Source organism: Neorhizobium sp. LMR1-1-1.1 (assembly GCF_040675795.1).
Taxonomy (GTDB): Bacteria; Pseudomonadota; Alphaproteobacteria; order Rhizobiales; family Rhizobiaceae; genus Neorhizobium; species Neorhizobium cellulosilyticum.
Genome location: NZ_JBEGHE010000001.1, coordinates 627,699 through 683,550, shown reverse-complemented (window position 1 = coordinate 683,550; position 55,852 = coordinate 627,699). Strand labels below are relative to the sequence as shown.

The following is a 55,852-nucleotide window of genomic DNA, read 5'->3' as shown; positions in this document are numbered from 1 at the left end:
GACGTCATGTGCAGCCCGATATCCTGGCCGGAATAGGCCTCGATCTCCTTGTAGAGCTCGACCGTGTATTTCTGCAGCTTGGCGACGTTGGGGTCACCGTTGATCGTGTGCATGCCGCCAGCCGCATGCCAGGTGGAACCGGAAGTAAGCTCGGACCGCTCGACCAGAACCACGTCCGTCCAGCCGAATTTCGTCAGATGGTAGAGGACGGAACAGCCGACGACACCGCCGCCGATCACCACAACCCGGGCATGGCTCTTCATTCAAATTCTCCGGTGAGAGCAGGACTTTCGTCATGCGTTGAATGCTGCAACTCACCGCAGCCTAATGACAATCAGAACGGCTCAGTAGACCGTTCTGCGAAGCCCAATGTCGCTTAGCGAAAAATACTTATCCAGTGAGCGTCATCAGTCATCACTCTGACTGACGATCCGCCTCACCACTCCGCAAAAGCGGCAGTCAGCGCGAACTCGCGGCCCATCTCCATCATTTCCTCGAATACCGAGCCTGCGAAGGAACGCGGCACGATGATCTCGAACGCCTCGGCTCCGGTGCGCGCCAGATTGGCAGCCACATGGCAGCAGAGCATGTTGGCCGAAGCGCCGATGGAGAATGCATCGGGATGCAGATCCACCGCCACGCATTTCGCCAGGATCTTGCGCACATTCGGGCCGGAAATCCTAAGCAGCACCCGGCCATCGCTCTGATCGATAGCCGAAGCGCCTGTGATTTCACCGAGAAGGTTCTCGACCACAGCAGCCCCTGACGCCGTCGAGACGACCAGCCACTCACCCGGCGCGCAGTCATGCAGCAGAGCACCCTCGATCGAATTCAGCGCTTGCTTGACGGAAGCCTCATTGCCGCGATGCGCCAACACCGAAAAAATCGCCGGACGGCGGATGACGGACAGATGGTTCGGATTGGCCTTGGCCTCGAAGCCTGCGAGATAATCTTCCAGCACATGCCGGTGATAGAGAGTGAGCGACATGATGGCTTACCCCTGAAGCTTGCTGTTATCGGGATCGACGAAGACGGGCGGGCAGACTTGCGCCAGCACCTCTTTCCCACGCAATCCATCCCACACGACGATGGTTTCGCCATAGCGTTCCCGGCCAGATTTCAGCATGGCAAGGCCGATCGTGTGACCGAGCGTCGGCGAGTGGCAGACCGAGGACACCCAGCCCTGGTCGCTTGCCATCGATGGCGGCACGTCTTCCTTCAGCAGATGCGCGCCGGCCAAAAATTCATCAAGCTTTTCCAACGGCCTCAAGCCCACGAGCTGCAACCGGTCGGCAGCGGTGAGGCCGAAACGGCTCGACTGCCGCTTGCCGATGAAATCCGGCTTTTGCAGCGCCATCATCCGGCCAAGGCCGAGATCGTCCGGCGTCGTGCGGCCATCCATCTCGCTATGGGTGACAAAACCCTTCTCGATGCGCAGGACATTGAGTGCCTCGACGCCATAGGCGCAGATCCCCTCACCCTTGCCCGCCTCCATGATCGCGTCCGCAACCGCCTCGCCGTAACCGGCCGGAACGGCAAGCTCATAAGCCAGTTCGCCTGAGAAGGAGATACGGAACAGCCGCGCCTTCAGCCCGCCGCGAAGCGTCACTGTCCTGGCGGCAAGATAAGGGAAGGCAACATCGGAAATATCGTCTTCCACCACCCGGCTCATGATCGTCCGGGCGCGGGGCCCGGCGAGCGACATCTGCGCCCAATGGTCGGTCGTGGAGACAAAACGAACGTCGAGGTCAGGCCAGAAGGTCTGCGACGCAAATTCCAGATGCGCCATCACTTCTGCCGCATAGGCTGTCGTCGAGGTCATCACATAGTGGTTCTCGGCAAGGCGGCTCGTGGTGCCGTCGTCGAAGATCATCCCGTCCTCGCGCAGCATAAGGCCATATCGCGCCCTGCCGACCGGCAGCTTGAGGAAATTGTTGCAATAGATACGGTTCAGGAATTCCGCCGCGTGGGTGCCGAAAATCTCGATCTTGCCGAGCGTCGAGACATCGCAAAGCCCGGCATTACTGCGGACATTCTTGACCTCGCGGTCGACGCTTTCCCGCCAGCTATTTTCCCCCGCGCGCACAAACCAGGCGGAGCGATGCCACAAGCCGGCTTCGACGAAAGTGGCCCCATTCTTTTTCGCCCAGTCATGCAAGGGCGATGTACGAACCGGAGCCGCATGCTCGCCGCGCGATGTTCCTGCCAGAGCACCGAAGGAGACCGGCGTGTAGAACGGCCGGAAGGTCGTGGTGCCGATCTCGGTCGGAGAGACGCCGCGCATGCCGGCAACGATACCGACCGTGTTGACGCCCCCAAGCTTGCCCTGATCGGTCGCCATGCCGGCAGTGGTATAGCGTTTGGTATGCTCGATATGGCCGAACCCTTCCCGCTGGGCGAGCCCGAGATCGCTCACCGCCACATCGTTCTGGAAATCGACAAAGGCCTTGTCCTTGGCCCCCGGCACATACCAGACCGGCGCGAAGGCCGGATCATATTCGCCTTCCACCTCGGGGATGTTCATCTCGTAGGCGGCAAAGCCGAGTTCGCGTGCAAGCGCCGTGGCTTTACCGGCGCCATCTTGCAGACAGGCCGAAATCGTATCGGCGCCGGCAGCGGAACCAGCAGCAATGAAGGCTGAACCGACATCCGGTGCCATGAAGGCCTGGGCTTCGTCGGACCAGACGGGTTTTGCGCCGCGCTGGCACATCAGGTGTACGATCGGCGACCAGCCGCCCGAGATCGCCAGCGCATCGCAGGCGATCTGTTCCTGAAAACCGGACCGTTCGGCAATCAGCGCATCGATGCGATTGCGGCCCCTGGTGCCGACGACACCACCATTGCGGATCACCCGCACGCCATCTGGCCCGACATCCGCAGACTGTGCGCGCGCATCGATGATTGCCGTGACATCGACGCCGGCCGCCACCAGATCGGCTGCCGTGCGATAACCCGATCCACCATTGGTAAAGATGGCGACCTTGCCGCCCGCCGCCACGCCATATCGGTTGGCATAGGTGCGCATCGCGCTCGCCGTCATCACGCCAGGCTTGTCGTTGCCGCCGAACACCAGCGGCCGCTCTTCCGAGCCGGACGCCAGAATGGCGCGCTTGGCGACGATGCGCCAGAGCCGTTCCATCGGCAGATCCGGCGACGGTGCGGAGACATGTTTCTGCACCCGCTCGACGGCACCGAAAACCATATCGTCATACCAGCCGAACACGGTCGTGCACGGCATCAGCGTGACATTTGGAAGTGCCGCCAGTTCCTCGATCATCGCCTTGGCGAAATCGGCAGCCGCAATACCGCCCACCGAGGCGCTTTCGGACAGAAGCGATCCGCCAAGCCGAAAACCTTCGTCCGAAAGGACCACGCGTGCACCGGCACGCCCTGCGGCAAGCGCCGCCATCAGGCCGGCGGGACCGGAACCGATAACCAGCAGATCGCAATGCACCCAGGATTTCTCGTAGCGGTCCGGGTCGGTCTGCATCGTCAGCTTGCCGAGGCCGGCTGCGCGACGGATTACCGGCTCGTAGAGCTTTTCCCAAAGCGCTGCCGGCCACATGAAGGTCTTGTAGTAGAAGCCAGCACCCAGCATCGGCGAAAGCAGGCCGTTTATCGCCCCGATATCGAACGACAATGAAGGCCAGCGGTTCTGGCTGACCGCCGTCAGCCCGTCGTAGAGCTCGGCAACGGTCGCGCGCACATTCGGCTCGGCGCGCGCGCCGGCGCCGATCGTCATCAGCGCATTCGGTTCGGCAGAGCCGGCCGTCACCGGACCGCGCGGACGGTGATATTTGAAGCTGCGGCCCATCAGCATCTGGTCGTTGGCAAGCAGGGCAGACGCGAGCGTGTCACCCTCGAAACCCTTGTAGCTCTTGCCGTCGAACGTGAAACTAAGCGGCTGCCCGCGATTGACCCGCCCTGCGGATCCGAGACGATAGGAGGTCATTCGCTCGGCTCCCGGATCGATGCGGCATCGGTGACGCTGAACACGTCGTGAGTCACGTTGTCGCGGTCGACAATCAGCCAGCGGCGGCAGCCGGCCGCATGGTGCCAGTATTCCTGGTAACGGCCTTTCGGATTTTCCCGCAGATAGACGTAGGCGTGCCAGTCCTCCTCGCTCGCGGCAGGATGAGGGCGCGCCAGCGCCGCGCCGCGAATGGAAAACTCTTCCTTGGGTCTGGTACCGCAATGCGGACAGGTAATCAGGCTTGCCATGGACTATCTCAGTGAATGTTCGGCTGGGGGCCTTTGCCCGCTTCGTCGATCATGTGGCCGCGCTCGAAGCGGTCGAGCCGCAGGAAGCGTGAAACATGGTGGCTCTCGTTCTTGGCGATCAGGTGAGCGAAACAAAAGCCCGAGGCGGGCGTCGCCTTGAACCCGCCGTAACACCATCCCGCATTGAGGTAGAGATTGTCGATCGGCGTCCGGTCGATGATCGGCGAACCATCCATCGACATGTCCATCACCCCACCCCATGAGCGCAGAACCTTGCCGCGGGATAGGCCGGGGATAAGCGAGACGCCCTCTTCCATCGTGTGCTCGACGGTCGCGAGATTGCCGCGCTGGGCGTAGGACGAATAATAATCGATATCCGCACCGAAAACCAAACCGCCCTTGTCCGACTGCGAAATGTAGAAATGCCCGGCGCCGTAGACGATCACATGATCGATCGCCGGTTTGATCCCTTCCGAGACGAAAGCCTGCAGCACATGAGTTTCGATCGGCAGTTCCAGCCCGGCCATGCGCGCGGTCTCGGAAGAATGGCCGGCAGTCGCCAGCGCCAATTTGTTGCAGCCGATGAACCCTTTGTTGGTTTCGACGCCTGTCACCCGGCCCTGCTCGTCGCGGCGGATGGCGTTTACCTCGCAATGCTGGATGATATCGACGCCGCGCATGTCGGCGCCGCGCGCATAACCCCAGGCAACCGCATCGTGCCGGACGGTTCCGCCGCGCTTCTGCAGCAGGCCTGCGAGGATCGGGAAACGGGCGTGGTCGTAATTGAGATAGGGCATCAGCGCCTGAAGCTGCTTGCGGTCGAGCAATTCCGCATCGACGCCGTGCATGCGCATGGCATTTCCGCGCCGCGCATAGGCGTCGCGCTGGCCGTCGGAATGGGCGAGCATCATCACGCCGCGTTGGCTGACCATGGCGTTATAGTTGAAATCCTGCTCAAGCCCTTCCCACAGCTTCAGCGAAAATTCGTAGAACGGGATATTGCCTTCGAGCAGATAGTTGGAGCGGATGATCGTCGTGTTTCGGCCGACATTTCCGGAGCCGATATAGCCTTTTTCCAGCACCGCGATGTTGGTGATGCCGAATTCCTTGGCAAGATAATAGGCCGTCGACAGGCCATGCCCGCCGCCACCGACAATGATCACATCGTAATGCGATTTCGGCTCCGGCTCACGCCAGGCCGGTTTCCACAGCCGGTTGCCCGAAAGCGCCTGCTTGATGATCGAATATGCCGAATATCGCATCCATCCGTCCCGTTCATGTCCGGTCCACCTTCGCATATGCAGGGATAAGGACAAGCGCAATGAGGACACCACCGGTTCCGTTTGCGACAGCTTTCCCTACATCACATCAGGTTCTTGCGCCGATAGGACGCAGCCCGCGACACTATCCCCGAAGCAGACCGCGGGGATGAATAGCAAGGTCGCGCAAGTGCTTTCAATAGCTTGGCTTCAACTTCGTCCCCGCAGCATCGGCACGGCCGTAAAATCCGGCAAACATAGTTGCCGGAGATGACCATGAGCGACCGCACCACCAATCTCGACATGCCTTTCATAATGCCCTCGCAGGCACAGAAACACGTCACCCATAACGAGGCCCTGCTGCTGCTGGATGCGATCGTTCAGCTTTCCGTGATCGGGGAAAGCGTCGGCCCTCCGGAGACACCTGAGCCGGGAGATCGCTTCGTCGTCGCAACCGACGCCACGGATGCATGGAGCGGTCGCGGGGGCCGGATCGCCATCTGGCAGGATAGCTACTGGGCCTTTGCGAAGCCGGGCACGGGCTGGCGCGCCTGGTTCGAGATAGACGCCAGGCTGAAGGTGTTCGATGGATCGGCGTGGCAGGATTTAGCCTTGCCCGAAAATGCCGGCGTCATGACGCTTGGCATCTCTGCCGCCGCCGACGATACCAACAGGCTTTCTCTCTCTTCTCCCGCCAGCCTGTTCAACCATGCGGGCGACAGCCATCGGCTGAAGATCAACAAGGCGTCCGCAGCAGATACAGCCACACTGCTTTTCCAGTCCGGTTGGACGGGACATGCGGAAATGGGGCTGGCAGGAAACACCGATTTTTCCATCAAGGTCAGCGATGGATCAGAATGGAAGACCGGCCTTGTGATAGACGGCACCGGCCGCATCACCACGCCCAACCAGCCGGCAGCAAGGCTCTATCGCAGCGGCACGAGTTTCACCCCGACCTCGGGACAACAGAGCGGCATGTCGGACTTCGCCTTGAACCGGGGCGGCTTTACGCTCGGAGCGGCTGTTGCGGGCGGGGGCAACGCGATCGTCATACCCGCAACCGGCCTTTATCTTATAGCCCTCACGCTTTCTATGGCAGCGGCGGCCGCCGCCTATGGCGTGACGGTTTCGCGCAATGGTAGTCCGGGCCTGCTGACGCTTGCCGGCGCGGCCGGGAATTCCACGACATTGTCGTCTTCCGCTATCGCCCAATTGCAACAAGGGGATACGCTGACATTCAGCCATACAGGTTCCGCCACGCTCAATGCCGGACCAACAGGAACTATCCTTTCAGTCGCAATGATTTAGCGAAAAAACTTCAAAAAATGATACAGGCCCGTGCCAAATTCGCACAGCCCGACACGCTCAATTCGACTTTCTCGCCCTCTTCCCCTCCCCTGCAAGCCTTATTTCGCAGGGGATTGAGGGCTAAGGCACAGAAAAAATACGACCTTTGCGAGTTAGGTCACATTTGCGGAACCTGTTTAGTCAAATGTTAAAACTGCCGGACTAGGCTCTCCGGCGTGGTCTTGTGTTGTGTAGAGAGTTCCAATGACCGAAATGATCCGTCCACGAGTTAAATATGTCATCGGCCCCGATGGCAGCCCGCTTACGATTGCGGACCTTCCCCCGGCCAATACGCGCCGCTGGGTTATCCGTCGTAAGGCTGAGGTTGTCGCGGCTGTTCGCGGTGGCTTGTTGAGCTTGGAGGAAGCCTGCGACCGTTATACGCTTACCGTCGAAGAATTCCTCTCCTGGCAGTCCTCGATCAACGATCATGGCCTTGCCGGCCTGCGTACGACGCGTATCCAGCAGTACCGCCACTAGGCGCATCCGGCGAAAAGCCACCCTTATCCGGGTGCCGTGATCAAGGTCGCGGCATCCTTTGTTTTATCCATTTCCTGATTGCCGATCCGTCTTTCCCAGTTTGACCACAGAGGGAAAGATGGCCGCAATCACGGCGGACGCCGCATAACACCAGAAACCGGGAAGCGTGACGGCAGTCGCAACGCCGCTCGTCTTCGCCGCGAAGATGACGATCGCGACAAGCATCACGTCCATCATCGACCATCTGGCAAGATGCGGCATCGCTTGGCTAAGCAATTGCGACCTCCCCTCGCCGGCCGCGACCTCAAGCCCGAGAGCGATCAGCTTGACTGCTGGAAACGCGAGCGAAAAAGCGCCGACGGCAATGGCCAGCCCGAAATTCCCATCTCCCCACAACTCTCCGACAAGCTGCAGCAGTGATGGCTCGCTACTGAAAAAGTAAAGCTGATCGAACCGCATGATCGGGAGGCTCACGCCGAATGCGAGCAGCACTGCCGACAGACCCAGTATCGAAAACGGTACAATCCGGCTCAAGCAAACTCCCTGAAAGACGCCTCGAAACTGAAGTCGAAAGCTGAGCTTCATAACATGGCGCAAATCGGTTTATGCTCCAAGCCGACATGTGAATGCGACAGGAGCAACAAAATGGAAATCAGCCGCGAAGAGAAAACATCGGGTGGACGTTATGCCGCAAGTGTCGAGGGACATGAGGCCGAGATGACCTATTCCCGCACCTCGCCGCAACTGATCATCATCGATCACACCGGCGTTCCGGATGCTCTGCGCGGCAAGGGCGTCGGTCAGGCTCTGGCAAAATTCGCGGTTGATGATGCACGCCAGGGCGGCTGGAAGATCATTCCGCTTTGCCCCTTCTTCAAGGCCCAGGTCGAGCGCCACCCCGAATGGCAGGACGTCATCAAATAAATCATCGCTTCACTTCGAAGCAGAAGACTATCGGCTGAACGATCTGCAGCCGTACAGAAAATGGAAAAAGGGCGCCGCCCCTTGCGGGTCGCCCTCTTCAACTCCTCGATGCATCCGCGCTTTAGGCGCGGGCGCGCATCCCGCCGTCGCGCTCTTCGAGCGCCGAAGCCTTGGCGAGTTCCGCCTCCGCCTCTTCCAGTGCCAGTTCGGCACTATCCTGCTGAACCTTCAGTTCTCGAATCGAGACCTGCAGGTTATCCGCCCGCTGCCGTGCGGCCTTTGCAAAGGTCGGATAAGCGAAATGACCCGGATCGGTGATCCCGGACTTTTTCTCTTCAAGCGTGATCTGGTGTTCCAGTTCCTTCGCCATCCGTTCGAATTCTGCCATCATCATCTGCAACTGCTGCAGCTGACGACGCTTTTCGTTAACCTGAAATCCCTTCAGGCGAACAAGGCTGTCACGCGACTTCATACGCAATACTCCGTGGATACCAACACCCCGGCCCGTGATCTGCCTGTTACACTGCAGATCAAAAAATTTCTGACGCGTTAATAAATTTGACGCGGCATTAACTTTTCGTTTACGGGCATCATTAATGATAAAGACGATCGTTTAAGGGTCGGTAAATACCAAGTCCGAATTGGACAGCGGCAATGTGTCAGCCGCAAGAATCACTTAGCGAAACTTCCTCGTTCGCTGATTCAACATGGTGATGTCCAATCCGTAAAGGAAAACAGGCTGCTACTTATTTTGCTTAATAAATTGATGCACCTTGCCAAATCAGGTCACAGTTTGTTAACCATTTGGTGGCAGCTTCCAAATCAGGCACAGTCTGGATCCGTAACGAGTGAGGGGGCAAAAGGTAACCTTGCGCGGCGGTAAAGGGGAAAAATATGCGGGTTCTACTCATCGAAGATGACAGCGCGACAGCGCAGAGCATCGAGCTGATGCTGAAATCGGAAAGCTTTAATGTCTACACCACTGATCTTGGTGAAGAAGGCGTCGATCTTGGCAAGCTATACGACTACGACATCATTCTTCTTGACCTGAACTTGCCCGACATGTCGGGTTATGAAGTTCTGCGGACGCTCCGTCTGTCCAAGGTCAAGACGCCGATCCTCATCCTTTCCGGCATGGCCGGCATCGAGGACAAGGTACGTGGTCTCGGCTTCGGCGCCGACGACTACATGACCAAGCCCTTCCACAAGGACGAACTGGTTGCTCGCATTCATGCGATCGTCCGTCGCTCCAAGGGTCACGCCCAGTCGATCATCATCACTGGCGAACTGATCGTAAACCTCGACGCCAAGACCGTCGAAGTCGGCGGCCAGCGCGTTCATCTGACGGGCAAGGAATACCAGATGCTGGAGCTGCTTTCGCTCCGCAAGGGTACCACGCTCACCAAGGAGATGTTCCTCAACCACCTTTACGGCGGCATGGACGAACCGGAACTGAAGATCATCGACGTCTTCATCTGCAAGCTGCGTAAGAAGCTTGCAAACGCTGCCGGTGGCGCAAACTACATCGAAACCGTCTGGGGCCGCGGCTACGTTCTGCGCGAGCCGGATGGTGCGGAATACGCCGAAACGGCCTAAAGCCAACGGCATTCCCCTTTGCCTTAAAACCCGCTTGGTTCGCCAGGCGGGTTTTATTTTGTCCGCCTTACGGTGTGTTAAGTGCATCCAACAAAAAACGGCGACCGAGGCCGCCGTTCAAACCTGGACGTCAAAGCTTCGGCCGCGATCAGGCTGCGGCAGCGTAAGGAGAAAACACCGAAGTGAGGATCTTCCGGTCGAACGGCTTCAGCAGGAAATCGTCGGCCCCTGCCCGCTTGCCTGCCATCATCCGCTTCAGATCGGCCTCAATAACGCAGTAGAAAATCTTAACGCTCTTTCCGTTGGGTAGCGCACGCACGGCAGCAATCAGGTCCAGCGCCCCGTCGAGGCTCGCATCGACGATCATGAAATTCGGCAGTTCGGTCTGGCAGCCTCTCAGCGCATCGCGAGAATCGCCCGCTTCAGCGACAAGAAATCCCAGTTCGGAAAGAATACGCTTGCCGACTTTCCGCACAATATCAGTACTATCTGCGATCATCAGACGTTGCATAACCCGCTCCCCTTCAGCGACCGCCACGGCGGTAGACCCTGCAGATATAGCGGATCGCGGCTAACGAAACGTTACGCGCCCCCGAAGGGGCGACCTCGCCTAAGCTTATTCGGTCGCCATTTCCGCAATGAAGCTGATCTTGTCTTCGGAAACGACGTGCTTCAGATCCATGCCGCATTCTTCAGCCAGCAGAACCGTATAATAAGGCTGGATCGTGTGAGCATCGACAGCCTCTTCCAGAACGCCGGTGCAGATCTCGACGAACTTGGCCGGAACCCGCATCATCCGGCCTTTGACCGTGATTGTGAAACGGGCGTCCGTTTCCGGGTTCTCAAGCTCGACCTCCACCGAACCCCCGCGCGGGATGCCGGCATAGGCCACGAGAAACAGGTTAAGCAGCAGCTTGACCCGGTTTTTCGGGATGATCGCCCGCGGACCGCTCCAGGTAACCTCAGTCTTCTTTTCTGCCGCAGCGAAATCCTTGGCAGCCTTTTCAGCTTCACCGGTATCGATAGATGCGCCAACAGAACCGGAAGCACCGAAGGCAAGCCGGGCGAACTTCAAACGTACAGAGGCGTTAAGCGCGGAAGTGCGGATGAGATCGAGCGCGTCGGCATCGGCAGCCCCCTCGTCGAGGAGCTCGAGACCATTGTTGATTGCACCGACCGGCGAGATCACGTCATGGCAGACACGGCTGCACAGGAGTGCCGCCAGATCCGGACCGCTCAGGGTGAGATTGGGGTTTTTCGGCATGCTGTTCTCCTGATGCATCTGGCGCCAACCGCCGCTCTTTGCCATGGCAAGGTTGTGCGGGGATGGAACGATAAGGCCGGCATAATGACACTACGTTTGGTAAATTGACCATTAAGCCCACGCTCAAGAAGATGACAAAGATTGTCGAATTGTCCCATTTCGGCAATCTGTTCTTCATCCATGACGGCGGGCAACGCCTCAACAATGACAAGTTCAGCGAGCCAATCATGCTGCAGTAACGGGTCGGAGACGGTTGCCGGGAGAATGGCAAAAGTCACGTCAGCGATGCGTAGCAGTACCCATCCTTAAAGATATCAACATCTTAGTATTTGAAATGCTTAACTGGTTGTTAATATCATCTCGCCAGAATGGTACGCGCTGAAGCATGATGCTACGCCTTACGGACGAATTAAAAACGGACCTGAACATGCGCCGCCTCCACGTCTCCGCTCTCGCCCTTCGCCTGAATGCCCTGATCGCTGCGTTTGCGACTGTCTGGCTTTGCGCCATGCCGGCTGCCGCGCAGCAAAACAGCAACCAGTATTCGCTGCAGGAAGTCGTCGATGCAGGTCACGGCTTCTTCGGTTCGACCAGCGGCGGACTTGCGAAGGTGGTGGAAAACGCCTTCCAGAAATTCGGTCTGCCGAATGGTTACATCCTCGGCCAGGAAGGCTCCGGCGCCTTCATCGCCGGCCTCACCTATGGGGAAGGCCAGCTTTACACAAAGAATGCCGGCCAGCACCCGAGCTTCTGGCAGGGCCCGTCGCTTGGCATCGACTATGGTGGTCAGGGCACACGCGTGATGATGCTCGTTTACGATCTCCCATCGGTTGATTCGCTTTATGCCAGGTTCGGCGGGGTATCCGGCTCCGCATTTGTCGTCGCGGGCGTCGGCATGACGGTGCTGCGCAACGAAAACGTCATCCTCGTTCCGATCAGGACGGGTGTTGGCGCACGCCTGGGCGTCAATATCGGCTATCTGAAGCTGACCCGCTCGCCCACCTGGAACCCCTTCTGATTTTCCTTGTGGGTTGAGGCGAGTTGACGACAAACTGCGTGCTTGCCGCTTTCTGATCTGCATGCTTAAACGTGCATCCCTGCACATACACACCAAGACGGCCCGGTCGTGATCGAATTTGCTCTGCTTTTTGGCCTTGGCTTCCTGAGCGCCCTACTGATCGCGATGCTGGTTGCGCCTGCAATTCATCGCCGCATCGTTGTCTTCACCGAAAACCGCATCAGGGCCACGGTACCGATCAGTCCGCAGGAAGTGCGAGCCCAGCGCGACATGGCGCGCGCCGCCTACGCAGCAGAAAATGCGCGCACCAAGCAGGAGCTGGTGCAGGAGAAGGACAAGATCGTCTCTCTGACGTTGCAGGGCGACAACCTCAGGGACGAAGTCCGCAGGCTCACTGCCGACAATATCGAACTGAAGTCCGTTGCCGAAAATCTGGATGTTGCTGCCGCAGACTTGAAATCGCAGTTGCGTCAGGAAGAAAGCTATATCGCCGAATTGAAGGCCGCGCTGGAGGCCTCGGAAGAGCAGAGCATCGGCAAGGATATAGATATCCAGGAATTGAAACAGGAGATCGAGCTTCTCGTATCCAAGCGGGACAATACCCGGATAGACCTTTCGACCCGAGAGACCGAAGTCGAGAACCTGAAATTCCGCATCAGTGCCCTGCGAGAGGAACGTGATACTCTTCGCAAGGATGTCCGTATCCAGACGGCAAGGGCCAAGGAGGCCGAAACGCGCCTTGCCAACGAGGAATACCGTTCTACGAAGCTGGAAGACAAACTCACCAAGGAAGTGTCCCTGAGGACCGACAAGGAAACGGCGCTGGAGCGCCGCAACGAGGAGCTGGCCCGCTTGCGTGAAAAGATGACGGTCAAGAGCGAGATGAAGCCAGCCTTGGCAGTTGCAAAGGAAACACCCGCCAAGCCCTCGACAAAGGCCCCTCCGGTAAAATCGGATGACGATACGCAAGCCCGCATTACCCAGCTTGCCGGTGATTCGCGAAACCGTGCGACGGCGCTTTCGGAGCGCGTGGCGAATGCCAAGACGACCACTAACGACGACGTATTGCGCGAGGAAATGGCAACGATCGCCGCCAACATGGTGGCCATGACTTCGCTCTCCGAGGGCAAATCATCGCCGATCAATGCCATGATTGCCGGCAAGCCTGCGGGAGGCGAACGCCGGAGCCTCGCGACACGCGTCCGCTCGCTGCTCGAAACGACCAGCGGATCGACAACAAATCAATAAGCCTGGGATCGGTCAGATGCCCCCTTGGGCACTGGCAATTTGATAAAGCGCGATACCTGTTGCTGTCGCTGCATTGAGACTGTCGAGACCTGGCGCCTGAGCGATGCTGGCCGTCTCGATTTTTTCCATCAACGCCGAGGGCAGACCATTTCCCTCGCTTCCGGTCAAAAGCGCCATCCGCGGCTGCGGTTGAACCTTGCGGATTTCCGTTCGACCGGCAGGAGAAAGACCCCACACGGAAAAGCCGTTCTCGAAAAGACCAGACACCAGCTCCAGTGTCGTTCCGCCCCGCGCGTAAGGAACCTGCAAAACGGCACCGACCGACACCCTCAGGGACTTGCGATAAAGCGGATCGCAACAGCTTTCGTCTAACAGCACCGCGCTGACACCGAAAGCTGCCGCATTGCGAAAGATCGAACCGATATTGTCGTGATTGGATATGCCGATCGCGGCCGCCACAAGCGCACGGTCCGGCAACGAAGCAAGCAGTTCCGAAGCCTGCACGTCCCTCACCCGTTTGCCGACAGCAAGGATACCACGATGCAGGTGAAAGCCGACGATGCCGTCCAGCACCGCGCTGTCGGCGACATAGATGGGCACCTCGGCGGGAAAATCGACCAGAATGTCGGCCACCCCGGCAAGCCGATTTTCAAGAATGAGGATTTTCTCGGCTAAAAACTCGCCACCGCGCTTATGCGCCGCCGCCAGCATGCGCAGCACTACCGTTCCCTCGGCGATGAAACGTCCATGCCTTCCGACGAGATCCCGTTCACGAATGGAGCGGAACTCGTCGATGCGGGCATCATCCGCATTTTCAATGCGGATCACATTCATCACCGCCCCTGGCCCACGGTCACGTCGGCGATCACGCGACCGACGGAGAGATCGAAGATGAAGAGTTTCGGAGTGCCGTTCAGGGCACCGTAAAACAGCACCTGGCTACCCGAAAGCGAAACCTGCTGGATATCGAAGCCGGGCGGCAGGGCCGCGGTTACGGCAAGCGGCTGATCGGCGGGAACGGAGAAACCACCGGAAGTAGCGGCAATCGCAGGCGCTTCCGGGCGCTGGGAGATCTTGTAGACAATGGCGGCAATGACCGCCATAAAGCACACCACCAAGATACCGCCCGAAATGAGCTGCAGGCGCACCATCTTCTGGCGGATACGCTCCATGGCCGGATCGAGTGGCTGTTCCTTGTCCTCGAGATCGGGCTGCGGCATGGACTGTCCTTTGAACGGAATGATTGAATGAGCGAGACCTTTAGCGAAGCCGGGCTGCCAAGGAAAGTCCTGAATGCCGGAGAGGACGACGGCGGAAGGCTGGATGCCTGGCTGACGGCACAGGTTGACGGAGAATTGTCCCGCAACCGCATCAAGGCGCTCATCGAGGAAGGTGCGGTCACGATCAACGGCAAGGTCGTGACCGAGCCGAAGAAGAAGATTCAGCCCGGCGACGTGATCGAACTCGTCCAGCCTGAACCCGAGGATCCAGAGCCCAAGGGCGAGGATATTCCGCTTGAAGTTCTCTATGAGGATGACGACCTGATCGTCATCGCCAAGCCGGCCGGCCTAGTCGTCCATCCCGGCGCCGGCAACTGGACCGGCACGCTGGTCAACGCGCTCATCCATCATTGCGGCGCAAGCCTTTCCGGCATCGGCGGCGTCAAGCGCCCCGGCATCGTCCACCGCCTCGACAAGGAGACGAGCGGCGTCATGGTTGCCGCCAAGAACGACATCGCCCACCGCCATCTCGCCGAGCAATTCGCCGATCACGGCCGTTCGGGAGATCTGGAACGCGCCTATCAGGCCGTCGTCTGGGGCCGTCCAAGCCAGTTGAAGGGCACGATCGACGCGCCGCTCGGCCGCGCCACGGGCGACCGCACCAAGCGCGCGGTCAAGCGCGAGGATTCCGCCGACGCCCGTCATGCGGTCACCCATTACGAGGTGATGGAGCGCTTTCAGGAAACGCCTGACGCCACAGCGCTTGCCTCCCTGATCGAATGCAGGCTTGAAACGGGCCGCACCCACCAGATCCGCGTTCACATGGCGCATGTCGGCAATCCGCTGGTCGGCGATCCGGAATATTCCGGCGGCTTCCGCACCAAGGCGAACCGTCTACCCGAACCGGTGAGAAGCGTCGTCGCCGCCTTCCCGCGCCAGGCCCTGCACGCCTTCCTGCTGGCCTTTGAACATCCCCGCACCGGCGAGATCATGGAATTCGAAGCACCGATGCCAGATGACATGGCGGCACTGGTCGAAGCTCTGCGCGGCTAAGACAAAACTTGCGAAGCGGGCGTAACCTCGTCGCGAAGGATTACGCCCCATTTTTGGGTATGGAAACAAAACACGAACAAGCGTATATCTCGGCGATGATTACCGGGAGAATGCCCTGTCGCCATGTCCGTGAGCCATATGCAATCGACCAAACTGCTGGAGACCGAGCTCGTCACGGTCTGGGATGTCGTTTGCGACGGCGCATGCCGGCATATGAGTGAGGAAGAGACGGCCAGCAACACATGCCTCGTCTTTCCCTACCGCGGCGTCTTCATGCGCCATATTGGCGATGACGAGGCGGTGGCCGAGGCCAGCCAGGTTTTGTTCTTCAACAAGGGCGATGTCTATCGAATCAGCCACCCGGTAGAAGGTGGCGACTGCTCGATCAGCGTCAGCCTGCCGGAAGCCTTGTTCGACGAAGTGGTCCCCGCCCTCCATCGCCGCGCGGGAGAAAAATTCGCCTTCAACAAGCAGCGCCTCGGCATAGATGCCCGCGCGCAGGCACAGGTGGCCCTCTTGCGCCACAGCCTGCTCAACCGGATCGCCGAACCGCTGGAAGGCGAGGCTCTGGCGCTCACACTTGTACGTCGCTCCGTCGGCGAGCGGACCGCACGTCCCCCGACACCCGGTTTCAGCACCCAGAAACTCGTCAACCGCACCAAGCTACTGCTTTCCTCCGACCTCGCACGACGCTGGACATTGTCGGAGATTGCCAACGAGACCGGTGTGTCGCCCGTCTATCTCACCCAGGTCTTCCGCAAGGTGGAAGGCATGCCGCTTTATCGCTACCAGTTGCGCCTCCGGCTTGCCCGCGCGCTCGACCTGCTCGGCAGCTATGACGACCTGACCGAGCTCGGGCTCGATCTCGGCTTCTCCAGCCACAGCCATTTTTCCTCTGCCTTCCGGCAAGCCTATGGCCGCACGCCGGCCGAATTCCAGCGTTTTGCCGGACTGCGCTGACTGTCGCCGACATGACCGTTTAAGCGGCGCCGAACTGCAGATCGCTAAAGATTCTGACAGCGCAAAATCCCTGACGGGTGTTTCCTCAGCGTATCGAAACCAAACACCGGAGAGATGAGATGAAGGACAATACCTGCGCCGTGTGCGATTGCGAACTGGATGACACCCGCATCGCCGTCCGGATAGGCGGAAAGACCGTCGAAGTATGCTGCGAGGAATGCGCCACCGTTCTTCGTGAAGCGGAAGCCGCAGCACGCGCGGCGGCATCGACAGGAGCCCATACCGGCCACTGAGCCTCGGGCATGGCAATAACGGGAGCGGCTGAACAGCCGCCCCTTCCCGGCCAGAAAAGATTAGGCCGACACCCCAGGAGGATATCATGAAGAATGAAAACCGGGCGGCCTTTGGCCGCGCACCGGAACCGATAGACTATGCCTTCGATCTGCCGCCCGACGCGGACGGCAATACAAGCGTCTCATCGGAGTCGGCGAAGAAGAAAACCCTCTTCACCAATCCCATTGGCAGGATCACCGCATGGCTCAATCGGCGCCGCACCGCATTTGCGCTGATGGACCTGAATGACGAACAGCTCAAGGATATCGGCCTTTCCCGCTGCCAGGCCTGGGGCGGCTATAGCCGCTATCGCCGAAGCAGCGCACATGATCTGGAAAAACGCTGCCTCTAGCCCGGATACGTTCATGCCAACCAAACCACCCACCGATTGGGCGGCCGTGCATCTGAAAATCGATGCACGGCCGAATTCGATGTATCCAGAGAGATAAAAGCAACCAGCGGCTGAAACGACTGCATAAACACAATATTAAAATAATACATTTCCAATTTATGAAAATAATGTACTTATTTGGAATGCCTAGACCGAGGAAGATTCCTTGAAAACAGACAATAAAGATCAGAGTCAATCATTTTTGCTGCAGAGCAGCAAGAACATCAGGGAAATCAGGACTTCATAGATCATCCGTCCGCATCGACTTTCCTTGTCACATTCGCCTCACCGGGGCAGCCCTACGAACGGTAGAGGACCAGCGATATGAACGGAGATATCCGGAAATTCATCTTCAAGGACCTGCAAACCGTCGAGGGCTATATCGATCCGCCCGATGCGCTTGTTTTCATGGCCTTGCTGCAGGCGCAAAGCGCACATGGCTTGAGCGGCGGCATTGCCGAGATCGGCGTGTTTTACGGACGCTCTTACTTTCTCTTCAAAAAAGTCTGCGGCAGCACCGAAAAGATCCTCGCGATCGACCTGTTCGACATAGAGCAGAAGGCGGGAGAAACGGTTACGCAATATCGGCGTTTCATCGACAATGGAGAGAGGCTGAACCTGCCGGTGGATCAGGATCTGGTCATCAGCGGCGACAGCACGCAGCTTCAGCCAGACGAGATCGTCGGCAAGATCGGCCATACGCGCTTCTTCAGCATTGATGGCGGACATATGCTGCATCATGTGAGCGCTGACAGCATGCTGGCGCTCAGCACGCTGGCTCCGCACGGCATCATCGCGTTCGACGACACGTTCAATCCGGCATGGCCGGAAGTGACCGTCGGCGTGACCGACTTTCTGCGAGAACGACAGCACGAACTCGCAACCTTCTGCATGACCAAGTACAAGACCTATGTGTGCCGAAAGCAGTTTCACGATTTCTATCGCCGCATCATCGATGATGCCGCCGACCTTCGCGCCTTCGATCACGTCGAAACCGACTTCCTCGGCTCCAAGGCAGTAAGATTGCACAATCCGATAGCCCGCCGCATGGTCTATGAGATGATGGTCAGGTCAGGAATGAGAGCCCTTTCGGAACGGGTCTATCGCTGACCCGAAAAGGCTCAGGAGCATTACCAAAACGTAATGATATAACGCCTTCGTGATATCTTGAATCACTGTTCCGCCGTACTTACTTGATACCTGCATTGGTGCGGGATCGGGAACGATCCGCGCCATATTCGGTTCGCCTTCAAGCAGGGACAATAGACGTCTGAGGGAGCCGACAACGTTTGGAAAGGGGTGCTTTATGGCCCGCAATACTTTGCCTTCCATTACCGCCGGTGAAGCCGGCCTCAATCGTTATCTCGACGAAATCCGCAAGTTCCCCATGCTGGAACCCCAGCAGGAATACATGCTTGCGAAGCGTTACGCCGAGCATGGTGACCGTGATGCCGCCCACAAGCTGGTGACCAGCCACCTTCGTCTCGTGGCAAAGATCGCCATGGGTTATCGCGGCTACGGCCTGCCGATCGGCGAAGTGGTCTCCGAGGGCAATGTCGGCCTGATGCAGGCCGTGAAGAAATTCGACGCTGAACGCGGCTTCCGCCTTGCCACCTACGCCATGTGGTGGATCAAGGCTTCGATTCAGGAATACATCCTGCGCTCGTGGTCGCTGGTAAAGATGGGCACGACCGCCAACCAGAAGCGCCTGTTCTTCAACCTGCGCCGCCTCAAGGGCAAGATTCAGGCGATCGATGAAGGCGATCTGAAGCCTGATCAGGTCGCAGAGATCGCCACCAAGCTGAATGTATCCGAGGAAGAAGTCATCTCGATGAACCGCCGGCTTTCCGGCGACGCATCGCTGAACGCGCCTATCCGCGCCTCCGAGGGCGAAGCCGGCCAGTGGCAGGATTGGCTGGTGGATGACTCGGACAGCCAGGAAGACGTGCTGATCGAGCAGGACGAGCTGGACACGCGCCGCCGCATGCTGGCGAAGGCGCTCAGCGTGCTGAACGATCGTGAACGCCGCATCTTCGAGGCCCGCCGCCTGACCGAGGATCCGATCACGCTGGAAGAGCTGTCGTCGGAATTCGACATCAGCCGCGAGCGCGTCCGCCAGATCGAAGTCCGTGCCTTCGAAAAGGTGCAGGACGCCGTTCAGAAGGAAGCCCTCGCACAGGCCCAAGCCCTGCGCGTGGTCGACGCCTAACAATCCAGAAATAAAGACTAATTTAGAAAAGCCGCAGCCAAATGGTTGCGGCTTTTTTGTATATATACCTGTCTCAAAGCTGCGACACTTTGACCAGATTTCGAGTTCCCCTCACGCTGTCGTGCATCAAGTTCCGCATGCTTCCCCGCTAGAACCGACTGACTGCGCAAGGCAGAGCCTAGAGGAGAATAAGCAATGAAAGCAGCACGCTGGTACAGCGCCAAGGATATTCGCGTCGAGGAAGTCACCGAGCCGAAGCCCGCAGCAGGACAGGTGAAGATCAAGGTCAAATGGGCCGGCATCTGCGGCAGCGACCTGCATGAATATGTGGCAGGCCCGATCTTCGTGCCGGTCAAGGCTCCGCATCCGGTCAGCCACGACGTCGCCCCGATCATCATGGGCCACGAATTCTCCGGCGAAGTATCCGAAGTCGGCGAAGGCGTCGAGCGCGTCAAGCCGGGCGACCGCGTTGTTGTCGAGCCGATCCTCGCCTGCGGCAAGTGTGATGCCTGCTTCCACGGCAAATACAATCTCTGCGACAATCTCGGCTTCCACGGCCTTTCCGGTGGCGGCGGCGGTTTTGCCGGCTACACTACGGTGGGAGAGCGCTGGGTTCATAAGATGCCCGAAGGCCTGTCCTTCGAACAGGGTGCGCTTGTGGAGCCGGCAGCGGTTGCCCTGCATGCCGTGCGCATTTCCAGCCTCAAGGCCGGCGGGACCGCAGCCGTCTTCGGCGCCGGTCCGATCGGCCTGCTCGTCGTCGAAGCTCTGAAGGTGGCCGGCGCGTCCGCGATCCATGTCGTCGAGCTTTCTCCGCAGCGTGGCGCCAAGGCGATCGAACTCGGTGCGACCAGCATCATAGATCCGTCCAAGGAAAACGCTGCCCAGCGGATCCGTGAACTGACGCCCGGCGGTGTCGATGTCACGTTCGAAGTCACCGGCGTGCCCGCTGTCCTGCAGCAATGCATCGACGCAACCCGCTATGAGGGCGAAACGGTCATCGTGTCGATCTGGGAAAAGGAAGCCCCATTCCAGCCCAACACGGTCGTCCTGAAGGAAAAGAGCCTGAAGGGCACGATCGCCTATCGCGACGTCTTCCCCGCCGTGATGAACCTGATGGTCCAGGGTTATTTCTCGGCAGAGAAGCTGGTGACCAAGCGCATCGAACTCGACGACATCGTTGCCCAGGGCTTTGATACGCTGGTTGCGGAAAAGAGCCAGATCAAGATCCTGGTTCGCTCGCCCGATTGATCGATCCAAAAATCGCTTCAATTAACGACAAGCCCGCGGCCATTACCGCGGGCTTTTTTATTGCAGCTCTTCGCCTCAGCGCATGCCCGGCGGCATGTTGCGCTGTTCGGCCGCCATCATCTCCGCAAGCGCCGCACGGAAGAAATCGATCAACAGGAAGACCAGCAGGCTGACGCCCATCACCGGCAGGGCGATACCGAAGACAAGAGCCACGGCCAGTGCCGTGATCTTGGCAACCGGCGGCAGGTAGGAAAAGCTGCGGATCAGCGTTCGTGCCGATGCGCCGGGCGCGGGACGGCGCAGCCACCACATGCGGTAGCCGTAGATGATCATCGCTGTCAGCGCGAGGCCGAGCACCGCCATCAAGACCTGATTGGCAACACCGAACAGCACGCCCATATGGGCATCGATCCCCCAACGGATCAGCTTGGCGACGATCGGAAACGTTTCGAAATCCGCCCGGCTCGTGACGTTGAAATTGGAGGGATCAACGGCGATCGTATCCACCTGCGTCGGCCAGCTGCGATCATACTCGCTGACACGGAATGCCTGGCCGACGGTGCGCGGCGGCCGTATCTCGATCATCGGTGAATCGATGCCGACTGCGCGAGCTGAGCTGACTACCCTGTCGAAACGCGCAACCATATCCGCTTCGGAAACCGGCGGTGCAGTCTCGACCGCCGCACCCATGCCATGCGCGGCATGTTCGCCCAGAACAGGCGCTTCCGCCTGCGGATTGAGCGCCGTGGTGATGGCCGGCGTGATCCAGCCGACTTCGTTGCGGAACGTATCGATATTGCCACCCGCCCAGCGCGACCAGGTAAGCCCGGTAGCGGAGAGAAATAGCAATCCCAGCGCCGTCCAAAGGCCGATCAGCGTATGGAGCCTGCGCGAACGCTGCCAGTTGCTGACCTTGGCAGCCTTGGGACGTGCCACGCTTCGCTGCCAATACCACAGTAACATCCCGCCGAGGATCGAGAACCACAGCCAGGATGCGGCAAGCTCGCTGTAATGCCGCCCGATATCGCCGAGCAGCAGGTTGCGATGCAGGTAATCGAGCGTGATGCGGAACGGCAGGATGCCGCTCGTACCATAGGTGATCAGTTCACCCTGAACCGCCAGCGATGCCGGATCGACGAACACAGTGCGGGTTTCGGATTCCCCCAGATCAGGCTGGCTGAACATCACCCGCGTTGTCAGCCCGGGCGCGGTTGCGGGCCTCACGGCAAACAGCCGCGGCGCCTCTCCGATCGATGCCCTTGCCGCCGCGATCTGCTCCGACAGCGGATGCTCGGGGCCGGCAGTGCGCGCGACTAGCTGATCGCGATAAAGCAGGCTTTCGATCTGCGGCGTGAGCACGTAGAGCGTGCCGGTTACCGCAGCAACAAGCAGGAAAGGCCCGACGAACAGGCCGACATAGAAGTGCAGGCGCGTGATGAACTGCCTGATGGCGGCAAAGGACGGTTGCGCGGGCTCAGCCTGCATATGCGCCTCCCAAAAAGGACGCTGCGCACAGCGACGCCGGAAGAACTATCCGGGAAAAGGTCATGATGATCTCCAATAGGACGACAGCCGGTAACAGCCGGCAGAAAGGGTGACGTCAGACTGGAAAGATTGGTGGTCCTCTTGCATCGCCACTGAGACCGAGCCTGCGTGGCGCAACAGCGGCCTCGACCATGGCCACGAGCGTTGCCGCGTCGATCGCGATGCGCCCGACGGGTGCCGGCGCCTTGGACGGAATACCGACATGGACCGCAGCCGCCACCTGGCAGGCGGTCAGACAGCAATCCTTGGCATGCTTGGCGTTTTTCGGCTCACCCGAACCATGCGTCCCGCCATGGCCAGCATGCGGATCAACCGCATGCTGCGAATGATCACCGACACTATCGGTGGAACAGATGACCATTTCCGCAGGAGAGGCAAATGCCATCGCACCGGTGCCGAATCCGCCGATCAAGGCTTGCAGCGCCATCAGCACGCCGATCAGAGCGGCCAGCGGGCCGCCGCAAAATCCGTCTCTGATAAGGTGCCGAAGGAAACGCATGGCTGAACCTCATCACAATCAAGGTGATGATTGTCAATGCGACATTAGCGCATATCGTCGCGCGACATTCGGCCCAACCGCAACCCACCAAAAGAAAAAGCCCGCAAGGTTTTCAAACCTGCGGGCCTTCTGATTTTGCTTGAGCGATACTTACTGGCCGGTCTGGCCGGTCGTGTTCTGGCTCCACTCGCGGATCGCCTCGTCGAAAGCCTTCACGCCATCAGGTCCCTTCTGCAGGGTCAGCAGAGCGCGGCGACCGTTGCGATAGGCAAGCGGGATGTCGATCCAATTGCGGGTCCGCAGGAGCTCGAGATTGGTCCTCTGCGCATCCGGGAAGTCATTGAGCGCGATCATGTGGAAATCGTCGGTGATCTTCGCCGGAACGGCAACCAGTGCGTTTCCACGATCCTGCTCGGTCTGCTTCATCGCAATCCGCAGAACGCTGTCGATGGCGCCGCCTTCAAAGTCCGGTGGGACTGCGAAGACGATCTCGATCAGATGGCTCGCCGGCAGCGACGAATCGCTGTTCTTCTTGACGGTCAGAAGGGCTGTCAGGCCACGACCCGGAATTGTGATACGGCCCTGGACCACGGGTTCCGCCGGTCCCCCATTCTGGCCCGGCTCACGCTGGAGAGACCAGGAGACACTACCTTCGATAGCTGTTGGCGCGGATTGCCCGATACGCTCCTCGTAAAGGAACATCTTCTCGCCGGCAGCAGCAGGCACTTCGGTCGCCGAAGCGCCGGGCGTTGCCGGTGCCGCAGTTCCGGCAGGAGGAGTTGCCGTACCGGTGGTCGAAGGTGCCGCAGGTGCGGGATCGGCCGGCGGCGCATTCAACTGGGCAACAGACTGTCCCTCGGCATTTTGCGCGAGGCTACCCGCATCACCCGGGCCTGCATCGACTTCGCTTCCGTTTTCGAGAAGCCTCTGCGTGAACTTCGTCGCGGTCGACGAACCGTCAGCCGGCGGCGGCGTGGTCGTCTGTGGTTGCGCAGGCGTTGATGCGCTCGGCTGCGGCTGGGCAGCGGGCGGCTGTGCGGCAGTACCGGAATTTGCCGGCGCGCTGGCAGCAGGCGTTTGCTGAGCCGTTTCGCTCGTGCTGGAGCCCGACGGCATCAGACCGCCAACCATGTCGTTGAGCTTGTCGCGATACATCCAGGCACCATAAGCGCCACCACCGATGATGATCAGGCCCAGAAGCCCGAGGATCATGCCGGCATAGTTGCGCTTGCGAACCGGCGTCACCCGATAGGGCTTGGCCGGCGGCGACAGCAGATCGCTGAAATCATCTTCATCGGCCGCCTTTTGCGGCTTCTGCTCCGAAGAAGGTGCATCCTTCGTGTAGCCGATCAGATCTTCCAGATCGCTCCACGGGTCACGCTGCTCATCCTGCTGCGACTGCGGCTGTGCCTGAGCCTGTTTCGGCTGCTCCACGGGCGCGGAAGGCTGCGCGTTCACATAGGCTGCGAACGGGTCTTCGTCGACTTCGTCCGCCGGCCGGGATGTCTGCGGCATATCTGTCGCTTGCGGCATGCGGACCGGCTCGGCGGAGACATGCATCTCCTCCCCGAAATGGGCGGCGACCGGCGCGCTGCGATGTCCGGCATCGAGATGGCGGGTAAGGTCGTCGACCTCGTTCCACGCCGAGTCTGCACTAGGTTCTTCGGCCTGGTGAACCGGCTCCCGTTCCGGGGCGGCCCATGTCGTGTGGTCCGCAGATACGGTTTCCGGTGCGACGTAATCCTGCGTCGGCGCCTGCGGTTCTACCTGCCATTCAGCGGGAGCAGTGTCACGTTCCGCAAAAGACTGCGTTTCATGGCGTTCTTCGGCGAATGGAGAGGCTTCCTCGCGCGAATCAGCTTCAGGGCTATAGGTCGTCTCCTCGACAGCGACCTGCTGCGGATATTCGACCTTTTCCTCGGGAACGTCGTCACGCCAATCGCCGTAACGCTCTGCCACAGGCTCTTCGGCGGCCTCCCGCCAGTCGTGCTCTGCCGGTTTCGCTGCGGCCTCGGAATGTGGCGCTTCTTCCCAATGCGTTTCCGGCTCGCGATAGGGTTCGGCTACGGTTCCTGCCTCGGCAGGTTCCTCTTCCCTATAGGGTTCGGCAAGAGAATGCGAAGCGGCAAGCTCTTCCGCATGCTGTGGTTCCGCGGCTGCTGCCGGCACTTCGGCATACTCCTCGACCGGTTCCGGCGCCTCATAGGGCACCGGCGCAGGAGCGACAGCTACCTCCGGCTCCGCCGGAAGCGCTTCCGCATGCTCGGTCTCGACCTCGATGATGGCCGCTTCCAGCTTGTCCATCTGCCGCCGCAGCATTTCCTCCGGCGGACGAGGCTTCATGTTCTCAAGCTGGCGCTGGACGGCACCGCGGGCCTTTTCATAAACCCGCGTGCGCGCCTCGGGCGTGTTGGTCGCCAAACCGTCAACAGCGCGGCGGATCACCGCTACAAAATCAGCCATCAGCACTTTCTCATGGTAGCCGGCATCGGCCGGCCGAATGGATAATCAATTCTTGACATTAATCTTCAAACGGGTCGGTCACAAGTATCGTGTCGTCGCGTTCCGGGCTTGTGGACAACAGTGCAACCGGGGCACCGATAAGCTCTTCGACCTGGCGCACATACTTGATCGCCTGGGCAGGAAGTTCGGCCCAGGTGCGGGCGCCGACCGTCGATTCCTTCCAGCCTTCGAGCGTGATGTAGATCGGCTCGACACGCGCCTGAGCGGCCTGCGAAGCCGGCAGATAATCGATTTTCTGGCCGTCAAGCATATAGCCGACGCAGATCTTCAGCTCTTCGAGACCATCGAGAACGTCGAGCTTGGTCAGCGCGATGCCGGTAATGCCGTTGGTTGCAACCGACTGGCGCACAAGAGCAGCATCGAACCAGCCGCAACGGCGCTTGCGGCCCGTCACGGTGCCGAATTCATGACCTTTTTCCCCAAGAAACTGTCCGATTTCGTCCGTCAGTTCCGTCGGGAACGGGCCTTCGCCGACGCGCGTCGTGTAGGCCTTGGTGATGCCGAGGATATAACCGAGCGAACCCGGCCCCATGCCGGAACCGGCAGCGGCCTGGCCGGCAACGGTGTTGGACGAGGTGACGAACGGATAGGTACCGTGGTCGATATCGAGCAGCGAGCCCTGCGCACCCTCGAACAGGATGCGCGAACCCTTGCGGCGCTCCTTGTCCAGCAACTGCCAGACGCTGTCCATGAACGGCAGGACCGTATCGGCGATGGAGGTCAGTTCCTCCATGATGTCCTTGTGCTCGACTTCCGGAGCACCGAAACCACGACGCAGGGCATTGTGATGGGTGAGAATGCGCTCGACCTTGGCTTCCAGCGCATCGCGGTCGGCCAGATCCATGACGCGGATGGCGCGGCGGCCGACCTTGTCTTCGTAAGCCGGGCCGATGCCACGGCGGGTCGTGCCGATCTTCGTGCCGCTGTTGGAGGCGGCATCTTCACGCATACCGTCGAGTTCGCGGTGGAGCGACAGGATCAGCGTGGCGTTTTCAGCGATTCGCAGATTTTCGGGGGTTACCGTCACACCCTGGGCAGCAAGTCGCCCCATTTCGGCAATCAGCGCATGCGGATCGACGACGACGCCGTTGCCGATGACGGCCATCTTGCCTGGACGAACGACGCCGGAAGGCAGCAGCGACAGCTTGTAGCTTACGCCATCGATGACGAGCGTATGGCCGGCATTATGACCGCCTTGGTAACGCACAACGATGTCGGCGCGCTCCGAGAGCCAGTCGACAATCTTGCCCTTGCCCTCATCACCCCATTGCGAACCCACTACGACACAGTTCGTCATATCTGCTTCCTGCCCTTTGGACGAAACCCGCTCGACGATGCCGGTCTATGACCTCGATCGACAGCGAGCCTTACACAAGTTCTTTTTCTCGAAGCCGGTCGGTCACGGCCAACGGCTCCACAAACGCGCGCATCTATAATGCCTTGGCGTGAGGAAAGCGACCTGTTTGTGACTGCGACAAGGTTTTTGCGTGACAAAGGCCAAAACCGCACGCTATTTGCCAAATCGTAAGAGCATACTGGCGTCGGCAGGGCGGCGTGTCTAGGAGGCAACGTGCATCGCCAAGCCTATCTGTTTCTCGTCATCGCCACGCTTTGCTGGGGCGGCAATGCAGTCGCAGGCAAGCTTGCGATCGGCCATATCAGCCCGATGATGCTGACCTTCTGGCGCTGGTTCTTTGCCGTCGTCATCATCTTCGCCATCTCGCTGAAGGATTTGCGCCGGGACTGGCCGGTGATCCGCGCGAATATTCCCGTGCTCGGCTTCCTCGGCATCGTGGGCTACGTCGTCTTCAACGCGGTGCTCTACACAGCCGTAACCTATACAAGCGCGATCAACGTCACAGTCGAGCAGACGCTGATTCCCGTCCTCATCTTCATCCTGAATTTCGCGTTGTTCAGAACGAAAGTGTCCTGGCTCCAGATCGTCGGTTTCAGCCTGACCGCAATCGGTAGTCTGTTGACTGCGGCTCACGGGGATTTCGCCACGCTCGTCACCCTGACGGTCAATTTCGGTGACGCGATCATGATCATAGCGATCGCCGCTTACGCCTTGTACACGATCGCGCTCAGATGGCGCCCGCCGATCAGCTGGAAAAGCCTGATGGCGGTGCCGGCGCTATTTGCGCTTGTCTTCAGCATTCCGCTCGCAGGCTGGGAATTTTCGAGTGGCGGCATGATCTGGCCGGATATGACGGGCTGGATGGTGGCGCTCTACACGGCCGTATTTGCCTCACTCGTGGCTCAGGTCCTCTATATCAGAGGCGTGACGGACATTGGCGCCAACCGCGCCGGGCTGTTCATCAATCTCGTGCCCGTCTTCGGTACGCTTCTCTCGGTCATGCTTCTCGGCGAGCAGTTACAGCTGTTCCATGTCATTGCGCTGGTCCTGGCGCTTGGCGGCATAGCCATAGCCGAACGCGGAAAGCCGGCCCTCACCTGAGGTCCGGCAAATGTCGAAATAGAGACAATAGAGACAGGCGCAACACCCGCTGGCAATCAGCGCCGACCATCCGCGAGTACTAGATGTCGATGCAGTCGAAGCAATCCTGCACGGCTATCGACTTGGCTTCATCTGAGCCAAACATGTCGAAATAGACATCCAGGTCGGTAATCGCATGGTCCACTTCGGCCTGTTTGACGACAACGGATGCAAGTTCGCGTGCAAAGCCGCCTGGGCCAGCAGCACTGGCTTCCTTGCCGTGGATAAGTGCGGCCAGAACAGCCGCCGAAATAATAAGCTTCCTGATCATTGCCTGAACCCTGTTTTACGGACGGCTCTCTGGCCATCGCGTTTCGTTCTGGCACGACTTTAGGCGGGACAACTTTTCGGCGGGCTTAAATGGAAAGATGCAATTTTACTGAAATGGCTCTTTTTCCCGCCTTGGCACAGGAAAGATCACCCGTCAGGCATAAAGCAGATTAGGCAACCGGTCACTTTTCGGCATCACGCCCATCCACACGACGTTGACGCCAGTTGAGCCTGCGGCCACCATCGTCATCATGCCTGTTGCGGATACGTCGAACGAGCAGCCATATTGCTATCACAACGATAGGCACGGAAGCCCCGGTCAGTACCTCCGGCATGATCGCCAGCCCGACATAGTGCAGCGACTTCGCAAGATAACCGACCAGCCCGATCACATAATAGGAAATTGCAGCAACCGACAGACCTTCGACGGTTTGCTGCAGACGCAATTGCAGGTGCGACCGCTTGTCCATCGAAGCAAGTATCTCGGTATTGAACTTTTGCAGATCGACATCGATCCAGCTACGCAGCAGCGCCGTGGCACGGGTCAGCTTTCGGGACAGGTTCATTTGCCGCTCTTCGACCGACTGGCAGGTTCGCATGGCCGGCGCAAGACGGCGATGGAGAAAGGCGCCCAGCGTCTCACTGCCGGGCAGAGCCTTTTCCGCCAACATGCCCACACGGTCGAGAACGATGTCGTTATAGGCGCGGCTTGCGCCGAACCGGTAAAGGCTGAGCGCGGCATTGGCTTCCAGCTCCGCCGCAAGCGTGGTGATTTCCAGAAGCATCTCGTCCGCCTCGTCACGCGCATGCTGCTTCATGCGTTGCGTGATTGCGGTAAACCGGGCCTCGAACTGCCTGATTTCCGGTGAAAGGCTCTGCGCCATCGGCAAGCCCATCATCGCCAGCGTGCGATAGGTCTCGATATCGAGAATACGCTGGACGAGCATGCCACGCGCAGCATCGGTCATGCCGTGATCAAGCACCAAAAACTTCGTCAGCCCATCGCCATCCTGCCGAAAATCGGTGATCAGCGTTGCCTGATTATCGGCCACCATACTCTGGCAGAGGCTCGTCGGATCGAAACGGGAGGTAATATCCGACATATCGTCGCCCGCAGGCCGAACCTCTATACGCACACCGGAAATAAACGGACCGGGCGCGGCAAAGCTCGCGCCGAACGGGTTGACCGCAATTTCGCCTCCGAATGTCGCCGGCGCAGGCGTGTCCCAGAAATAGGTCGAAAATTCCGTATGTCGTTCCCAGCGCAGCGTGCCGCTGCCCCAGCTCATCGTGTGGTGGCTGGTATCGGGAGACGGTGCAGGCACGCCCTGCCCCAGAGAAAGCTCCGCAAGGATGGAATGGTCTGCGGACAGATTGGCCTCCGTAAGGAACGCCAGTTGGAAGATAACCCGTGGTAGCGGCAGCAGCGTGTAGGGTCGCGCATGGATTTCACCGAGCGCTCGCGCTCTCACATCAGCGACCGGAAACGAAAAACTGCGCTTGGACATGCATGCTTCCCCAATTGGGCTTTTCAAAACCCACCTTCATGCTTGACTATTATCAAATGCGTGTGACCGCACGACGTGGCGCTTTGCCGCAGAATCCGCTGTTCAAAGCATCCTTGCAAGGACCATGCTGCTCACAACTTCGGGGAACATGCGATCCTTAAACTTTTCATTAAATCTTAAGAGTCATCTATCGGGCATGACCCGTGTTTCTGCGATGCGTATTGCGTTTTTCATCGCGCTCCTCACTCTCGCCGGCTGCGCCAGCGCACCCAGCAGGATTAGCAACGCCTGCGCGATTTTCGAGCAGCGCGACGGTTTCTTCAACAATTGGGAACGACAAGCACGTGCCGCAGAGCGCGAATACGGCGTGCCCGTACCGATCCTGATGGCGACGATCTACGTCGAATCAAGCTTCCGGGCCAATGCCCGTCCGCCCCGCAAATGGTTCCTCGGCTTCATCCCCGGCAAGCGGGCATCATCGGCCTATGGTTACGCGCAAGCCCTCGATGGCACCTGGGCCACCTATCAGCGTGCCACCGGCCGCTGGGCAGCTCGCCGCAATGACTTCGGCGATGCGATCCGTTTCGTTGCTTGGTATCATAACCAGACGGCGGCACGGAACGGCGTTGCCCGAAACGACGCTTACAATCTTTATCTCGCCTACTACGCCGGACATGCGGGATATGACCGCGGCAATTTTAGCGGCAGCCTGAGGCAGACTGCTCAGAAATCGGCAGGAATGGCAGCACGTTACGCAGCACAGTTGAAGGGTTGCGGATACTGAGCATGAAGGCGGAGCCAAGCGGGCTTGCGAACCCTTCGATCACACGACGGCGTATCTGGAGAAAGAGCAGCCCGCTCTTTCTCGCAACACCTGCCTCACATCCGAAGATAATCAGGACCGCGCATTATCGGAATGGACGATGCGCGGCCGGCTGGGTTCCCAGATCCTGACACCGTCCCGGCCATCACGCTTTGCCGTGTAAAGCGCCTCGTCAGCGCGAGCAATGAGGCGCACTGCATCCGTCGGCCCCGAACCAGACCCAAGCGTGGCAACACCGATGCTGACAGTCACGATACCCTTGTCGCTTCCCGTATGAGGAATGCGCAGCCCCCTCAATCGCTCGCAGAACTCCTCCGCAATCTTCAGTGCCGCCGCTTCATCGATATCCGGCAGAACCAGTGCGAGTTCCTCTCCACCATAACGGGCGGCCCGGTCACTGGTCCGGCGGGCTGCCGCTCTCAGGCAATCGGCGACTGTCTTGAGGCAGGAATCGCCCGCTCCATGGCCATAGGTATCGTTGAAGCGTTTGAAGTAATCGACATCGATCATCAGAAGTGCGAGCGACCCTTCGCCACGCGCAACCCGATCGAGCTCCTCGGCCATCACCGCATCGAAAGCGCGGCGGTTCAAAAGTCCGGTCAGACTATCCGTCTCGGCAAGCACGGAAAGCCTGTCATTCAGGTTCTGCAGTTCCAGTTCATGCTGTTTGGCGGCGGTAATGTCGGAGCAGATGACGAAACAGGCCCCTTCCGGCGTCGGACGCGTACGGGATTCGATCCAGCGCCCGTCGGCAAGCGGAAACTCAACGGTGCCGCCCTGTTTCAACCGCCCAAGCGCGATATCCACCCACTGCGCGACCTGCTCCTGTGGTATCCCGACGAGTTCGCCGCGAGCAATCGATGCATAAAGAATGGCGGCTGCCGGCGTACCGGGAACGCGCAGATCGGCGGTAACGGAAAACATTGCCCGGTAGCGCTCATTACAAAAGACGAGCGTGAGATCCTTGTCGAACATCACGAGACCATCGGAAATGCTGGACAGAGCTTCGGCAGCACGCCTGTCGCTCTGTGTAAGGGCTGCCTCAAGCAGCTTCTTGTCGGTCGTATCGCGGCTATGGGTGATGAGCCCGATGATATTGCCGTCAATGTCGGTGAACGGGGCCTTGAGCGTGGAAAGATAAGACCGGCTGCCATCCATTCGGGCAAGCATCTGCTCTTCGACTATCGCAGTTCCAGCCTTCAACGCCTTTTCCTCGTCGGCACGAAAAGCTGCGGCCACTTCCTGGCAGAAGAAATCGAAGTCTGTCTTTCCGATCAGCGCATCGGCATTCTCCGCCTGCATCAGGGTGGCGGTGGCCGGGTTCGCCATGATGAACCGGCCTTCACGATCCTTCACATTCAGCGCCTCCGGCAGGCTGTTGATGACATGGCGGTACATGTGGTTTCGCGCCTCCGTCTCCCTCCGCCTGATCTCGTTGGCAAGCGCGACACAAGCCATCAAGGTCGCCACGAAAACAAGCGTCATGTAAGGCAAACGAATCTGAGGGCCGGTATCGATATCCTGATAGAGGGCGTAGACAAAACCCGGCGCCATCGCGCCAATCGCCATCACCAGTGAAAACAGCACGTTCGCCTTGAGAGACGGCGCATCCTTCGTCTTCAAACGCCAACCGACAAGCCCGGCAGCGCAGGCGAATGCTATTCCGACCAGTCCGATCGTAGCCCCTGCTCCACCAAGATAAACGCGGAAAGCCGCCGCTATGATCGTGGTCACGATACCCGCAAGAGGGCCGCCGATAAACGCAGAGGTCCCGATCATCGTCATCCTCAGATCGATGAAGAAACCTGAGCCGAGCTGGAACGGGATCAACATCAGGCTGATCGCCCCAAGGCCGAACAGGATACCGAAAGCCCATCCCCGAATGGATTCTTTCTGACCGAAAACCGGCAGGCGAATGTTGGACCAGAGCGATATGACCAGCGCCACCACCGCCATATTCGCAAGCAATCCAACCCAGAGACTGTTCAAATCTTTAACCCTCGCACCAGCATCATGCTGGCTTCTATCCGACCCATTGTACGGTTTCCCCCACAAGGTTTGATTAGCGGAGATCGACGCCGGAGGGAAAAGCTTTAACCAGAGTTAACAGAAACTTACTCAGTTTTATCGGCCTGAGCGCCGGACCCGGCGAGAATATCCCCGCGAGCGGCAAAGCCGCCCGCGGACAGCAGCCTTCAATTGCCGTAACCGACGACGCTCTTGATCTCGAGGAAGTCGTGAATGCCCCAGTCGGCATATTCGCGCCCGTTGCCGGACTGCTTGTAGCCGCCGAAGGAAGAAAACAGATCCCAATCGGGATAATTCAGATAAACCGACCCGGCCCTCAAATACGGCGCGATCTTCCTCGCATGTTCCGGCTCGCCCTGCACATAGGCGGCAAGACCATAGGGCGTATCGTTGGCGATCTCGATTGCCTCTTCCTCGCCGTCATAAGGCAGGATCGACAGAACCGGACCGAAAATCTCTTCCCGCGCGATCGTCATGTTATTGTTGACGTTACCGAACACGGTCGGGCGAATATAATAGCCACGGTTCAGGTTCTCCGGTCGCCCCGGACCGCCGGTGACCAGCGTAGCGCCTTCCGAAATACCTGCCTCGATCAGACGCTGAATCTTGTCGAACTGCACCTTGCTGACAACCGGACCAAGATCAGTTCCCTCAGCTTGAGGATCGCCGGTGACCAGCTTCTCGGCAGCCTCCCGTGCAACGTTGAGCGCCTCTTCATGCCAGGCACGCGGCACCAGCATGCGCGTCGGCGCATCGCAGGACTGGCCGGAATTGCCGAAACAACCGGTTACCCCATCGGCCACGGCCTGTTTGAGATCAGCATCAGGCAGAATGATGTTTGCGGACTTGCCGCCAAGTTCCTGCGCCACGCGCTTGACAGTGTCGGCAGCCGTCTTCGCCACAATGATGCCGGCACGCGTCGAGCCGGTGAAGGACACCATGTCGACGTCCGGATGCCCCGCCATCACCTGCCCCACATCCGGGCCGGTGCCGTTGACCATGTTGAACACACCCTTCGGCACTCCCGCCGCCTCCATCACCTCGGCGAAGATAACGCCGGAGATCGGTGCGATCTCGGAGGGTTTGAGCACCATCGTGCAGCCGGTGGCGATTGCCGGACCGACCTTGCAGGTAATCTGGTTGAGCGGCCAGTTCCATGGCGTAATCAGCGCCACGACGCCGATCGGTTCCTTGACGATACGCGTCGTACCGCGATCCTCGATGAACTTGTAGGTTTCGAGCGCAGTGATCGTTGCGCTCAGATGGCCATGGCCGGCTGCGACTTGGGAATCGCGAGCGAACGCAATCGGCGCGCCCATCTCGCGGCTGACTGCCTGGGCGATATCCTCGGCACGTTTTTCATATTCCCAGAGAATTCGTTTCAAGAGCGTAAGCCGCTCGCTCTGCGTCCATCTCGAAAATACCGGAAACGCAGCTTTGGCAGCAGCGACAGCCTTGTCGACATCTGCCTTGGAGCCGAGTGCGATCTGCGTGAAGGGCTCTTCCGTGGAGGGATCTATGACATCGAGTGCGACGGGGACCACCGGCTCCACCCATTCGCCATTGATGAAGAATTTCAGGTGATTGCTCATGCCATCCTCCGGGCTTGCGCGCTATGATGAAGGCACTATCGGCCAACACCATGCGCTTCCGCAAGCCCGGAGAGCAGACTTTGAAAGATCAGGCCTGTCCGCCATAGGGAGCGAGGAATGCCTTGATCGCCTCGATCTCGTTCGGCCGGATCTCATGGCCGCCTGCGTGCCATTCGAACGTCACAGCATCGCCCTGCCGCTTGAAATATTCGCCAAGCTCAAGTGTTGCGGGCACCGGACAGATCGGATCACGCTCGCCAGCCGTAATCAGAACATGCGCCTTCTCAGTCACTTTGCGCTCGGCCGGCTGGAACGGGATCAGCGGATGCATCAGCACACCGGCTTCGATGAGGCTGGGTTTCTCGATCATGATGTTGGCGAGGATGTTCGCGCCGTTGGAAAAGCCGAGGCCAAGCACGGTTGAAGACTCGTAACGCTCGCGATTGGCGGCAATGAAGTCGCCCATGCGCTCGGTGGCACGAGCAAGGTCGTCGCAGTCATAGACACCTTCCGCCTTGCGCCGGAAGAAGCGCGCAGCACCATGTTCGGAAACGTCGCCGCGCGGCGAGACAACTGTCGCACCAGGCAGAAGGCGACTACCGAAATCGAAGAACTGGTTTTCGTCGCCGCCCGTACCGTGAAAGACGAACAGGATCGGCGATCCGGGCGCACCGGGGCGCACCCGGTGCAGATAACTGTCGTAACTCATTGAAATCTCCTGAACGGTATCGGCAGGGCGCGAACGCCCTGCCCTGAAATGGCCTTAGGCAATTGGTTCCAGATGTTCTTCGAGCGCCTTGCGCAGATGCTCGTGCTGGGTCGGCAGCTTCAGAGCTTCGCCGAGATGCGCGGTGTCTTCATCGCGGTCGAAGCCAGGCTCGTTGGTGGCGATCTCGAACAGGACGCCACCTGGCGTGCGGAAATAGATCGCCCAGAAGTAATCGCGGTCGATCACCGGCGTGACCTGATAGCCGGTATCCATCAGCGCCTTCCTCACTTCGAGCTGCTTTGCACGGTTCTCGACGGCAAAGGCGATATGATGCACGGATCCGGCACCAAGACGGGCGCTCGAAATATTCGGCATCGTCTCGACGTCGATGAAGTCGGCACCATTGCCGCCCGGAATGCCGAAGCGGGTAACGCCATCCCTGGCATCGACCTGCTCATAGCCCATGAACTTTAGAAGCTCGGCCGTTGAGCCTTCATCACGAAGACGCATCGACGCGGAGTGGAACCCACGGATTGCCTCCTCTGCACCGACACCATTGCCGATCCAGGGCGCACGATTGTCATCCCTGACTTCGACAAGCGCAAAACCGTCGCCATCGGGGCCGGCAAAATGCAGTCGCTTCTCACCGAAAGCTTCATCGGCTTTCAACCCATCGGCACCAGCCTTGGTCAGCCGATCGGTCCAGTAACCAAGAGAACCTTCAGGCACGGAAAACACGGTCGTACCCACTTCGCCGGTGCCGGGACGGCCCTGGGCAATATGCGGGAAGGGAAAGTAAGTCATCACCGAACCCGGTGTGCCGACTTCGTCCCCGTAGTAGAGATGATAGACATCCGGCGCGTCGAAATTGACGGTCTTCTTGACCCGGCGCAGGCCGAGCGTGTCGGTGAAGAATTTATTGTTGGTGGAGGCACTCGCGGCCATCGACGTGACGTGGTGCAGGCCCCTGATCTGGGTAATCATATCAAACCCCTTGTTCCTTTGGAGCCGCCTCGCGGCCCGCTGTTCATGGGGTGATATTTGGTCGATCAGACGCAGATTGGATAGATAAACACATCCGAACGGATTGTTCGCTTATCGTTGACGAAGAATGCGTACCGTTCACTGATCAGACAGTTTCCGGCAATTGCCAATCGACAGGATCCTTACCGATCGACTGCAGATACTCATTGGTCTTGGAAAACGGGCGCGAGCCGAGAAAGCCGTTATGGGCAGAAAGCGGCGATGGATGCGCCGATTTCAACACCAGATGCCGCTCCTGATCGACGAAGGAGGCTTTCTTCTGAGCGTAGGAACCCCAGAGAATGAAGACGATCCCATCGCATTCGTCGTTCACCGTGCGAATGACGGCATCGGTGAATTTTTCCCAGCCCTGGCCCTGATGCGCCGCCGCTTTACCCTCTTCCACCGTCAGCACGCTGTTCAGGAGAAGCACGCCCTGTTCGGCCCAGCTTTCGAGGAAGCCGTGTTTTGCCGGCGGAATGCCGAGATCGGCCTGCATTTCCTTGTAGATATTGACGAGCGAAGGCGGCGTCTTCACCCCCGGCTGCACCGAAAAGCACAAACCATGCGCCTGGCCAAACCCGTGATACGGGTCCTGACCGAGAATGACCACCTTCACCTCATCGAGCGGGGTAAGGTCTAGCGCGCGAAAATACTCGGAACCCTTTGGGAAGATTCGTTTTCCCGCCTGTTTTTCGGAGACGAGAAAACGTTTGAGATCAGCCATGTACGGGTCTGCGAACTCGCCCTCCAGAGCGAATTTCCAGCTCTCTTCCAGCTTGATCTCACCTTCAGCCATGCCATTCACCTTTTACTGGAAACGTCCGCCACGCTGGATGACTTCCGTCTTGTAGCCATCCGGATCTGTCACGAAGAAGAACCGCGCAAACGGCTTGCCCTCATGCGGCATCTCGACGAGCTTGCCGACGGTGAGGCCCAGATCAGTGAAGCGCTTATATTCGGCCTCGATATCCTCGACCGTCACGGCCAGATGGCCGTAACCGTTTCCGAGATCATAGGCTTGCTCGCGCCCTGCATTGACGGTCAGCTCCAGCTCGAACCCGGTTTCCGGGTTCGAGAGATAGATCAGCGTGAAGCCGTCGAAGGGCACGCGGCTGGCGACTTTCAGACCAAAGGCCTTGTCATAGAAATCGACTGACCGCGTCTCTTCGAGAACACGGATCATCGAATGGACCATCTTGGCCATGGCTATGTTTTCCTTAACTCATCACGTGGTTCGAGCGCTTATGCCAGTCCCAGGCTGATTTGATAATGTCGTTGAGCGTATATTGCGGCTCCCAGCCCAGGACTTCGCGCGCCTTGTCGTTATTGGCTACGAGCGAGGTGGAATCGCCCTCGCGACGGCCGACATACTCCACCGGGAACGGCTTGCCGGAAACGTCCGAAATTGCCGCAAGCAGCTCTTTCACTGTCGTGCCGGTGCCGGTGCCCAGGTTGAGCTCAACCATGTCGCCACCAGCCAGCAGATAGTCGACGGCGCGCACATGCGCATCGGCAAGGTCGAGAACATGGATATAGTCGCGCACACAGGTGCCATCGCGCGTGTCGTAATCGTCGCCGAACACCTTGAAGCCCTGACGACGGCCGAGGGCGGCTTCGATGGCGAGCGGGATCGCATGGGTTTCCGGCGTATGCCACTCACCGATCCGGCCCTCGAAATCAGCGCCTGCGGCATTGAAATATCGCAGCATGACCGATTTCAGGTCCATATACTGGCCGTAGTCCTTCAATGCCTGTTCGATAATGTACTTCGTGCGGCCATAGGGATTGATCGGCGCCTGGCCATGGCTCTCGTCCATCGGCACCTGAACCGGCAGACCATAGGTCGCGCAGGTGGAGGAGAAGACGAAGGCCTTCACACCGGCCTGAATAGCAGCCGACATCAGCGTCAGCGCGCCGACCACGTTGTTGTCGTAGAAACCGACCGGGTTCTTGACCGATTCCCCTACTTCGATGAGAGCCGCGAAATGCAGAACCGCTTCGGGCTTGTGTTTTGCAAACACTTCATCCAGTCGCGCATGGTCACGGATATCGCCCTGTTCGAGCTCGCCCCAGCGGACGAATTCCGCGTGTCCATTCGAGAGATTGTCGAAAACGACGGGCTCGTAACCTCTTTCAGCCAGTACCAGACACGTATGGGAGCCGATATAACCGGCACCGCCCACCACAAGCACTTTCTTCTTCGACATCATGTCCTCAAAGGTTGTTGAAGCCGGCGGCAATATAGCTCCCCGGGATCAAATGGGAAGGGCGCATGCTGCACATGCACAGCAGCTAAAAATTGCGGTGCGATCTTGTCGGGCCGAGTTGACTCTTTACATGAGGACGCGGCAAGCAAACTTGTCTATCCTGTTCAGGTTTTCGCCATAGGCCTTTCATGCGTTACATCTTTCTCTGTCTCGGCTGGTTCTTTGTGGCACTTGGCGTGGTCGGTGCATTTCTGCCCGTTTTGCCGACGACGCCTTTTCTGCTGCTGGCCGTCGCCTGTTTCGCGCGCTCCTCGCCGAAGCTTGAGGCCTGGCTGATGAACCACAACACATTCGGCCCGCCGCTGAAAAACTGGCGTGAGCGCGGCGCGATTTCACGGCGCGCGAAAATCACGGCGATCTCGCTCATGGCTCTGAGTTATGCCGGTTTTTGGTTTGGCTCCCACCCTTCGGCATGGCTGGCCATACTCGTCGCAGCCCTCATGATCGGCCCCGCGATTTTTATGATCACAAGGCCGAGCGCCTAAAATCACCGGTTCCGCGACTGCGGCAAAACATAGGGAATATGCGCCGCAGGCACGCGACCGACCGCACCCGCAATGCCATAGACCGAAGCAATGATGTCGTCGCTCACCGTCTCATGGCAGGCACCTTCCGCGACCACCCGGCCGTGATGCAGCACCACCAGATGATCGGCAAATTCCGCCGCTAGATTGAGATCGTGCAGGATGGCGAGCACCATGCCGCCGGCTGACGCAAAATCCCGAGCAGTCTCGAGCACCGAAATCTGATGGCCGAGATCGAGGCTTGCAGTCGGTTCATCTAGGAAAAGCGCCCGCGGCACGCCATCGACGACGGCCTGCGGCACCTGTGCGAGCGCGCGGGCAAACTGCACCCGCTGTTGCTCGCCGCCCGACATTGACGGATAAGGACGGCTCTCGAAGCCTCTCAGCCCCACGCGCGACAGGGCCTTGCGCGCTTCTTCGCTGGGGTTGAGCGCGCCATGCGCCACAGCGCCCATGCGGGCAATCTCCAGTGCCGTGAACGGGAAAGCAAGCTGCGTCGCCTGCGGCAGCACTGCACGGCGTCTGGCAAGATCGGCCGGCTGGCAGAGATCGACGCTCGTCCCATAGTACGAGACAAGACCGCTATCCGGCTGCATCTCGCCCGACAATACCTTCATTAACGTCGATTTGCCGGCTCCGTTCGGGCCGATGACGACGGTAAACTGGCCGGGCTTCAGCTCGATCGAGATGTCGTCGATCAGCTTGCGACCTGAACGGCTGGCGGTGACCTTATCGGCAATGATCATGGCAGATCCCGCGCGCCGATACCATTCTTGCCGATCAGCAGGAACAGGAAGACAGGTGCGCCGAACAGTGCGGTAATGACACCGATCGGCAGTTCAGCAGGTGCTGCGACGGTGCGCGCAACACTGTCCGCGATCAGGAGCAAGGCTCCTCCACCCAATGCTGATCCCGGCAAAAGGAAACGATGGGACGGCCCCATCGCAAGCCTGAGCAGATGCGGCACAACGATGCCCACAAAACCGATAGATCCGGCGACCGCCACGGTAGAGCCACAGGCCGCCGCCACGGCGACGATGACAATCTTCTTCAACCGCTGAACCGGAATACCCATGTGAAAGGCCGCCGCATCGCCGAGAATCAACGCATCGAGACCTTTGGCGACGAAAGGAATGATCCCCATGACGAAAACGATGAAAGGCAGGATCGAGAGCACGCGGCCATAGGTGGCGCCACCCAGAGAGCCAAGACTCCAGAAGGTAATATCGCGCAGCTGCCGGTCATCTGCCATGACGATCAGAAGCCCCATGAAAGCCCCTGCAAGTGCACCGATCGCAATACCACAGAGAATAAGTGCGGTGGTCGATGTACGTCCGTCCCGCGTGGCGATCGCATAAAGAGCCCACGTGACCAGCAGTCCGCCGAAAAATGCCATCAGTGGCAGAAACTGATTGCCAAGCACCATGGCGATAGGTGCGAGCACGCCCCCCCCGAGCACGATGGCACAGACGGCGGCAAGTCCCGCTCCCGACGTTACCCCGACAATGCCGGGATCGGCGAGCGGATTTCGAAACAGGCCCTGCATCATCGCGCCAGAGACGGCGAGCCCCGCACCAATCAGCAGCCCGAGCGCCGTGCGCGGCAGGCGCACCGCTTCGAGGATCACCCGTTCCTGTATCGTCAGGCTGTCGCCATTGCCGGTGAGATAGGAGAAAAGATCCCGCAACCCCACACCCGTTGGCCCGACATGCAGCGAGAGCAGGCAGGAAAAGACGAGCAGGACAGCCAGCAGAAAGAGCACCAGCACGCCCTGAGACGTCCGGTCTCCCTCACCCGTCCGGCGAAAGGGCATGGCGAGTGCCTTCATCAGTTGATTGCACCCGGATAGATTTTGGCTGCCAGTGCCCGCGCAGCTTCCGGTGTGCGAGGACCGAAGCCCAGCAGCAGCAAACCATCCATCGAAACCAGCGCCTTGTTTGCCGCAGCCGGCGTCGTCTGCATCGAGGGAAGAGCGAACATCTGTTCAGGCGTAATCGAATGATCGCCACGCGACATCGACAGAATTACATCCGGTGCTGCAGCAATCACCGCCTCATCGGAAAGCGGCTTGTAGCCGTTGATCGTCGGCGCGGCATTGACGCCGCCTGCCATCTCGATGATCGCACCCGCTTCGGTATCAGCACCGCCAGCCATCAGGCGGCCATTCGAAATAGACAGAACGAAGAGAACCTTCTTCTTGCCGCCGCTGATCTTGGTCACATCGGCTGCAACCGCCTTCAAGCCATCCTCGGTTTTCTTCGCCAGCGCCTCCGCCTTGTCGGACAATCCGACGGCCGCACCAACATCACGGATCTTCTGACCGATCTTGTCCGCCTTCGGCGGTGTCGGGATCACGACCATCGGCACCTCGCTGGCCTTCAGGATCTCCAGCACCGGCGGCGGGCCGGAGCCTTCTTCCATCAGGATCAGGTCTGGTTTCTGCCCCAGAATACCTTCCGCCGAAAGCTGGCGCATATAGCCCACATCCGGCTTGGAATTGGCGTCAGCCGGATAAAAGCTGGTCGAGTCGCGCGCCACGATACGGTCCTGGGCACCGAGGTCATAAAGGATTTCGGTGATCGTTCCGCCGACCGAGACGATGCGTTTTGCTTCGGGATTACCCTTGTCGGCAGCAAGAACGCCGCCCGCACTTATCGTCGATCCCAGCAGAATGATTGCAAGAAGACGCCCGATTTTGGAACAGGAAACCATTGTGATCCACCCCTTGGCGTTGCCGCACATCTGATGAAAGCAGGATTAGGCAGCGCTGCAAATTTTAATAACTTGAGTTGACTACGCAAGTTTTTTTGGCTTTTCAAGGGGAGGGCCGGCAGATATCTTGACTGGCAAATGAAACTTAAGTGAGGGAAGTTTTCATGTATATCGCAATGAACCGTTTTCGCGTCGTTCCGGGCTTCGAAGAAGCATTTGAAGCGATCTGGCGTGACCGTCAGGGCCGCCTTGCGGAACTGCCAGGTTATATCGAATTCCACATGCTGAAAGGCCCCAAGGCCGAAGACCATTCGCTTTACGCGTCCCACACGGTCTGGGAAACATTCGAGCATTTCAAGGCCTGGACGACTTCCGAACAATTCCGCGCAGCCCATGCCAATGCCGGCAACAACCGCAGCAAGGTGGAATATCTCTCCGGCCCGCATTTCGAGGGTTTCGAAGTCATCATCCACGAAGACAAGAACGGCGTACGCGCCGCCGACGCGGCCTGAGGATCATCGATGAACGCCGTATCCGAAATCACAGCTGACCGTCGTCAACGGGCTCTGGCTGCACTCGCCGAAAAGCCCGACGGCATCGTCGAGTCGATCGCTGCCGCTGCAGACGTTACCCCCGCCGAGATTCTTGAAATTCTGCCCGAGGGTTCGGCCGTCATTGCGCCGAAAGAGAGCTTTCTCGACATCTGGAACGAGCTGACCACCTGGGGCATCGTCCTCTTCCTCGTCCACACCGAGGATGTTGTGGCCGAAATCGATGGCGAATTGCCGGTCGGTTCGGAAGGCCATGGCTGGTTCAACATTCATGGTGACAGCCCGATCGGCGGTCACATCAAGAAGGACAACTGCGCCTCGATCACCTTTGTCGATCGCGCCTTCCACGGCCGGCGCTCCTGTTCCATTTGGTTCATGAATGCCAAGGGCGCACCAATGTTCAAGGTCTTCGTCAAGCGCGACGAGGCACGCGAACTGCTCCCCGAACAGCTGGCAAAATTCGACGCATTACGCGCCAGCTACGCCTGATCGACAAAAAGAAAAAGGCGGGTGCCTGCTGAAGCACCCGCCTTTCCGGGAAGTCCGGGTTCGGACCGGAAATATGCAATTCAGCGATGCGCGACGTGTTCGGGTTTGCTCTTATGCTTGGTCGAAGCAAACTCCTCCAGCTGCTTCTCGCTCATCGATTTTTCCATTTCTTTCGAAGCGCCCTTGAGATCGCTTTTCTTTGCATCGCCGCGCTTGGCCGCAAGGGCTGCCCCCGCTGCCTTCTGCTGTGCCTTCGATTTCGCCGGCATGTTTCTCCTCCTTAGAGATCATCTCCATTTCCAACACGCCGACTGCGATTTTCGTTCCAATCGACAAGCGCGGAACCTCTGCATTCGCCAAGGGTTTCTCAGACAGCCTGCGGCACACCTGTAGTTGGCACACTCAACGGGAAGGTAACGACCATGAACACTGCAAATCCGAATAAGCCTATTGCAACGGACATCGAACGCGAGCAGCTCGACACCACCAATCCCGAAGCGCTGAAAGAGGCTGCACGCCTCGGCAACAGGGACGCCTACCTTGTCGAAACGGATCTGGAGGATGCGGATCAACGCGAAGACGGCGACCAGCCAGATGGTCGCCCAAGCCCCATGGCAAATGCCGACAACCCTGAGGCCGACTGAAGAGCGAAACGGAACCTCCGTCGCTTCTCGGGTGTTGCTAGTCACCTGGGAGAATTGGAGACACGCCATGGACGCCGACACGATACCGACGAAAAAGCCGGAGCCGACGACCGAAAACAATATGACGGCAAGTGAACGCGAGCGCGGCAGCCATCCCCTGCATCTGATGCAGGGGATGGAGGTAAAAGCCGCGCCCACGCTTGCTGACCCGGACGCCGAATCCTTTGTTTCTGAAGCGCTGGAGGATCTGGTCGCCTGCCACATACCATTCCTTCTGGCGGGAACATTTGCGATCAGCGCCTATACCGGCATCACCCGCCCCACCAAGGACCTGGATATCTTTTGCAAGGCCGGCGACTACGCCCGCATCCTCGCCCATTTCAAGGAAAAGGGTTACGAGATCGAGGTGGAGGACGACCGGTGGCTCGGCAAGATCAAGAAGGGCCGGCATTTCTGCGATGTCATCTTCGCCGCTTCCAACGGCACGATGCCGATCAGCGACAGTTGGTTCGAAAACGCCCGCCAGATCGAGATGAACGGCCACAAGGTGCGCATCATCGCACCGACCGAACTGATCTGGTCGAAATGTTTCGTGCAGCTTCGCCATCGTTACGACGGCGGCGACGTGGTCCACATGATCCTGCGCGCTCATGACCAGATCGATTGGGAAAAGCTGCTCAACTACATGGAAGTGCATTGGGAGGTTCTGCTCATCCACCTCCTCAACTTCCGCTGGATCTACCCGACCGAGCGCGACAAGGTACCGGATTGGCTGCTCGATGAACTGCTCGACCGCTTGAAGGCCCAGCGCGAACTGCCCCTGCCGCAGATGAAGATTTGCCGCGGTCGCATGTTCAGCCGCGTCGATTTCGAGATCGACGTTAAGGAATGGGGTTTTGCCGATGTCGGTGGCGAAGGTGATCTGCGCGAAGGCGTTGACGAGGAAACCAGAAAAGGAGGCCCGGCATGAGCAAGGCGCCCGATAACCATGACACCACCGCCCGGAAAAAGGCCGACGTCAAGCAGCGTGTCGCGGCAATGGGAGATCTTCATGTCAAGGAACATGGCTCTCCTTCATACAAGGAGCTTTTTGCGGAAATTTCGCAGGAGGCCGACATTCTCGTGCTGACCGGTGATCTGACCGATCTCGGCAAGCCGAAAGAGGCGGAGTTGCTTGCGGCTGACCTTCGCTCCTGCTCCATTCCGATGGTCGCCGTTTTGGGCAATCACGATTATGAATGCGGCCATGTGGATGAGGTGAAAGCCATCATCAAGGATGCCGGCGTGCATCTTCTCGAAGGCTCAGCGATCGAGATCAACGGCGTCGGTTTCGCCGGTGTCAAAGGCTTTGCCGGCGGTTTCGGCCGTTACATGCTCGGCTCCTTCGGCGAACCGGCGATCAAGGCGATGGTGGCAGAAAGCGTCGAGGAAACGATGCGGCTGGAAAACGCGCTGCGCCAGGTGAAGTCCGAACGTGCCTTGGTGGTGCTGCATTATGCGCCCATCCAGCAGACAGTCGAAGGCGAGCCGCCTGAAATCTTCCCCTTCCTCGGCTCTTCCCGCCTAGCCGAGACAATCGATCGCTTCCCGGTAACAGCCGTCGTTCACGGCCACGCCCATCGTGGCACCTACGAGGGCAAAACTCCCGGCGGTGCGCCGGTCTATAACGTCGCCTCCCACATAGAGAAGCCAACCGGTAAGGCGTATGCGCTGCTCGAGTTGTGAATGATTGATGCCGCACCCGCGATCCGGATCGGCGGCAGCCTCTCATCCGCCTGCCGGCACCCTCTCCCCGTTATGACGGGGAGAAGGGCAAAGCTGCAACTCTCCGTCCCTCGCCAACACCGAGTGTGGCACGTTCCCTCTCCCCGCATGCGGGAGAGGGTTAGGGTGAGTGGCAGCCGCCGCCTGTAATCTCCAGACTACACCGAAAATCGCGCGCCCCTCACCCCATCCATGGAACTGTAAGCCTCTTCACCCGTTTGCCGGTCTCGTTCACCAGCGAAGGGCCGGATCGTATGACGGACTTGCATTCCGCCGAAGAGTTTCGAGTTTTTCCAAAGACTTGGGGAGCGGAATATGTCGCTCTCGGCGAAGTGCGTTTCCGGCTGTGGGCACCCGGCCAGAAGACGGTGAGCCTGCGCCTTGACGGTGAAGACACCGAAATGAGCGCCAGCCGTGACGGCTGGTTCGAGATTCTCGCGACCGGTGTCTCTGCCGGCTCCGAATATAACTTCGTTCTCGCAGACGGCACCGTGGTTCCCGATCCCGCCTCCCGCGCCCAAAAAGATGACGTCAACGGCCCGTCGCTGGTCATCGACCCAACCAATTACGACTGGCAGGATACCGAGTGGACGGGCCGCCCCTGGGAAGAAACCGTCGTCTACGAACTGCATTTCGGCACGTTCACGCCGGAGGGCACATTCCACGCTGCGATCGACAAACTGCCTTATCTGGCCGATCTCGGCATCACGATGATCGAGGTCATGCCCCTCTCCCAGTTCGGGGGCAAACACGGTTGGGGTTACGATGGCGTCCTGCTTTACGCACCCCATTCGGCCTATGGCCCGCCGGAAGACTTCAAAGCCTTCGTTGATGCCGCCCACCGGCATGGCATTTCCGTTGTGCTCGATATCGTGCTCAACCACTTCGGCCCAGAAGGTAACTATCTGCCGCTTCTGGCACCCGACTTCTTTCACAAGGATCGCATGACACCCTGGGGCGCCGGCATCGCCTATGATGTCGATGCCGCCCGCCGCTATATCGCGGAGGCACCGCTCTACTGGCTGGAGGAGTATCATCTCGATGGCCTTCGCTTCGATGCAGTCGACCAGATCGAGGATCCGTCCGACAAACATGTCCTGATCGAGATCGCCGAGCGCATCCGCGCTGAGATTACCGACCGCCCGGTCCACCTGACAACCGAAGACTGCCGCAACGTCACCTTCCTGCATCCACGCGACGAGGACGGTTCGGCACCACTTTTCACCGGGGAATGGAACGACGATTTTCACAACGCCGTGCATGTCTTCGCCACCGGCGAGACCCATGCCTATTACGGAGATTTCGCCGAGAGCCCGGAAACGCTTGTCGCCCGTTGCCTGGCGGAAGGCTTTGCCTATCAGGGCGAGGTCTCGCCGCAATCGGGCAAAAAGCGCGGCGTCGACAGCACCAGCCAACCACCTATAGCCTTCGTCGATTTCATCCAGAACCACGACCAGACCGGCAACCGCGCGCAAGGCGAGCGCCTTATCTCGCTGGCCGGCGACACGCGCACGAAAATCCTGCTCGCTACCCTTATTCTGTCGCCGCATATCCCGCTGATCTTCATGGGCGAGGAATATGGCGAGACCAACCCATTCCTGTTCTTCACCGATTTTCACGGCGATCTGGCAAGGGCCGTTCGCGAAGGACGGGCAAGAGAATTCGAAGGCCATGCGGGCCACGGCGAAAAGGTGCCGGACCCGAACGCGAAAAAGACATTCGAAAGGTCGAAACTCGACTGGGAGAAACTTGGATCACCCAAAGGCCGGGAATGGTTCGAGTTCACCAGTCAGTTGCTGAAACTTCGGCAGGAGATCATCGTCCCGTTGCTGGCAACCGCGAAAGGCGGCACCGGCAAGGTGATCGAGACCGGTACCGGATATCTAGCCGTCTCCTGGGATTACCCCAAGGGCAGGCTCGCGATCGCGCTCAACATCGGTGATGCAGCAAGACCGCTCCCCGAAATGCCAGGCAGACCGATCTATGCTTTTCCGAAGAAGGATCATCCGGAGCGCCTTAGCGAACTTTCCCACAATTCCATCATCGTCAGTTTCGAAAAGGCATGAGCCGCCGCATGATCCCGACCGCGACCTACCGCATCCAGTTCCGCAATGGCATGACCTTCGATCGCGCCGCAGCGCTCGTGCCTTATCTCAAGCGCCTGGGCATAAGTCATCTCTATGCCTCGCCGATCTTCACCGCCACGACCGGTTCCACCCACGGTTATGATGTTATCGACGCCAACGAGATCGATCCGGCGATCGGCGGCCGGGAAGGTTTCGACCGGATGGTGAAGGCGCTGAAGGCAGAAGACCTCGGTCTGATCCTTGACATCGTGCCGAACCATATGGCCGCCTCGCTCGAAAATCCCTGGTGGCGCGATGTCATCGAGCATGGCGAAAAAAGCCGTTACGCCCATCATTTCGATATCGACTGGTTACGCCGCCTCACCCTGCCCTTCCTCGGCGACACGTTCGAAGCGGTGCTGGAAGCAGGGGAAATCGCGCTTAAACCTGACCCGAAAACTGGCAAACCGGCCCTCGCCTATTTCGATACTTTCTATCCCTTGAGCCCGGAAACCTACCCCGGCAGCGAAACGGGAGTGCTGCAGATTGCCGACAAAGCCGTCATTGCCGATCTCCATGACCGGCAGCCCTATCGGCTGATGTCCTGGCGGGATGCATCACGCGATCTCTCCTATCGCCGCTTTTTTGAGATCACCGGGCTCGCAGGTGTCCGCGTCGAGGATGACGATGTCTTCGACGACACGCATCGCCTGATCCTTCAGCTGGTTCGCTCAGGCGCCGTCGATGGCCTGCGCGTCGACCATATCGATGGACTTGCCGATCCCAAAGCCTATCTCGAACGCCTTCGACAGGAAGCCGGGCAGGACTGTTACATCGCGGTCGAAAAGATCCTTGGCGAAGGAGAGGATCTTGCGCCCGACTGGCCTGTCTCCGGCACGACAGGATACGAGTTCATTGCGACCCTAAGCGACGCCCTTGTGGACGGCGAAAGGTTACCCCAGCTTCATGCGGCTTACGCGGCATTGACCGGGGCGTCTCCTGACATGGCAGATGAGCTGCGCGCAGCCAAATTGCTGATGGTTGACAACAACTTCGCGGGCGAAGTTGAAACCCTCGTGAAGCTTGCTGAATCAATACTTGAAGAACGGCCGGAGGCAGCCGCTATTTCATCGGAGGCGATCAGGGCCGGGCTCAGGGAACTGCTGGTGGCCTTCCCCGTGTATCGCACCTACGGCACCGCCGATGGCATGCCCCCCGAAGGCCGTCAGATGCTGGAAAAGGTCGCAACCGATATCCGGCGCAGCAAGACGACAGCAGATCTTTCCGCCCTGCCGTTCCTGGCAAAGATCCTGAACGGCGACCTCGCGCCCCAGCTTTCACACAAGGCCTCGACATTCCGCACCCGCTTCCAGCAATTGACCGGGCCGTTGATGGCGAAGTCAGTGGAAGATACGCTCTTCTTCCGACACCACGCTTTGATTGCTCTCAATGAGGTCGGTGCTGAACCTCTGCCGCGAGAGTTTTCGCTGGACCGTTTCCACGAACAGATGATCGAGCGGCAGAAGCGCCAGCCGGATGCGCTTTCAGGCACCTCCACCCACGATACCAAGCGGGGCGAAGACGCTCGCGCACGGCTTTATGCATTGAGTGAAGCGCCGAAGATCTGGGCTGACGCAGTCGAACGTTGGCGACGGGCCAACAGTGCTTCCGTAACCCATCTTGACGATGGGCCAGCGCCGGAGCCCGCCGTGGAATGGATGCTGTATCAGGCATTGGCTGGCGTCTGGCCAGCCGACCTGACGCCGGATGACGCCATGGGCCTTGCCAAACTGAAGGAACGTTTTCAAACATATGCCGAAAAGGCAATCCGCGAGGCAAAGCTGCGAACCAATTGGGCGGATGGCAAAACGCATTACGAGGCAGCCGTTAAGAACTACATCCATGCGATGCTCTCACCCGAAAACGACGTCTTCCTCGTGGACTTTGCCTCCACTCTCCGCCCATTTTTCCGCGCTGGCAGCGTCAACTCAATTTCCCAGACAATCATCAAGCTGACGGCTCCCGGCGTGCCTGATGTCTATCAGGGCAGCGAGACCTGCGACCTGTCGCTGGTTGATCCTGACAACCGGCGCGAACCGGATTTCGAAAGCCTGTCGCAACAGTTTTCGGAAGCTGGAGAGCTCGATACATCCTCCGAAGAGGGATGGTTGAGCGGTCACTTCAAACAGCAGATTATCGGCAGGATATTGAAGCTCCGCCGGACCCTACCCGATCTCTTCCGTAACGGCGAGTATCTCCCGCTGGAAGTGAACGGCGTACGCGCGAAGAACATTGTCGCTTTAGCGCGGCATGATGATCGCAATGCCTTGCTCGTGGTGACACCACGCCATGTTCTGGAGGCATTGCAGGATCTGGCATCATCCCGCTCCGCCCACTGGGCCGTGACGCGTGTCGTATTACCGCTACCGCTTGCGGAACGGCGTTACCGGGATATTTTTTCGGGCCGTATCTTTGATTTTTCCCGTGATGCTTCGGTCAACTGGGCATTTGCCGATCATCCTTTCGCAGTCCTGCTGGCAGAATGAGACGCTGAAGATCGGACAAGAAGAAACCGCCGGACTTTTCAGCCCAGCGGTTTTCTGTCTCGCTAAATATTTGTGTCGGGCTTAACGAAGCCCGAAAAACGAAAGAATTGCGAGGACTATGACAACGGCTCCAACGAGCCAGACAATGCTGTTCATGATGTTCTCCTGATAGGTTTGAAACCGTAAAGCGACATGCTCCCGGTCACGCAAAACCGACAAGATTGAGAACCGCGATGACGATCACGACTGCTCCGACCAACCAAATGATACTGTTCATTACGTTCTCCTTTTGATGTCGCAAAAGTGAACGGTCGCAACCCCAAAAGGTTCCCGGATCCACACGCTGTCGGGCGTCATTTTCAGACGCACGCAAATGACGCAAAAAGTTATGGCCCATCCCGCCTCAAGCCCGAATTTCGATCGAGCTTTCCGTGCTCTGCCTTGTCAAAATATTGGTTGGACAGCAGCCAGCCCTTGAGCGGTCTGAGCGGCAGGATGCAGGTCAGAAGCAGAAACGGAAGCGAGGTGAAGAAATGGATCCAGAACGGAGGCTGGTATATTGCCTCGATCAGGACCGCCAGCGCCACGCTCGGCACGCAGGCAAAACATACCACGAAAAAAGCCGGCCCATCGGCAGGGTCGGCAAACCCGTAGTCCAGACCGCAGACCTCGCAATTCGGCTTCATCGAAAGGAAGCCATCGAATAAATGGCCCTGCCCGCAGCGCGGGCAGCGACCTCGTAACCCTGTATTAGACGGCGAAAGTGTCGGCCAGTGCGCTTCATGTCCCATGGATCCGGCTTCCTCTCGAAATTCATCTGAAGAATGCCTAGCGCTGAACATTAGCAATCATCAAGGTAGCAAGATGTAGCGCGTCAATCTGCCCATCTCAAAAGATGCACTCATCAAAAATGCAACCCTGATTGGGGGTTAATCCCAGATTCGCTCGCGCTTTACATACCGGTCAACGATCTTCAGGCTGCGATCAGGCTGGATCATATAGGTTTCATGCACCTCGCGACCCACCTGGTTGGTGAATTCATGCGAGAACGTGCTGCCGACAGGCGATTTGGTAAGCCTCGTGCGCGGCTGGCCGCCATAGGTGATGCTGCCGGGTATCGGAGCAAGGCCAGGCCCGTTGTTGAAGCTGTAGCCGACGGTGGTGGCCGAGGCAGAGCAGCCCGCAAGAGCGAGCGCCAGGATGGATAAGACAAGAGCCGGTTTCATGGCATTATCCTTGAACGGAAGGACCGTCTGCGCGATCCCTTTCTTTGGTGATGATGATGAAATAGGGCTCTGCGAATAATTCCGCTACCCTTGCCGAAGATATCGGCTACATCTTTAAGCCAGCCATTCCAATGAAGCCAGCCCATTTAAGGAAGCATTCGTGAGAAGACCTGTTTCCGGCATGTCCGTTGCCGAGATGTCGATGCTGATTCACTCGGGCGTCATGAGCCCCGTAGAGATCGCCGAGGCCGTTTTCGATGCCATAGATCGCCACGCCGACAAATCCGTTTTCATATCGCTCCTGAAAGACCGCGCCATGGACGAAGCAGCGGCCGCTGCCAAGCGTGTCGCAGACGGCCGTTCACTCGGCTTGCTGGATGGCATCCCGATCGCTTGGAAGGACCTGTTCGACATCAAGGGACTGGCGACGACGGCGGGCTCCACGGTGTTGTCGACCAAAGCGCCGGCTACGAAGGATGCCGCGGTGGTCGATCTCGTGCGGCAGTCCGGCATGGTTGCGATCGGCCGAACCAACATGAGCGAATTCGCCTTTTCCGGCATCGGCATCAACCCGCATTACGGCACGCCGCATAACCCGAAAAGCACCGATGTGCCGCGCGTCTCCGGCGGCTCGTCCTCCGGTTCCGCGGTTGCGGTTGCGGCAGGCCTCGTTCCGGTCGCGATCGGCACCGATACCGGCGGCTCTATCCGCATCCCTGCCGCCTTCAACGGCATTGTCGGCTACAAGGCAAGCCGCGGCCATTATTCGATGGATGGCGTATTCCCGCTGGCAAAGAGCCTCGATTGCCTCGGCCCGCTCTGCCGCACCGTCCAGGACGCCATCTGGGTCGATGCCGCCATGCGTGGCGCTACCCGGCCGGAGATCACCCGCGCCACGGACGCAAGGCTTGATATCGTCGTGCCGGAAAACGGCGTATTCGACGGCGCCGAACCGGGCGTCATTGACGCTTTCGAAACCGCCCTTGCCCGCCTCGAAAAAGCCGGTGCCCGTATCGAACGCATCCGTATTCCGGCATTCGATGCGATCACCGATCTCGTCAAGGCCCGCGGCGCGCTCGTCACGGCGGAAGCCTTTGCCCTGCACCGCGAACGCCTGACCGGCGCCATTGCAGATCAGATCGATCCACGCGTCGTAGCCCGCATCAAGCTCGGTGAAAAGACAAGCATGGCCGATTATATCGACATACTCGATATTCGCCGCCGTCTGACCAAGGAAACAGAAGACCTCATCGCCGGACGCATTGTGGCCTTCCCGTCGGTCGCCCATGTCGCGCCGGCAATCGATCCGCTGCTCGCCGATGACGACCTGTTCTTTGCCGTGAATGGCAAGACATTGCGTAATACCGGCTTCGGCAATTTCCTCGACTGGTGCGGCGTTTCCATTCCCTGCGGCACCGGCGATGCCGGAATGCCGGTCGGCTTGCTTCTCTCGGGCGTTGCCGGAGATGACGAAAAGCTGCTCACCGCAGCGCTTCGATACGAGGACGTCATCCGGGGATGATACGATCTGGAGGGGTAAGCCCCTCCAGCACATGCCTTACGCCAGATCTCCGGTCGCCTTCGCAGTCACAAACACATCATACCGGGTGCTTTTCCCGATGATCTGATGGCTGGGCTTGCGAATACCCGGCATCGGATCGGCGCGCAGGGGCCATTTCAGAACCACCCTTTTCTGCGCGTTTTCCAGTGCGACCTGCATCAGTTGCAGAGAATCCGGATCGTCGCCGACGATCTCGCGGATCAACCGCATCTCCTTCTTCACCAGCGCCGTTTTATCGCGCGGCGGGTGCATGGGATCGATGAGAATGATCTGAGGCTTTAGCTGCGGAATAAGCGCGCAGGAATCGCCGTGCAGCAGCGTCATCCGCGCAACCGTCTCCGCATGACGCCCGCCTTCCGCTTCTGCCCGTTTCAATCCTTCGGCAAGCAGCGCATGCATCGTCTCGGAGCGCTCAATCAGCGTCACGTTTGCGCCAAGCGATGCAAGGAGAAACGCATCGCGCCCAAGCCCTGCTGTCGCATCGACGACTTCCGGGGCCGTATTTCCGGAGAAGCCGACAGCCTTTGCCAATCCCTGTTTGCGCCCTTCGTTGGAGCGAAACCGGTGACCGACAGCCCCACCGACGAAATCGACAACCAGATCGGATTTTTCGAGTTTCTGCACGATGGACCGATCTCAGAAAGGGGTTGGCGCCGTGAACGTCACGTCCGATCCGTCAGGCTTGCGGAAGCTCAGCTCTTCGGCATGGAGCATCAGACGGTCGGCAGCAGCCAGCGCCTCGCCCTCCGCGTAAAATTCGTCGCCGAGAATAACATGGCCGAGTGCCTTCATATGCACCCGCAACTGATGGGTCCGCCCGGTCATCGGAAACAAGCGAAGCCGCGTCCTGTTCTCGCCATGCCCGATAACCTGCCATCGCGTCAGCGCAGGCTTGCCATGTTCATGATCCACACGGTGACGAGGCTTGTTGTCGGGATCGATGGCAAGCGGCAGATCGATCACCCCCTCCTCGCCCTCGACCCTGCCCCAGACTTCCGCGACATAGGACTTTTTCGTCTCCCGCGCCTCAAACTGCGCTGCGACGAACGCATGTGCCTTGCGGTTCAGCGACATCAGCACGATGCCGGACGTATCCTTGTCGAGCCGATGGACGATCAGCGCTTTGGGAAACTCTTTCTGCACCCGCGTCAAAAGACTGTCGCTCAGCGCCGGATGACGGCCGGGAACGGAAAGAAGACCGCTCGGCTTGTCGCAGACCAGAAAATCCCGGTCACGGTGCAGGATGGTCAGATAGGGATCGAGCGGCGGATGATAGATCGGAGAAACATCGGAAAGCGCAGTCGTCACGATGGAGCCATCCGGGAAATGCGAGCCGTAAAATCAGAAACTTACAGCTTGTAGAAAATTGGTAGCGGGGGGCGGAATTGAACCGCCGACCTCAGGGTTATGAATCCTGCGCTCTCACCAACTGAGCTACCCAGCCACACCAACGAAGCTGCTTTTAAAGCATCCGCTCCGAGGAATGAGCGGCTTATAAAGGCAGGCCGCGAACCTTGTCAAGCATATGACAGGAGAAAAACAAAGGAGTTTCAAACCTCCGTTTTCATCCAGTTCCCCGCCCTTGAGAAGTAGGGAACTCTTGGAGATCAGGCCGCAACCGGCTGTGCAAGAAGTTGCTTCAGCGAAGCTTCCGCCTCTTCCGCACGCTCCGAGCGTTCGATGAAACCACCGCCATAAACCCGCGCATCGGCACCGGGTGCCGAATAAAGAACGCAGGCCTGGCCCGGTGCGACACCCGCTTCGCCGATCGATAGATCGACATAGACACCGCGCTCATCCACATGCAGCGTGGCCGGTGTCGGCGGGCGGGTGGAACGAACTTTGGCGAAACACGCGAAGCCTTCGCGCGCATCGCTTTCGAGTGACGAATCGCCGAGCCAGTTCATGTCGCGCAGATAGACGCGATGCGTATCGAGCGCTTCCTTCGGTCCGACGATGACACGACGCGAACGGGCATCGAGATAGACGACATAAAGCGGCTCGCCCGTGGCGACGCCCAGCCCCTTGCGCTGACCGATCGTGTAGTGAACGATCCCTTCGTGGCGACCGAGCACACGCCCGTCCATATGCACGATATCGCCGGCAAGCGCCGCGTTCGGCTTCACCTTGCTGATGATGTCGGCATATTTGCCGGCGGGCACGAAGCAGATGTCCTGGCTGTCGGCCTTCTTGGCAACGACGAGCCCCATCTCTTCAGCAAGCTCGCGCACCTGTGCCTTCGACATGCCGCCGAGCGGAAACCGCAGGTAGTCGATCTGCTCCTGGGTCGTCGCAAATAGGAACCAGCTCTGGTCGCGATCGCTGTCGATTGGGCGATAGAGCGCGCGACGGTTCGGGTTATCTGCAGTCGGATTGGCGGACGAGCGGATATAGTGGCCAGTCGCCAGCGCATCGGCACCGAGTTCCTGAGCCGTTGCCAGAAGATCGGCAAACTTGACCGTCTGGTTGCAGGCAACGCAGGGAACCGGCGTCTCGCCCATCGCATAGGCTTCGGCAAACGGATTGATCACCGTCTCACGGAACCGCTTTTCGTAGTCGAGCACATAATGCGGAATGCCGAGCGTTTCGCAGACGCGGCGTGCATCGTCGATATCCTGACCGGCGCAGCACGAACCGGCGCGGTGAACCGCAGCGCCATGATCGTAAAGCTGCAGCGTGATGCCTAGAACATCATAGCCCTGTTGTTTCAGAAGCCCGGCCACGACAGAGGAATCCACGCCGCCCGACATGGCGACGACCACGCGCGTATCTTCCGGCTTCTTGTCAAAATCCAGCGTATTCACGGGACAACTCTCGCTGCAATATCTTATGCGCCGCATCTATCAGCGGCACGTTGCGCCCGAGGAGGGATCGGCCGCCTGCCGGGCAATGTCGACCGGATATAGAAACTATTCTTTCCGCATGCAAGCACCAGCAAATCAGGACTGTAATGCAGCCTGATGTGCGGCATGCACGGGGGCAACGCCGTTGCCGTCCAGCGGCCGGTCGGTCCGCACCTTGGGCAGTGCCTGCGGATATTCCCGTTGGATGAACTCGATAAGCTTTTCGCGCACCTCGCAGCGGATATCGAAGACCTTTGGCGCACTGCTGGCAGAGGCGAGAATACGGATTTCCATGACGTTTTCCCGAAAATCCGTCACCTGAACCGCCACGACCTTCCTGTCCCAGAGTTTAGAAGCAGCCGTGATCTCCTCTACCTTTGAACGGACAACAGAAACCGGGATCGTGTAATCGAGATAGATCATCACGGTCCCAATCAGCGCCGAGCTTTCACGCGTCCAGTTCTGGAAAGGGTTCTCGATGAAATAGGAGAGCGGCAGGATCATCCGCCGCCAGTCCCACAGCTTTACCACTACATAAGTCGAGGTAATCTCCTCGACATTGCCCCACTCGCCTTCGACGATCAGCGCATCGTCGATACGGATCGGCTGGGTAATCGCAAGCTGGATGCCGGCAAATATGTTCTTCAGCATCGGCTGCAGCGCGAGACCGAGAACGATACCGGCGACACCGGCCGACGCCAGCACGCTGACACCATATTGTTGCACCGCCGGGAAGGTCATCAGCATGGCGGCGATCGTCAGCACGATGATCATAGCCCCTGCAATACGCTCCGCGATACGTGACTGCGTCACGTGGGTGCGTGCAAGCAGATTGTCTTCCGCATCCAGTTTGAAACGGCGCAGA

General features: G+C 59.1%; 58 protein-coding genes and 1 tRNA gene (2 of these 59 only partly in view). 24 read left to right on the top strand and 35 right to left on the bottom strand.

Translation table 11 applies throughout. From position 1 onward, the window contains the following. From MRBLMR1_RS03100 to MRBLMR1_RS03080, 5 genes are all read right to left on the bottom strand, one after another. A protein-coding gene (locus MRBLMR1_RS03100) for an FAD-dependent oxidoreductase (protein ID WP_148145821.1) crosses the window boundary here: on the bottom strand, positions 1–263 show its start. It extends 2,164 nt beyond the left edge of the window; the window shows 263 of its 2,427 coding nt (coding positions 1–263); its start codon is at positions 261–263; its stop codon lies off the left edge, out of view. Positions 264–436: 173 nt separating this feature from the next. Further along, positions 437–988, bottom strand: coding sequence for a sarcosine oxidase subunit gamma family protein (locus MRBLMR1_RS03095; RefSeq protein ID WP_148145822.1), 552 nt, complete (start codon positions 986–988; stop codon positions 437–439). Between the two features lie 6 nt (positions 989–994). Continuing rightward, entirely contained in the window at positions 995–3,952 is a 2,958-nt protein-coding gene (locus tag MRBLMR1_RS03090) for a sarcosine oxidase subunit alpha family protein (protein ID WP_148145823.1), read from the bottom strand. Further along, the gene (locus MRBLMR1_RS03085; protein ID WP_148145824.1) at positions 3,949–4,221 is read right to left on the bottom strand and encodes a sarcosine oxidase subunit delta; all 273 of its coding nucleotides are present in this window, start codon (positions 4,219–4,221) and stop codon (positions 3,949–3,951) included. Before MRBLMR1_RS03085 ends, MRBLMR1_RS03090 begins: the two co-directional genes overlap by 4 nt. An 8-nt stretch (positions 4,222–4,229) precedes the next feature. Continuing rightward, a complete protein-coding gene (locus MRBLMR1_RS03080) occupies positions 4,230–5,483 on the bottom strand; it encodes a sarcosine oxidase subunit beta family protein (RefSeq protein ID WP_148145825.1) in 1,254 nt (417 codons plus the stop codon). 273 nt (positions 5,484–5,756) lie between these two features. On the opposite strand from MRBLMR1_RS03080, the gene MRBLMR1_RS03075 reads away from it, so the two are divergent. Then, positions 5,757–6,788, top strand: a complete 1,032-nt coding sequence (locus MRBLMR1_RS03075; protein ID WP_183685234.1) for a DUF2793 domain-containing protein — start codon at positions 5,757–5,759, stop codon at positions 6,786–6,788. Positions 6,789–7,031: 243 nt separating this feature from the next. After that, positions 7,032–7,307, top strand: a complete 276-nt coding sequence (sciP, locus tag MRBLMR1_RS03070) for a CtrA inhibitor SciP (RefSeq protein WP_105414767.1) — start codon at positions 7,032–7,034, stop codon at positions 7,305–7,307. Between the two features lie 63 nt (positions 7,308–7,370). Here the strand turns inward: sciP and MRBLMR1_RS03065 are convergent, their stop codons facing one another. Beyond that, on the bottom strand, positions 7,371–7,841 hold the full coding sequence (locus MRBLMR1_RS03065) for a paraquat-inducible protein A (protein ID WP_500063626.1): 471 nt from the start codon (positions 7,839–7,841) through the stop codon (positions 7,371–7,373). 111 nt (positions 7,842–7,952) lie between these two features. Here MRBLMR1_RS03065 and MRBLMR1_RS03060 point away from each other — a divergent pair, with 111 nt between their 5' ends. Then, a complete protein-coding gene (locus MRBLMR1_RS03060) occupies positions 7,953–8,231 on the top strand; it encodes a GNAT family N-acetyltransferase (protein WP_148145828.1) in 279 nt (92 codons plus the stop codon). A gap of 121 nt (positions 8,232–8,352) precedes the next feature. Here the strand turns inward: MRBLMR1_RS03060 and MRBLMR1_RS03055 are convergent, their stop codons facing one another. After that, positions 8,353–8,703: a flagellar export protein FliJ gene (locus tag MRBLMR1_RS03055; RefSeq protein ID WP_112454130.1), complete on the bottom strand. Its 351-nt coding sequence runs from the start codon at positions 8,701–8,703 to the stop codon at positions 8,353–8,355. Positions 8,704–9,125: 422 nt separating this feature from the next. Here MRBLMR1_RS03055 and ctrA point away from each other — a divergent pair, with 422 nt between their 5' ends. After that, on the top strand, positions 9,126–9,827 hold the full coding sequence (gene ctrA, locus MRBLMR1_RS03050) for a response regulator transcription factor CtrA (RefSeq protein WP_046794530.1): 702 nt from the start codon (positions 9,126–9,128) through the stop codon (positions 9,825–9,827). Between the two features lie 148 nt (positions 9,828–9,975). Here ctrA and MRBLMR1_RS03045 read toward each other — a convergent pair whose 3' ends face one another. Continuing rightward, positions 9,976–10,338, bottom strand: a complete 363-nt coding sequence (locus MRBLMR1_RS03045; RefSeq protein ID WP_148145829.1) for a response regulator — start codon at positions 10,336–10,338, stop codon at positions 9,976–9,978. A 105-nt stretch (positions 10,339–10,443) separates the two neighbouring features. Further along, positions 10,444–11,091 carry a histidine phosphotransferase ChpT gene (chpT, locus tag MRBLMR1_RS03040; protein ID WP_148145830.1) on the bottom strand — a complete coding sequence of 216 codons (648 nt, stop codon included), beginning with the start codon at positions 11,089–11,091 and terminating at the stop codon, positions 10,444–10,446. A 508-nt stretch (positions 11,092–11,599) separates the two neighbouring features. Between chpT and MRBLMR1_RS03035 the strand changes: the two genes are divergently transcribed. Further along, on the top strand, positions 11,600–12,109 hold the full coding sequence (locus tag MRBLMR1_RS03035) for a DUF1134 domain-containing protein (RefSeq protein WP_244654349.1): 510 nt from the start codon (positions 11,600–11,602) through the stop codon (positions 12,107–12,109). 108 nt (positions 12,110–12,217) lie between these two features. Further along, a complete protein-coding gene (locus tag MRBLMR1_RS03030) occupies positions 12,218–13,357 on the top strand; it encodes a hypothetical protein (protein ID WP_148145832.1) in 1,140 nt (379 codons plus the stop codon). A 12-nt stretch (positions 13,358–13,369) separates the two neighbouring features. Here MRBLMR1_RS03030 and MRBLMR1_RS03025 read toward each other — a convergent pair whose 3' ends face one another. After that, complete coding sequence (locus MRBLMR1_RS03025) at positions 13,370–14,191, bottom strand: TrmH family RNA methyltransferase (protein ID WP_148145833.1); 822 nt, start codon at positions 14,189–14,191, stop codon at positions 13,370–13,372. Beyond that, a complete protein-coding gene (locus tag MRBLMR1_RS03020; protein WP_148145834.1) occupies positions 14,191–14,577 on the bottom strand; it encodes a hypothetical protein in 387 nt (128 codons plus the stop codon). Before MRBLMR1_RS03020 ends, MRBLMR1_RS03025 begins: the two co-directional genes overlap by 1 nt. 27 nt (positions 14,578–14,604) lie before the next feature. On the opposite strand from MRBLMR1_RS03020, the gene MRBLMR1_RS03015 reads away from it, so the two are divergent. The 7 genes from MRBLMR1_RS03015 to MRBLMR1_RS02985 all read left to right on the top strand — a co-directional run bounded on the left by MRBLMR1_RS03015 (position 14,605) and on the right by MRBLMR1_RS02985 (position 20,774). Next, positions 14,605–15,630 (top strand): RluA family pseudouridine synthase, encoded by a 1,026-nt coding sequence (locus MRBLMR1_RS03015; protein WP_148145835.1) that lies wholly within the window; start codon positions 14,605–14,607, stop codon positions 15,628–15,630. A gap of 123 nt (positions 15,631–15,753) precedes the next feature. Continuing rightward, positions 15,754–16,590: a helix-turn-helix domain-containing protein gene (locus MRBLMR1_RS03010; protein WP_500063621.1), complete on the top strand. Its 837-nt coding sequence runs from the start codon at positions 15,754–15,756 to the stop codon at positions 16,588–16,590. A 119-nt stretch (positions 16,591–16,709) separates the two neighbouring features. Beyond that, positions 16,710–16,883, top strand: coding sequence for a hypothetical protein (locus MRBLMR1_RS03005; protein WP_183685236.1), 174 nt, complete (start codon positions 16,710–16,712; stop codon positions 16,881–16,883). A gap of 86 nt (positions 16,884–16,969) precedes the next feature. Further along, positions 16,970–17,275, top strand: coding sequence for a DUF1127 domain-containing protein (locus MRBLMR1_RS03000; protein WP_148145836.1), 306 nt, complete (start codon positions 16,970–16,972; stop codon positions 17,273–17,275). Between the two features lie 363 nt (positions 17,276–17,638). Beyond that, complete coding sequence (locus MRBLMR1_RS02995) at positions 17,639–18,424, top strand: class I SAM-dependent methyltransferase (RefSeq protein ID WP_148145837.1); 786 nt, start codon at positions 17,639–17,641, stop codon at positions 18,422–18,424. A 196-nt stretch (positions 18,425–18,620) separates the two neighbouring features. Further along, a complete protein-coding gene (gene rpoH, locus MRBLMR1_RS02990) occupies positions 18,621–19,523 on the top strand; it encodes an RNA polymerase sigma factor RpoH (protein ID WP_148145838.1) in 903 nt (300 codons plus the stop codon). A gap of 195 nt (positions 19,524–19,718) precedes the next feature. Continuing rightward, the gene (locus MRBLMR1_RS02985; RefSeq protein ID WP_148145839.1) at positions 19,719–20,774 is read left to right on the top strand and encodes a 2,3-butanediol dehydrogenase; all 1,056 of its coding nucleotides are present in this window, start codon (positions 19,719–19,721) and stop codon (positions 20,772–20,774) included. A 75-nt stretch (positions 20,775–20,849) separates the two neighbouring features. On the opposite strand, the gene MRBLMR1_RS02980 is transcribed toward MRBLMR1_RS02985, so the two are convergent. The 4 genes from MRBLMR1_RS02980 to MRBLMR1_RS02965 form a co-directional block, all read right to left on the bottom strand. Further along, on the bottom strand, positions 20,850–22,259 hold the full coding sequence (locus MRBLMR1_RS02980) for a PepSY-associated TM helix domain-containing protein (RefSeq protein WP_148145840.1): 1,410 nt from the start codon (positions 22,257–22,259) through the stop codon (positions 20,850–20,852). A gap of 115 nt (positions 22,260–22,374) precedes the next feature. Next, a complete protein-coding gene (locus tag MRBLMR1_RS02975) occupies positions 22,375–22,818 on the bottom strand; it encodes a DUF2946 family protein (protein ID WP_148145841.1) in 444 nt (147 codons plus the stop codon). A gap of 150 nt (positions 22,819–22,968) precedes the next feature. Next, positions 22,969–25,281: a ribonuclease E domain-containing protein gene (locus tag MRBLMR1_RS02970; RefSeq protein WP_148145842.1), complete on the bottom strand. Its 2,313-nt coding sequence runs from the start codon at positions 25,279–25,281 to the stop codon at positions 22,969–22,971. A gap of 58 nt (positions 25,282–25,339) precedes the next feature. After that, a complete protein-coding gene (locus MRBLMR1_RS02965) occupies positions 25,340–26,638 on the bottom strand; it encodes an adenylosuccinate synthase (protein WP_148145843.1) in 1,299 nt (432 codons plus the stop codon). Positions 26,639–26,911: 273 nt separating this feature from the next. Here MRBLMR1_RS02965 and MRBLMR1_RS02960 point away from each other — a divergent pair, with 273 nt between their 5' ends. Further along, entirely contained in the window at positions 26,912–27,799 is an 888-nt protein-coding gene (locus MRBLMR1_RS02960; protein WP_148145844.1) for a DMT family transporter, read from the top strand. Positions 27,800–27,878: 79 nt separating this feature from the next. Here the strand turns inward: MRBLMR1_RS02960 and MRBLMR1_RS02955 are convergent, their stop codons facing one another. Both MRBLMR1_RS02955 and MRBLMR1_RS02950 read right to left on the bottom strand, forming a co-directional pair. Continuing rightward, complete coding sequence (locus MRBLMR1_RS02955) at positions 27,879–28,109, bottom strand: hypothetical protein (protein WP_148145845.1); 231 nt, start codon at positions 28,107–28,109, stop codon at positions 27,879–27,881. 181 nt (positions 28,110–28,290) lie between these two features. Beyond that, positions 28,291–29,616, bottom strand: a complete 1,326-nt coding sequence (locus tag MRBLMR1_RS02950) for a DUF3422 family protein (RefSeq protein ID WP_148145846.1) — start codon at positions 29,614–29,616, stop codon at positions 28,291–28,293. 214 nt (positions 29,617–29,830) lie between these two features. On the opposite strand from MRBLMR1_RS02950, the gene MRBLMR1_RS02945 reads away from it, so the two are divergent. Next, positions 29,831–30,400 (top strand): transglycosylase SLT domain-containing protein, encoded by a 570-nt coding sequence (locus MRBLMR1_RS02945; RefSeq protein WP_148145949.1) that lies wholly within the window; start codon positions 29,831–29,833, stop codon positions 30,398–30,400. Between the two features lie 111 nt (positions 30,401–30,511). Here the strand turns inward: MRBLMR1_RS02945 and MRBLMR1_RS02940 are convergent, their stop codons facing one another. The 7 genes from MRBLMR1_RS02940 to galE all read right to left on the bottom strand — a co-directional run bounded on the left by MRBLMR1_RS02940 (position 30,512) and on the right by galE (position 38,001). Then, a complete protein-coding gene (locus MRBLMR1_RS02940) occupies positions 30,512–32,428 on the bottom strand; it encodes a diguanylate cyclase (RefSeq protein WP_183685237.1) in 1,917 nt (638 codons plus the stop codon). Between the two features lie 206 nt (positions 32,429–32,634). Continuing rightward, the gene (locus MRBLMR1_RS02935; RefSeq protein ID WP_148145849.1) at positions 32,635–34,059 is read right to left on the bottom strand and encodes an aldehyde dehydrogenase family protein; all 1,425 of its coding nucleotides are present in this window, start codon (positions 34,057–34,059) and stop codon (positions 32,635–32,637) included. An 88-nt stretch (positions 34,060–34,147) separates the two neighbouring features. Continuing rightward, positions 34,148–34,768 (bottom strand): alpha/beta hydrolase, encoded by a 621-nt coding sequence (locus MRBLMR1_RS02930; RefSeq protein WP_148145850.1) that lies wholly within the window; start codon positions 34,766–34,768, stop codon positions 34,148–34,150. Positions 34,769–34,822: 54 nt separating this feature from the next. Continuing rightward, positions 34,823–35,752, bottom strand: a complete 930-nt coding sequence (locus MRBLMR1_RS02925) for a VOC family protein (protein WP_148145851.1) — start codon at positions 35,750–35,752, stop codon at positions 34,823–34,825. Positions 35,753–35,897: 145 nt separating this feature from the next. Then, positions 35,898–36,590: a uracil-DNA glycosylase gene (gene ung, locus MRBLMR1_RS02920; protein WP_148145852.1), complete on the bottom strand. Its 693-nt coding sequence runs from the start codon at positions 36,588–36,590 to the stop codon at positions 35,898–35,900. 12 nt (positions 36,591–36,602) lie between these two features. Continuing rightward, positions 36,603–36,998 carry a VOC family protein gene (locus tag MRBLMR1_RS02915; protein WP_148145853.1) on the bottom strand — a complete coding sequence of 132 codons (396 nt, stop codon included), beginning with the start codon at positions 36,996–36,998 and terminating at the stop codon, positions 36,603–36,605. A 13-nt stretch (positions 36,999–37,011) separates the two neighbouring features. After that, entirely contained in the window at positions 37,012–38,001 is a 990-nt protein-coding gene (galE, locus tag MRBLMR1_RS02910) for a UDP-glucose 4-epimerase GalE (protein WP_148145854.1), read from the bottom strand. A 188-nt stretch (positions 38,002–38,189) separates the two neighbouring features. On the opposite strand from galE, the gene MRBLMR1_RS02905 reads away from it, so the two are divergent. Continuing rightward, on the top strand, positions 38,190–38,546 hold the full coding sequence (locus tag MRBLMR1_RS02905) for a YbaN family protein (RefSeq protein WP_148145855.1): 357 nt from the start codon (positions 38,190–38,192) through the stop codon (positions 38,544–38,546). Between the two features lie 2 nt (positions 38,547–38,548). On the opposite strand, the gene MRBLMR1_RS02900 is transcribed toward MRBLMR1_RS02905, so the two are convergent. Genes MRBLMR1_RS02900 through MRBLMR1_RS02890 form a run of 3 tightly spaced genes read right to left on the bottom strand, consistent with a single transcriptional unit; the run spans position 38,549 to position 41,297 of the window. Then, the gene (locus MRBLMR1_RS02900) at positions 38,549–39,331 is read right to left on the bottom strand and encodes a heme ABC transporter ATP-binding protein (protein ID WP_148145856.1); all 783 of its coding nucleotides are present in this window, start codon (positions 39,329–39,331) and stop codon (positions 38,549–38,551) included. Beyond that, complete coding sequence (locus tag MRBLMR1_RS02895; RefSeq protein WP_148145857.1) at positions 39,328–40,413, bottom strand: iron ABC transporter permease; 1,086 nt, start codon at positions 40,411–40,413, stop codon at positions 39,328–39,330. The genes MRBLMR1_RS02900 and MRBLMR1_RS02895 overlap by 4 nt, the downstream gene beginning before the upstream one ends. Next, the gene (locus MRBLMR1_RS02890; protein WP_148145858.1) at positions 40,413–41,297 is read right to left on the bottom strand and encodes a heme/hemin ABC transporter substrate-binding protein; all 885 of its coding nucleotides are present in this window, start codon (positions 41,295–41,297) and stop codon (positions 40,413–40,415) included. The genes MRBLMR1_RS02895 and MRBLMR1_RS02890 overlap by 1 nt, the downstream gene beginning before the upstream one ends. Before the next feature lie 164 nt (positions 41,298–41,461). Here MRBLMR1_RS02890 and hmuQ point away from each other — a divergent pair, with 164 nt between their 5' ends. Together hmuQ and hutX are read left to right on the top strand one after the other, a co-directional pair. Continuing rightward, positions 41,462–41,809: a heme-degrading protein HmuQ gene (gene hmuQ, locus MRBLMR1_RS02885; RefSeq protein ID WP_148145859.1), complete on the top strand. Its 348-nt coding sequence runs from the start codon at positions 41,462–41,464 to the stop codon at positions 41,807–41,809. A gap of 9 nt (positions 41,810–41,818) precedes the next feature. After that, positions 41,819–42,337 (top strand): heme utilization cystosolic carrier protein HutX, encoded by a 519-nt coding sequence (gene hutX, locus MRBLMR1_RS02880; protein WP_148145860.1) that lies wholly within the window; start codon positions 41,819–41,821, stop codon positions 42,335–42,337. Between the two features lie 80 nt (positions 42,338–42,417). On the opposite strand, the gene MRBLMR1_RS02875 is transcribed toward hutX, so the two are convergent. Then, entirely contained in the window at positions 42,418–42,606 is a 189-nt protein-coding gene (locus MRBLMR1_RS02875; RefSeq protein WP_148145861.1) for a DUF3008 family protein, read from the bottom strand. Positions 42,607–42,759: 153 nt separating this feature from the next. Between MRBLMR1_RS02875 and MRBLMR1_RS02870 the strand changes: the two genes are divergently transcribed. The 5 genes from MRBLMR1_RS02870 (at position 42,760) to treY (ending at position 49,357) form a co-directional block, all read left to right on the top strand. Beyond that, on the top strand, positions 42,760–42,981 hold the full coding sequence (locus tag MRBLMR1_RS02870) for a hypothetical protein (RefSeq protein WP_148145862.1): 222 nt from the start codon (positions 42,760–42,762) through the stop codon (positions 42,979–42,981). Positions 42,982–43,156: 175 nt separating this feature from the next. Next, positions 43,157–43,951, top strand: a complete 795-nt coding sequence (locus MRBLMR1_RS02865; protein ID WP_148145950.1) for a nucleotidyltransferase family protein — start codon at positions 43,157–43,159, stop codon at positions 43,949–43,951. After that, positions 43,948–44,706 carry a metallophosphoesterase gene (locus MRBLMR1_RS02860; RefSeq protein WP_148145863.1) on the top strand — a complete coding sequence of 253 codons (759 nt, stop codon included), beginning with the start codon at positions 43,948–43,950 and terminating at the stop codon, positions 44,704–44,706. The genes MRBLMR1_RS02865 and MRBLMR1_RS02860 overlap by 4 nt, the downstream gene beginning before the upstream one ends. A gap of 293 nt (positions 44,707–44,999) precedes the next feature. Beyond that, entirely contained in the window at positions 45,000–46,811 is a 1,812-nt protein-coding gene (gene treZ / locus MRBLMR1_RS02855; protein ID WP_148145865.1) for a malto-oligosyltrehalose trehalohydrolase, read from the top strand. Next, complete coding sequence (gene treY / locus MRBLMR1_RS02850; RefSeq protein WP_500063611.1) at positions 46,808–49,357, top strand: malto-oligosyltrehalose synthase; 2,550 nt, start codon at positions 46,808–46,810, stop codon at positions 49,355–49,357. The genes treZ and treY overlap by 4 nt, the downstream gene beginning before the upstream one ends. A 386-nt stretch (positions 49,358–49,743) precedes the next feature. Here treY and MRBLMR1_RS02845 read toward each other — a convergent pair whose 3' ends face one another. Next, a complete protein-coding gene (locus MRBLMR1_RS02845; RefSeq protein ID WP_148145866.1) occupies positions 49,744–50,148 on the bottom strand; it encodes a DUF983 domain-containing protein in 405 nt (134 codons plus the stop codon). Positions 50,149–50,286: 138 nt separating this feature from the next. After that, positions 50,287–50,583 carry a hypothetical protein gene (locus tag MRBLMR1_RS02840; protein WP_148145867.1) on the bottom strand — a complete coding sequence of 99 codons (297 nt, stop codon included), beginning with the start codon at positions 50,581–50,583 and terminating at the stop codon, positions 50,287–50,289. 160 nt (positions 50,584–50,743) lie between these two features. On the opposite strand from MRBLMR1_RS02840, the gene MRBLMR1_RS02835 reads away from it, so the two are divergent. After that, complete coding sequence (locus tag MRBLMR1_RS02835) at positions 50,744–52,105, top strand: amidase (protein WP_500063608.1); 1,362 nt, start codon at positions 50,744–50,746, stop codon at positions 52,103–52,105. 36 nt (positions 52,106–52,141) lie between these two features. On the opposite strand, the gene MRBLMR1_RS02830 is transcribed toward MRBLMR1_RS02835, so the two are convergent. The 5 genes from MRBLMR1_RS02830 to MRBLMR1_RS02810 form a co-directional block, all read right to left on the bottom strand. Then, positions 52,142–52,768 carry a class I SAM-dependent methyltransferase gene (locus MRBLMR1_RS02830; RefSeq protein ID WP_500063606.1) on the bottom strand — a complete coding sequence of 209 codons (627 nt, stop codon included), beginning with the start codon at positions 52,766–52,768 and terminating at the stop codon, positions 52,142–52,144. Between the two features lie 12 nt (positions 52,769–52,780). After that, on the bottom strand, positions 52,781–53,452 hold the full coding sequence (locus tag MRBLMR1_RS02825) for a pseudouridine synthase (protein WP_148145871.1): 672 nt from the start codon (positions 53,450–53,452) through the stop codon (positions 52,781–52,783). Positions 53,453–53,511: 59 nt separating this feature from the next. Next, positions 53,512–53,588: transfer RNA gene (locus MRBLMR1_RS02820), tRNA-Met, on the bottom strand. A 163-nt stretch (positions 53,589–53,751) separates the two neighbouring features. Beyond that, complete coding sequence (gene mnmA / locus MRBLMR1_RS02815; protein ID WP_148145872.1) at positions 53,752–54,948, bottom strand: tRNA 2-thiouridine(34) synthase MnmA; 1,197 nt, start codon at positions 54,946–54,948, stop codon at positions 53,752–53,754. Positions 54,949–55,083: 135 nt separating this feature from the next. After that, on the bottom strand, positions 55,084–55,852 hold the 3' portion of the coding sequence (locus MRBLMR1_RS02810) for a mechanosensitive ion channel family protein (protein WP_148145873.1). Its footprint extends 353 nt past the window's final position; 769 of the gene's 1,122 nt are visible here — the last part of the coding sequence; its start codon lies beyond the right edge, outside the window — the gene reads right to left on this strand; its stop codon occupies positions 55,084–55,086.

Excerpts from the sequence above, each read along its gene's own strand:
- MRBLMR1_RS02985 (WP_148145839.1), top strand. The coding sequence starts at position 19,719 with ATGAAAGCAGCACGCTGGTACAGCGCCAAGGATATTCGCGTCGAGGAA.
- MRBLMR1_RS02995 (WP_148145837.1), top strand. The coding sequence starts at position 17,639 with ATGAACGGAGATATCCGGAAATTCATCTTCAAGGACCTGCAAACCGTC.
- MRBLMR1_RS02840 (WP_148145867.1), bottom strand. The coding sequence starts at position 50,583 with ATGAAACCGGCTCTTGTCTTATCCATCCTGGCGCTCGCTCTTGCGGGC.
- MRBLMR1_RS02860 (WP_148145863.1), top strand. The coding sequence starts at position 43,948 with ATGAGCAAGGCGCCCGATAACCATGACACCACCGCCCGGAAAAAGGCC.
- rpoH (WP_148145838.1), top strand. The coding sequence starts at position 18,621 with ATGGCCCGCAATACTTTGCCTTCCATTACCGCCGGTGAAGCCGGCCTC.
- MRBLMR1_RS03025 (WP_148145833.1), bottom strand. The coding sequence starts at position 14,191 with ATGAATGTGATCCGCATTGAAAATGCGGATGATGCCCGCATCGACGAG.
- MRBLMR1_RS02845 (WP_148145866.1), bottom strand. The coding sequence starts at position 50,148 with ATGGGACATGAAGCGCACTGGCCGACACTTTCGCCGTCTAATACAGGG.
- MRBLMR1_RS03045 (WP_148145829.1), bottom strand. The coding sequence starts at position 10,338 with ATGCAACGTCTGATGATCGCAGATAGTACTGATATTGTGCGGAAAGTC.
- MRBLMR1_RS03035 (WP_244654349.1), top strand. The coding sequence starts at position 11,600 with ATGCCGGCTGCCGCGCAGCAAAACAGCAACCAGTATTCGCTGCAGGAA.
- MRBLMR1_RS03090 (WP_148145823.1), bottom strand. The coding sequence starts at position 3,952 with ATGACCTCCTATCGTCTCGGATCCGCAGGGCGGGTCAATCGCGGGCAG.
- MRBLMR1_RS03095 (WP_148145822.1), bottom strand. The coding sequence starts at position 988 with ATGTCGCTCACTCTCTATCACCGGCATGTGCTGGAAGATTATCTCGCA.
- hutX (WP_148145860.1), top strand. The coding sequence starts at position 41,819 with ATGAACGCCGTATCCGAAATCACAGCTGACCGTCGTCAACGGGCTCTG.
- treZ (WP_148145865.1), top strand. The coding sequence starts at position 45,000 with ATGACGGACTTGCATTCCGCCGAAGAGTTTCGAGTTTTTCCAAAGACT.
- MRBLMR1_RS02950 (WP_148145846.1), bottom strand. The coding sequence starts at position 29,616 with ATGTCCAAGCGCAGTTTTTCGTTTCCGGTCGCTGATGTGAGAGCGCGA.
- MRBLMR1_RS02865 (WP_148145950.1), top strand. The coding sequence starts at position 43,157 with ATGGAGGTAAAAGCCGCGCCCACGCTTGCTGACCCGGACGCCGAATCC.
- MRBLMR1_RS02915 (WP_148145853.1), bottom strand. The coding sequence starts at position 36,998 with ATGGCCAAGATGGTCCATTCGATGATCCGTGTTCTCGAAGAGACGCGG.
- treY (WP_500063611.1), top strand. The coding sequence starts at position 46,808 with ATGAGCCGCCGCATGATCCCGACCGCGACCTACCGCATCCAGTTCCGC.
- ctrA (WP_046794530.1), top strand. The coding sequence starts at position 9,126 with ATGCGGGTTCTACTCATCGAAGATGACAGCGCGACAGCGCAGAGCATC.
- MRBLMR1_RS02930 (WP_148145850.1), bottom strand. The coding sequence starts at position 34,768 with ATGAGTTACGACAGTTATCTGCACCGGGTGCGCCCCGGTGCGCCCGGA.
- MRBLMR1_RS03060 (WP_148145828.1), top strand. The coding sequence starts at position 7,953 with ATGGAAATCAGCCGCGAAGAGAAAACATCGGGTGGACGTTATGCCGCA.
- MRBLMR1_RS02875 (WP_148145861.1), bottom strand. The coding sequence starts at position 42,606 with ATGCCGGCGAAATCGAAGGCACAGCAGAAGGCAGCGGGGGCAGCCCTT.
- MRBLMR1_RS03075 (WP_183685234.1), top strand. The coding sequence starts at position 5,757 with ATGAGCGACCGCACCACCAATCTCGACATGCCTTTCATAATGCCCTCG.
- MRBLMR1_RS02905 (WP_148145855.1), top strand. The coding sequence starts at position 38,190 with ATGCGTTACATCTTTCTCTGTCTCGGCTGGTTCTTTGTGGCACTTGGC.
- MRBLMR1_RS03055 (WP_112454130.1), bottom strand. The coding sequence starts at position 8,703 with ATGAAGTCGCGTGACAGCCTTGTTCGCCTGAAGGGATTTCAGGTTAAC.
- MRBLMR1_RS03005 (WP_183685236.1), top strand. The coding sequence starts at position 16,710 with ATGAAGGACAATACCTGCGCCGTGTGCGATTGCGAACTGGATGACACC.
- MRBLMR1_RS02945 (WP_148145949.1), top strand. The coding sequence starts at position 29,831 with ATGCGTATTGCGTTTTTCATCGCGCTCCTCACTCTCGCCGGCTGCGCC.
- MRBLMR1_RS02900 (WP_148145856.1), bottom strand. The coding sequence starts at position 39,331 with ATGATCATTGCCGATAAGGTCACCGCCAGCCGTTCAGGTCGCAAGCTG.
- MRBLMR1_RS03010 (WP_500063621.1), top strand. The coding sequence starts at position 15,754 with ATGTCCGTGAGCCATATGCAATCGACCAAACTGCTGGAGACCGAGCTC.
- MRBLMR1_RS03085 (WP_148145824.1), bottom strand. The coding sequence starts at position 4,221 with ATGGCAAGCCTGATTACCTGTCCGCATTGCGGTACCAGACCCAAGGAA.
- MRBLMR1_RS02890 (WP_148145858.1), bottom strand. The coding sequence starts at position 41,297 with ATGGTTTCCTGTTCCAAAATCGGGCGTCTTCTTGCAATCATTCTGCTG.
- MRBLMR1_RS02925 (WP_148145851.1), bottom strand. The coding sequence starts at position 35,752 with ATGATTACCCAGATCAGGGGCCTGCACCACGTCACGTCGATGGCCGCG.
- MRBLMR1_RS02980 (WP_148145840.1), bottom strand. The coding sequence starts at position 22,259 with ATGCAGGCTGAGCCCGCGCAACCGTCCTTTGCCGCCATCAGGCAGTTC.
- MRBLMR1_RS02935 (WP_148145849.1), bottom strand. The coding sequence starts at position 34,059 with ATGAGCAATCACCTGAAATTCTTCATCAATGGCGAATGGGTGGAGCCG.
- MRBLMR1_RS02955 (WP_148145845.1), bottom strand. The coding sequence starts at position 28,109 with ATGATCAGGAAGCTTATTATTTCGGCGGCTGTTCTGGCCGCACTTATC.
- MRBLMR1_RS02870 (WP_148145862.1), top strand. The coding sequence starts at position 42,760 with ATGAACACTGCAAATCCGAATAAGCCTATTGCAACGGACATCGAACGC.
- MRBLMR1_RS02895 (WP_148145857.1), bottom strand. The coding sequence starts at position 40,413 with ATGAAGGCACTCGCCATGCCCTTTCGCCGGACGGGTGAGGGAGACCGG.
- chpT (WP_148145830.1), bottom strand. The coding sequence starts at position 11,091 with ATGCCGAAAAACCCCAATCTCACCCTGAGCGGTCCGGATCTGGCGGCA.
- MRBLMR1_RS03080 (WP_148145825.1), bottom strand. The coding sequence starts at position 5,483 with ATGCGATATTCGGCATATTCGATCATCAAGCAGGCGCTTTCGGGCAAC.
- MRBLMR1_RS03000 (WP_148145836.1), top strand. The coding sequence starts at position 16,970 with ATGAAGAATGAAAACCGGGCGGCCTTTGGCCGCGCACCGGAACCGATA.
- ung (WP_148145852.1), bottom strand. The coding sequence starts at position 36,590 with ATGGCTGAAGGTGAGATCAAGCTGGAAGAGAGCTGGAAATTCGCTCTG.
- MRBLMR1_RS03015 (WP_148145835.1), top strand. The coding sequence starts at position 14,605 with ATGAGCGAGACCTTTAGCGAAGCCGGGCTGCCAAGGAAAGTCCTGAAT.
- MRBLMR1_RS02975 (WP_148145841.1), bottom strand. The coding sequence starts at position 22,818 with ATGCGTTTCCTTCGGCACCTTATCAGAGACGGATTTTGCGGCGGCCCG.
- hmuQ (WP_148145859.1), top strand. The coding sequence starts at position 41,462 with ATGTATATCGCAATGAACCGTTTTCGCGTCGTTCCGGGCTTCGAAGAA.
- MRBLMR1_RS03020 (WP_148145834.1), bottom strand. The coding sequence starts at position 14,577 with ATGCCGCAGCCCGATCTCGAGGACAAGGAACAGCCACTCGATCCGGCC.
- galE (WP_148145854.1), bottom strand. The coding sequence starts at position 38,001 with ATGTCGAAGAAGAAAGTGCTTGTGGTGGGCGGTGCCGGTTATATCGGC.
- MRBLMR1_RS02970 (WP_148145842.1), bottom strand. The coding sequence starts at position 25,281 with ATGGCTGATTTTGTAGCGGTGATCCGCCGCGCTGTTGACGGTTTGGCG.
- sciP (WP_105414767.1), top strand. The coding sequence starts at position 7,032 with ATGACCGAAATGATCCGTCCACGAGTTAAATATGTCATCGGCCCCGAT.
- MRBLMR1_RS02965 (WP_148145843.1), bottom strand. The coding sequence starts at position 26,638 with ATGACGAACTGTGTCGTAGTGGGTTCGCAATGGGGTGATGAGGGCAAG.